Origin of the sequence: Roseomonas sp. OT10 (assembly GCF_020991085.1) — a bacterium.
Taxonomy (GTDB): Bacteria; Pseudomonadota; Alphaproteobacteria; order Acetobacterales; family Acetobacteraceae; genus Roseomonas; species Roseomonas cutis.
In genome coordinates this window covers 388399-444169 of the sequence record NZ_CP087719.1, presented here as the reverse complement: position 1 = coordinate 444169, position 55771 = coordinate 388399, and the positions used below count along the sequence as shown (strand labels likewise).

General features: G+C 74.2%; 48 protein-coding genes and 2 tRNA genes (2 of these 50 running past the window's edge). 22 read left to right on the top strand and 28 right to left on the bottom strand.

Annotated elements, in window-relative coordinates:
- A protein-coding gene (locus tag LPC08_RS02170) for an Lrp/AsnC ligand binding domain-containing protein (RefSeq protein ID WP_230451095.1) crosses the window boundary here: on the bottom strand, positions 1–87 show its beginning. Its footprint begins 366 nt before the window's first position; only the first 87 of its 453 coding nucleotides appear in the window; it begins with the start codon at positions 85–87; the stop codon falls past the left edge of the window.
- Positions 88–189: 102 nt separating this feature from the next.
- Between LPC08_RS02170 and putA the strand changes: the two genes are divergently transcribed.
- Positions 190–3870, top strand: a complete 3681-nt coding sequence (gene putA / locus LPC08_RS02165) for a trifunctional transcriptional regulator/proline dehydrogenase/L-glutamate gamma-semialdehyde dehydrogenase (RefSeq protein WP_230451094.1) — start codon at positions 190–192, stop codon at positions 3868–3870.
- 180 nt (positions 3871–4050) lie between these two features.
- On the opposite strand, the gene LPC08_RS02160 is transcribed toward putA, so the two are convergent.
- Positions 4051–6903 carry a Calx-beta domain-containing protein gene (locus tag LPC08_RS02160; protein WP_230451093.1) on the bottom strand — a complete coding sequence of 951 codons (2853 nt, stop codon included), beginning with the start codon at positions 6901–6903 and terminating at the stop codon, positions 4051–4053.
- 346 nt (positions 6904–7249) lie between these two features.
- Between LPC08_RS02160 and murJ the strand changes: the two genes are divergently transcribed.
- On the top strand, positions 7250–8809 hold the full coding sequence (murJ, locus tag LPC08_RS02155; protein ID WP_230451092.1) for a murein biosynthesis integral membrane protein MurJ: 1560 nt from the start codon (positions 7250–7252) through the stop codon (positions 8807–8809).
- 102 nt (positions 8810–8911) lie between these two features.
- On the top strand, positions 8912–9919 hold the full coding sequence (locus LPC08_RS02150) for a Bug family tripartite tricarboxylate transporter substrate binding protein (protein ID WP_230451091.1): 1008 nt from the start codon (positions 8912–8914) through the stop codon (positions 9917–9919).
- 37 nt (positions 9920–9956) lie between these two features.
- On the opposite strand, the gene LPC08_RS02145 is transcribed toward LPC08_RS02150, so the two are convergent.
- From LPC08_RS02145 to LPC08_RS02135, 3 genes are all read right to left on the bottom strand, one after another.
- Positions 9957–10589, bottom strand: coding sequence for a hypothetical protein (locus LPC08_RS02145; protein ID WP_230451090.1), 633 nt, complete (start codon positions 10587–10589; stop codon positions 9957–9959).
- Between the two features lie 96 nt (positions 10590–10685).
- A complete protein-coding gene (locus LPC08_RS02140) occupies positions 10686–11615 on the bottom strand; it encodes an NAD(P)H-hydrate dehydratase (protein WP_230451089.1) in 930 nt (309 codons plus the stop codon).
- Entirely contained in the window at positions 11612–12376 is a 765-nt protein-coding gene (locus LPC08_RS02135; RefSeq protein ID WP_230451088.1) for a histidine phosphatase family protein, read from the bottom strand. The genes LPC08_RS02140 and LPC08_RS02135 overlap by 4 nt, the downstream gene beginning before the upstream one ends.
- Positions 12377–12607: 231 nt before the next feature.
- Here LPC08_RS02135 and LPC08_RS02130 point away from each other — a divergent pair, with 231 nt between their 5' ends.
- Together LPC08_RS02130 and LPC08_RS02125 are read left to right on the top strand one after the other, a co-directional pair.
- The gene (locus tag LPC08_RS02130) at positions 12608–13315 is read left to right on the top strand and encodes a GntR family transcriptional regulator (protein ID WP_230451087.1); all 708 of its coding nucleotides are present in this window, start codon (positions 12608–12610) and stop codon (positions 13313–13315) included.
- A complete protein-coding gene (locus tag LPC08_RS02125) occupies positions 13312–14235 on the top strand; it encodes a dihydrodipicolinate synthase family protein (protein WP_230451086.1) in 924 nt (307 codons plus the stop codon). Before LPC08_RS02130 ends, LPC08_RS02125 begins: the two co-directional genes overlap by 4 nt.
- A gap of 436 nt (positions 14236–14671) precedes the next feature.
- Here the strand turns inward: LPC08_RS02125 and LPC08_RS02120 are convergent, their stop codons facing one another.
- The 5 genes from LPC08_RS02120 to LPC08_RS02100 all read right to left on the bottom strand — a co-directional run bounded on the left by LPC08_RS02120 (position 14672) and on the right by LPC08_RS02100 (position 19668).
- A complete protein-coding gene (locus LPC08_RS02120) occupies positions 14672–15775 on the bottom strand; it encodes a trypsin-like peptidase domain-containing protein (protein ID WP_230451085.1) in 1104 nt (367 codons plus the stop codon).
- Positions 15776–15932: 157 nt separating this feature from the next.
- Complete coding sequence (locus LPC08_RS02115) at positions 15933–16397, bottom strand: hypothetical protein (RefSeq protein ID WP_230451084.1); 465 nt, start codon at positions 16395–16397, stop codon at positions 15933–15935.
- A gap of 132 nt (positions 16398–16529) precedes the next feature.
- On the bottom strand, positions 16530–17942 hold the full coding sequence (locus LPC08_RS02110; protein ID WP_230451083.1) for a TRAP transporter large permease: 1413 nt from the start codon (positions 17940–17942) through the stop codon (positions 16530–16532).
- A 43-nt stretch (positions 17943–17985) separates the two neighbouring features.
- Positions 17986–18534: a TRAP transporter small permease subunit gene (locus tag LPC08_RS02105; RefSeq protein ID WP_230451082.1), complete on the bottom strand. Its 549-nt coding sequence runs from the start codon at positions 18532–18534 to the stop codon at positions 17986–17988.
- Positions 18535–18543: 9 nt separating this feature from the next.
- The gene (locus LPC08_RS02100; protein WP_230451081.1) at positions 18544–19668 is read right to left on the bottom strand and encodes a TRAP transporter substrate-binding protein; all 1125 of its coding nucleotides are present in this window, start codon (positions 19666–19668) and stop codon (positions 18544–18546) included.
- A gap of 165 nt (positions 19669–19833) precedes the next feature.
- Between LPC08_RS02100 and LPC08_RS02095 the strand changes: the two genes are divergently transcribed.
- From LPC08_RS02095 to LPC08_RS02065, 7 genes are all read left to right on the top strand, one after another.
- Positions 19834–21870 carry a proton-conducting transporter transmembrane domain-containing protein gene (locus LPC08_RS02095; RefSeq protein WP_230451080.1) on the top strand — a complete coding sequence of 679 codons (2037 nt, stop codon included), beginning with the start codon at positions 19834–19836 and terminating at the stop codon, positions 21868–21870.
- Positions 21871–22162: 292 nt separating this feature from the next.
- Positions 22163–23122 (top strand): respiratory chain complex I subunit 1 family protein, encoded by a 960-nt coding sequence (locus LPC08_RS02090; RefSeq protein ID WP_230451079.1) that lies wholly within the window; start codon positions 22163–22165, stop codon positions 23120–23122.
- A 10-nt stretch (positions 23123–23132) separates the two neighbouring features.
- A complete protein-coding gene (locus LPC08_RS02085) occupies positions 23133–23819 on the top strand; it encodes a hydrogenase-4 component E (protein WP_230451078.1) in 687 nt (228 codons plus the stop codon).
- Positions 23816–25249, top strand: coding sequence for a proton-conducting transporter transmembrane domain-containing protein (locus LPC08_RS02080; protein WP_230451077.1), 1434 nt, complete (start codon positions 23816–23818; stop codon positions 25247–25249). Before LPC08_RS02085 ends, LPC08_RS02080 begins: the two co-directional genes overlap by 4 nt.
- Positions 25246–26751, top strand: coding sequence for a hydrogenase large subunit (locus LPC08_RS02075; RefSeq protein ID WP_230451076.1), 1506 nt, complete (start codon positions 25246–25248; stop codon positions 26749–26751). The genes LPC08_RS02080 and LPC08_RS02075 overlap by 4 nt, the downstream gene beginning before the upstream one ends.
- A gap of 75 nt (positions 26752–26826) precedes the next feature.
- Positions 26827–27222, top strand: a complete 396-nt coding sequence (locus LPC08_RS02070; protein WP_230451075.1) for a glyoxalase superfamily protein — start codon at positions 26827–26829, stop codon at positions 27220–27222.
- 127 nt (positions 27223–27349) lie between these two features.
- On the top strand, positions 27350–27826 hold the full coding sequence (locus tag LPC08_RS02065; protein WP_230451074.1) for a MarR family winged helix-turn-helix transcriptional regulator: 477 nt from the start codon (positions 27350–27352) through the stop codon (positions 27824–27826).
- 462 nt (positions 27827–28288) lie between these two features.
- On the opposite strand, the gene cobS is transcribed toward LPC08_RS02065, so the two are convergent.
- The 3 genes from cobS to LPC08_RS02050 are packed head-to-tail and all read right to left on the bottom strand — an operon-like array spanning position 28289 to position 31409.
- Positions 28289–29047 (bottom strand): adenosylcobinamide-GDP ribazoletransferase, encoded by a 759-nt coding sequence (gene cobS, locus LPC08_RS02060; RefSeq protein WP_230451073.1) that lies wholly within the window; start codon positions 29045–29047, stop codon positions 28289–28291.
- Positions 29048–29076: 29 nt separating this feature from the next.
- Complete coding sequence (gene cobT / locus LPC08_RS02055; protein WP_230451072.1) at positions 29077–30093, bottom strand: nicotinate-nucleotide--dimethylbenzimidazole phosphoribosyltransferase; 1017 nt, start codon at positions 30091–30093, stop codon at positions 29077–29079.
- Positions 30093–31409 carry a cobyrinic acid a,c-diamide synthase CobB gene (locus LPC08_RS02050; RefSeq protein WP_230451071.1) on the bottom strand — a complete coding sequence of 439 codons (1317 nt, stop codon included), beginning with the start codon at positions 31407–31409 and terminating at the stop codon, positions 30093–30095. The genes cobT and LPC08_RS02050 overlap by 1 nt, the downstream gene beginning before the upstream one ends.
- A 293-nt stretch (positions 31410–31702) precedes the next feature.
- Here LPC08_RS02050 and LPC08_RS02045 point away from each other — a divergent pair, with 293 nt between their 5' ends.
- The 3 genes from LPC08_RS02045 to cysE all read left to right on the top strand — a co-directional run bounded on the left by LPC08_RS02045 (position 31703) and on the right by cysE (position 35083).
- Entirely contained in the window at positions 31703–32785 is a 1083-nt protein-coding gene (locus LPC08_RS02045) for a cobalt-precorrin-5B (C(1))-methyltransferase (RefSeq protein WP_230451070.1), read from the top strand.
- A gap of 78 nt (positions 32786–32863) precedes the next feature.
- Complete coding sequence (locus LPC08_RS02040) at positions 32864–34138, top strand: alpha-hydroxy-acid oxidizing protein (RefSeq protein ID WP_230451069.1); 1275 nt, start codon at positions 32864–32866, stop codon at positions 34136–34138.
- Positions 34139–34243: 105 nt separating this feature from the next.
- The gene (cysE, locus tag LPC08_RS02035; protein WP_230451068.1) at positions 34244–35083 is read left to right on the top strand and encodes a serine O-acetyltransferase; all 840 of its coding nucleotides are present in this window, start codon (positions 34244–34246) and stop codon (positions 35081–35083) included.
- A 653-nt stretch (positions 35084–35736) separates the two neighbouring features.
- Here cysE and LPC08_RS02030 read toward each other — a convergent pair.
- The 4 genes from LPC08_RS02030 to LPC08_RS02015 all read right to left on the bottom strand — a co-directional run bounded on the left by LPC08_RS02030 (position 35737) and on the right by LPC08_RS02015 (position 39279).
- Positions 35737–36405, bottom strand: coding sequence for a hypothetical protein (locus tag LPC08_RS02030; RefSeq protein ID WP_230451067.1), 669 nt, complete (start codon positions 36403–36405; stop codon positions 35737–35739).
- Between the two features lie 11 nt (positions 36406–36416).
- Positions 36417–37100, bottom strand: coding sequence for an SDR family NAD(P)-dependent oxidoreductase (locus LPC08_RS02025; protein ID WP_230451066.1), 684 nt, complete (start codon positions 37098–37100; stop codon positions 36417–36419).
- Entirely contained in the window at positions 37097–38071 is a 975-nt protein-coding gene (locus LPC08_RS02020) for an ABC transporter substrate-binding protein (RefSeq protein WP_230451065.1), read from the bottom strand. The genes LPC08_RS02025 and LPC08_RS02020 overlap by 4 nt, the downstream gene beginning before the upstream one ends.
- A 350-nt stretch (positions 38072–38421) precedes the next feature.
- Complete coding sequence (locus tag LPC08_RS02015; RefSeq protein ID WP_230451064.1) at positions 38422–39279, bottom strand: ABC transporter permease; 858 nt, start codon at positions 39277–39279, stop codon at positions 38422–38424.
- A 50-nt stretch (positions 39280–39329) separates the two neighbouring features.
- Here LPC08_RS02015 and LPC08_RS02010 point away from each other — a divergent pair, with 50 nt between their 5' ends.
- The 4 genes from LPC08_RS02010 to LPC08_RS01995 all read left to right on the top strand — a co-directional run bounded on the left by LPC08_RS02010 (position 39330) and on the right by LPC08_RS01995 (position 45085).
- Positions 39330–40130: an IclR family transcriptional regulator gene (locus LPC08_RS02010; protein ID WP_230451063.1), complete on the top strand. Its 801-nt coding sequence runs from the start codon at positions 39330–39332 to the stop codon at positions 40128–40130.
- A complete protein-coding gene (locus LPC08_RS02005) occupies positions 40127–40906 on the top strand; it encodes an ABC transporter ATP-binding protein (protein WP_230451062.1) in 780 nt (259 codons plus the stop codon). The genes LPC08_RS02010 and LPC08_RS02005 overlap by 4 nt, the downstream gene beginning before the upstream one ends.
- Entirely contained in the window at positions 40903–41451 is a 549-nt protein-coding gene (locus LPC08_RS02000) for a phosphoheptose isomerase family protein (protein WP_230451061.1), read from the top strand. The genes LPC08_RS02005 and LPC08_RS02000 overlap by 4 nt, the downstream gene beginning before the upstream one ends.
- 148 nt (positions 41452–41599) lie before the next feature.
- Positions 41600–45085 (top strand): transglutaminase family protein, encoded by a 3486-nt coding sequence (locus LPC08_RS01995; RefSeq protein WP_230451060.1) that lies wholly within the window; start codon positions 41600–41602, stop codon positions 45083–45085.
- Between the two features lie 517 nt (positions 45086–45602).
- Here LPC08_RS01995 and LPC08_RS01990 read toward each other — a convergent pair.
- The 3 genes from LPC08_RS01990 to LPC08_RS01980 all read right to left on the bottom strand — a co-directional run bounded on the left by LPC08_RS01990 (position 45603) and on the right by LPC08_RS01980 (position 47384).
- Positions 45603–46364: a competence/damage-inducible protein A gene (locus LPC08_RS01990; RefSeq protein ID WP_230451059.1), complete on the bottom strand. Its 762-nt coding sequence runs from the start codon at positions 46362–46364 to the stop codon at positions 45603–45605.
- Between the two features lie 54 nt (positions 46365–46418).
- The gene (locus tag LPC08_RS01985; protein ID WP_230451058.1) at positions 46419–47204 is read right to left on the bottom strand and encodes a glucose 1-dehydrogenase; all 786 of its coding nucleotides are present in this window, start codon (positions 47202–47204) and stop codon (positions 46419–46421) included.
- 105 nt (positions 47205–47309) lie between these two features.
- Positions 47310–47384: transfer RNA gene (locus LPC08_RS01980), tRNA-Val, on the bottom strand.
- Between the two features lie 166 nt (positions 47385–47550).
- Between LPC08_RS01980 and LPC08_RS01975 the strand changes: the two genes are divergently transcribed.
- A complete protein-coding gene (locus LPC08_RS01975; RefSeq protein ID WP_230451057.1) occupies positions 47551–47781 on the top strand; it encodes a hypothetical protein in 231 nt (76 codons plus the stop codon).
- 1 nt (position 47782) lies between these two features.
- Here the strand turns inward: LPC08_RS01975 and LPC08_RS01970 are convergent, their stop codons facing one another.
- From LPC08_RS01970 to LPC08_RS01935, 8 genes are all read right to left on the bottom strand, one after another.
- A complete protein-coding gene (locus LPC08_RS01970; RefSeq protein WP_230451056.1) occupies positions 47783–48565 on the bottom strand; it encodes a Hint domain-containing protein in 783 nt (260 codons plus the stop codon).
- A 485-nt stretch (positions 48566–49050) separates the two neighbouring features.
- Positions 49051–49125: transfer RNA gene (locus LPC08_RS01965), tRNA-Met, on the bottom strand.
- A gap of 19 nt (positions 49126–49144) precedes the next feature.
- Positions 49145–50260, bottom strand: coding sequence for a tRNA 2-thiouridine(34) synthase MnmA (gene mnmA / locus LPC08_RS01960; protein ID WP_230451055.1), 1116 nt, complete (start codon positions 50258–50260; stop codon positions 49145–49147).
- Positions 50261–50468: 208 nt separating this feature from the next.
- Positions 50469–51158, bottom strand: coding sequence for a thiaminase II (gene tenA / locus LPC08_RS01955; protein WP_230451054.1), 690 nt, complete (start codon positions 51156–51158; stop codon positions 50469–50471).
- Entirely contained in the window at positions 51151–51480 is a 330-nt protein-coding gene (locus tag LPC08_RS01950; RefSeq protein ID WP_230451053.1) for a ferredoxin family 2Fe-2S iron-sulfur cluster binding protein, read from the bottom strand. Before LPC08_RS01950 ends, tenA begins: the two co-directional genes overlap by 8 nt.
- A gap of 8 nt (positions 51481–51488) precedes the next feature.
- Positions 51489–52700: a cysteine desulfurase family protein gene (locus tag LPC08_RS01945; RefSeq protein ID WP_230451052.1), complete on the bottom strand. Its 1212-nt coding sequence runs from the start codon at positions 52698–52700 to the stop codon at positions 51489–51491.
- Positions 52697–53803 carry a cysteine desulfurase family protein gene (locus LPC08_RS01940; protein WP_230451051.1) on the bottom strand — a complete coding sequence of 369 codons (1107 nt, stop codon included), beginning with the start codon at positions 53801–53803 and terminating at the stop codon, positions 52697–52699. The genes LPC08_RS01945 and LPC08_RS01940 overlap by 4 nt, the downstream gene beginning before the upstream one ends.
- Positions 53804–53824: 21 nt before the next feature.
- Positions 53825–54322: an Rrf2 family transcriptional regulator gene (locus LPC08_RS01935; protein WP_230451050.1), complete on the bottom strand. Its 498-nt coding sequence runs from the start codon at positions 54320–54322 to the stop codon at positions 53825–53827.
- 419 nt (positions 54323–54741) lie between these two features.
- Between LPC08_RS01935 and LPC08_RS01930 the strand changes: the two genes are divergently transcribed.
- Together LPC08_RS01930 and tyrS are read left to right on the top strand one after the other, a co-directional pair.
- Positions 54742–55410, top strand: coding sequence for an alpha/beta hydrolase (locus LPC08_RS01930; RefSeq protein ID WP_230451049.1), 669 nt, complete (start codon positions 54742–54744; stop codon positions 55408–55410).
- A gap of 176 nt (positions 55411–55586) precedes the next feature.
- Positions 55587–55771 carry the 5' end (the start) of a tyrosine--tRNA ligase gene (tyrS, locus tag LPC08_RS01925; RefSeq protein ID WP_230451048.1) on the top strand. It continues 1045 nt past the right edge of the window, so 185 of the gene's 1230 nt are visible here — the first part of the coding sequence; it begins with the start codon at positions 55587–55589; the stop codon falls past the right edge of the window.

Below are 55771 nucleotides of genomic sequence, written 5' to 3'. Positions count from 1 at the left end.
CAGGCTGGCCCGCCGCGCCAACTCCACGTTGGGCATGCGCCCATCCTGCTGCAGCAGCCGCAGCAGGCGTCGGTCGATCTGGTCCATGCGCCGAACTTTCGCAGCAGGACAAAGCCATGTCTCCCGCTGGATTCCGCCCGGATGCAGAAAATCCGAACAATATTCGCCGTGCCCGATGCTATCCCTGCGATGTCACCGCCCCCGGTCCATCCCGCCATGCCGCCCGCCCCACCTCCTGCCACCGCCCCCTTCTCCCGCTTCCTGGAGGGAGCGCCGGAGGCCACCCCCCTGCGCGCCGCCGTCACCGCCGCCTATCGCGCGCCGGAGGCCGAATGCGTCGCCCGGCTGCTGCCCGACGCCACCCTGCCGCCCGCGCTGGCCGCCCGCGCCGAGGCCCTCGCGCGTCGCCTGGTCGGGGCGCTGCGCGACAAGGGTGCGCGCGGCATGGTCGAGGGGTTGGTGCAGGAGTTCTCGCTCTCCTCGCAGGAGGGCGTGGCGCTGATGTGCCTGGCCGAGGCGCTGCTGCGCATCCCCGACACCGCCACGCGCGACGCGCTGATCCGCGACAAGATCGGCAACGGCGACTGGCGCGCGCATCTCGGCCATTCGCCGTCGATCTTCGTCAACGCGGCGACCTGGGGGCTGGTCGTCACCGGCCGGCTGGCCTCCAGCGCCAGCGAGTCCGGCCTGTCCGGCGCACTGACGCGGCTGATCGCGCGGGGCGGCGAGCCGGTGATCCGCCGTGGCGTGGATCTCGCCATGCGGATGATGGGCGAGCAGTTCGTGACCGGCCAGACGATCGCCGAGGCCCTGGCGCGCAGCCGCCTGATGGAGGCGAAGGGCTTCCGCTATTCCTACGACATGCTGGGCGAGGCGGCGACGACGGCGGAGGACGCCGCGCGCTACCACCGCGACTACGAGACGGCGATCCATGCCATCGGCCAGGCCGCGGGCGGGCGGGGCGTGTACGAGGGGCCGGGCATCTCCGTGAAGCTGTCCGCGCTGCACCCGCGCTATCTCCGCGCCCAGCGCGGGCGGGTGATGGCGGAGCTGCTGCCGCGCCTCGCCGCACTCGCCGCCCTGGCGAAGCGCTACGACATCGGGCTGAACATCGATGCCGAGGAGGCGGACCGGCTGGAGCTGTCGTTGGATCTGCTGGAGGCGCTCTGCCACGATCCGGCGCTCGCCGGCTGGGATGGCCTCGGCTTCGTGGTGCAGGCCTACCAGAAGCGCGCGCCGTTCGTGTTGGACGTCCTGATCGACCTCGCCCGGCGCTCCGGGCACCGGCTGATGGTCCGCCTGGTCAAGGGCGCCTACTGGGACAGCGAGATCAAGCGGGCCCAGATGGACGGGCTGGAGGACTTCCCCGTCTTCACGCGCAAGGCGCATACGGACGTCTCCTACCTCGCCTGCGCGCGCAAGCTGCTGGCGGCGCGGGAGCACGTCTTCCCGCAATTCGCCACCCACAACGCCCAGACCCTGGCCAGCCTCCATGCCCTGGCCGGGGAGGAGTTCCGCCCGGGCGACTGGGAGTTCCAATGCCTGCATGGCATGGGCGAGCCGCTCTACGAGGAGGTGGTGGGCCCGGAGCGCCTGGACCGCCCCTGCCGCATCTACGCCCCGGTCGGCACGCATGAGACGCTGCTCGCCTACCTCGTCCGCCGCCTGCTGGAGAACGGCGCCAACTCCTCCTTCGTGCATCGCATCCAGGACTCCGCCATCGCCGTGGACGAGCTGGTGACGCCGCCGGCTGAGGTGGTGGCGCGGGAGGCGGAGCCGGGCACGCCGCACCCGCGCATCGCCCGGCCGCGCGACCTGTTCGGGGCGGAGCGCCGCAATTCCGCCGGCTTCGACCCCAGCGACGAGGACCGGCTCGCTGCGCTCGCCGATGCGCTGCGCGACAGCGCCGCGCGGGACTGGCGCGCCGCGCCCCGGCTCGCCACCGCCACGCCGGACGGCGCGGCGCGCGCGGTGCTGAACCCCGCCGACCACGGCGACCGGGTGGGCGAGGTGACCGAGGCCGGGCCGGCCCAGATCGACCGTGCCCTGGCCGATGCCCTGGCCGCCGCCCCCGGCTGGGCCGCGACTCCCGCCGCCGGGCGCGCCGCCTGCCTGCGGCGCGCCGCGGACATGCTGGAGGCGGAGCGCGCCCCCCTGCTCGGCCTGCTGATCCGCGAGGCCGGCAAGTCCCTGGCCAATGCCGTGGCGGAGGTGCGGGAGGCGGTGGACTTCCTCCGCTACTACGCCGCCCGGGCGGAGCGCGAGCTGGAGGGCCAGCCGCACCGTCCGCTCGGCCCCGTGACCTGCATCAGCCCGTGGAACTTCCCGCTGGCGATCTTCGCCGGCCAGGTCACCGCGGCGCTAGCGGCCGGCAACCCCGTGCTGGCCAAGCCGGCGGAGGAGACGCCGCTGATCGCCGCCCAGGCCGTGGCCATCCTGCACGCGGCGGGCATCCCGCCGGCCGTGCTGCAGCTCCTGCCCGGTGACGGCCGGGTCGGCGCCGCGCTGGTCGCCGATCCCCGCACGCGCGGCGTGATGTTCACCGGCTCCACCGCGGTCGCGAAGCGGATCGCGGCGGAGCTGGCGCGGCGGCTGAACCCGGATGGCGCGCCGGTGCCGCTGGTTGCCGAGACGGGCGGGCAGAACGCCATGATCGTCGATTCCTCGGCGCTGGCCGAGCAGGTGGTGGGCGACGTGCTGCTCTCCGCCTTCGACAGCGCCGGGCAGCGCTGCTCCGCGCTGCGCGTGCTGTGCCTGCAGGAGGACGTGGCGGACCGCATCCTGGCCATGCTGCGCGGCGCCCTGGCCGAGCTGTCGGTCGGCAACCCGGACCGCCTCGCCACCGATATCGGCCCCGTCATCAGCGCCGAGGCCCGCGACGGCCTGCTGGCCCATGTCGCCCGGATGCGGGAGGCGGGGCACAGCCTGCACCAGGCGGCGCTGCCGGCGGAATGCGCGCGCGGCACCTTCGTGCCGCCGACGATCATCGAGATCGGCGCGGTCGCGGATCTGACGCAGGAGGTGTTCGGCCCGGTGCTGCACGTGCTGCGCTTCCGCCGCGACCGGCTGGAGGCGGTGATCGAGGCGGTGAACGCCACCGGCTACGGCCTGACCTTCGGCGTGCACTCCCGCCTGGACGAGACCATCGAGCGTGCCACCGCCCGCGCCCGGGCTGGCAACATCTACGTCAACCGCAACATGATCGGCGCCGTGGTCGGGGTGCAGCCCTTCGGCGGGCATGGCCTGTCCGGCACGGGGCCGAAGGCCGGCGGCCCGCTCACCCTGCGCCGCCTGCTGGCCGAGGCGCCCGCTGCCTCTCCCCTGCCCGCCGGACGGGCGCCGGAGGCCGCGCGGCTCTGGGCCGCCTGGCTCGCCCGCCGGGGAGAGGTGGAGGCGGCCGCACGGGCGGAGGCGATGATCGCCGCCACGCCGCTCGGCATCGCCCTGGACCTGCCGGGCCCCGTGGGCGAGCACAACCGCTATGGGAGGGAACCGCGCGGGACGGTGCTGTGCCTGGCCGGGGATGCGGCGGAGCGGTTCGACCTGGTCTCCGCCGCGCTGGCGACCGGCAACCGCGCGGGCCTGGAGGCGGGCGTGCCCGGGGAGCTGCCCGGGGACCTGCCCGACGGCCTCGCCGGCTGGATCGTCCCGGCGGCGAGCGGCGCGGCGCAAGCGGTCCTGGTCAGCGGCGACGACGCGGCCGTGCTGGCGGCCGCCGCGGCGGCCACAAGGCGCACGGAGGCCGTCATCCCCCTCCATCGCTACCGCCGGGGCGGCCCCGCGCCGCTCGAGCTGCTGGTGCAGGAGCGCTCCGTCAGCACCAACACGGCGGCTGCCGGCGGCAATGCCAACCTGATGATGCTGGGCTGATCCGGGCGGGGACGTGCCCCTGCCGGGCGGTGCGGCCAGGCCCCCTCCCCGGGATCGGGCAGGGAGCCAAGCTGGCGGCCGGTTCGCGCCGCCGGCGGGGATGGCCGAGGCGGGGGCGACGGGTCATGCGCCTGCGCGCGGCGGCACGCCACGCGCGCAGGCGACGCGGTGCGCCGCGGCCTACAGCAGGTCGGTGCTGGCCACGCGGGCGGTCGCAGCGATGGCGAGGTCGTCGTTCAGGATGGTGCCGATCCCCGTGGCGTCCGCCAGCGTCGCGCCGCGGGGGTTGGAGAGCAGCAGCGACAGGGTCTCGTTCGCCTCCTGCGCCAGATCGGCGGTGACCGGCACCAGGATCGTCTTGCTCGTCTCCCCCGCGGCGAAGGCCAGGGTCCCGGAGACGCCGGTGAAGTCCGCGCTGCCGGCCGTGCCCGCCACGGTGCGGTAGTCCACCAGCACGCTGCCGCTGGCGGGAGCGGAGAGGGTGACGGTGAAGGCCAGGCTGTTCGCATCGCCCGCCGTGCCGCCGCCCTCGCCGAAGTCGAACTGGATCGGGGCCAGCTCCGCCAGCTTGCCGGCATGCACCGTGCGCCAGTCGTCCTGCAGGATGCCGCCGGTGTCGCCGGAATTCGGGTTCCAGGACCACCAGGTCCAGTTCAGCCCGGTCTTGCCGGCGGCGAGGTCGTTGGTGCCGTTGGCGTCGAAGTCGCCCGAGAGGTAGGCGGTGATCTTGTCCAGCCAGGCCTGGTCCTTGGGGTCGACGAGCTTGCTGCCGAACTCGCCGAGCCAGACCGGCGCGATGTTCTGCTCGTAGATGTAGCCCCACATCTGCTCGAACTTCGCCGGCAGGTTGTTGGGGAATCCCGGCTCGGAGAACCAGCTCTGTCCGTAGACCGAGTTCGGGTAGTCGTGCGCCGAGTAGACCAGCCGGTCGGCCACGTCGAGCACGATCGGCCGGTCCTTCACCCCCATCAGGTTGCCGCCCCACCAGTAGTTCTGCCCCTGGTAGGTGCTGACCCCCTCCACGAAGATCAGCCAGTTCGGGTTGACCGACAGGACGGCGTTGCCGGCGCGTTCCGCCGCCGCCGCCCAGTCGTTGGCGCCGCCGCCGCCCCAGCTGCCGTTGTGGGGCTCGTTGTGCAGGTCGGCGCCGATCACCGTGGGATTGTCGGCATAGCGCGCGGCCAGCATCTTCCAGTCGCCGATCCACTGCGATTCCGGGTGCTGCGCGTCGTACCACAGACCGTTCTCGGAGGTGCCGGCGCCGGCGCTGCTGCGGTGGTGGTCCAGGATGATGCGCAGGCCGATCTGGCCGGCATACTCCACGATCCTGTCCATCATCTGCAGGCCGGTCAGGCCCTGCAGCCCCGGATTGGCCTCGATGCCGTTGATCGCGGTGGCGCGGAGCAGGTCGGAGGAGAAGGGCAGGCGGATGGTGTTGAAGCCCAGCTCCGCCATCTGGTCCATCATCTCCCGGTAGTCGCGGGCCCACAGCCCGTGCGGGGAGAAGGTGCCGGATTCCATCCCGAACCAGTTGATGCCCGCGATCTGCACCGGCTTGCCCGCGGCGTCGACGATCTGGTTGCCCGCGGTATGGAACCAGCCGGCCGCCACGCCGTCGCCGGCGACGGCGGGGTTCCCCTCCGCCACCGAGGCGTCCGCCACGCGCAGCGCCGGCAGCGCCGCGGCGTCGTCGTTGCGGATGGTGGCGGCGCCCGTGCCGTCGGCGATGGTGGCGCCGGTGGCGCCGGACAGGAGCAGGGTGAAGCCCTCGTCGGCCTCCACCGCCGTGTCGCCGGTCACCTTCACCGTCACCGTCTTGCTGGTCTCGCCGGCGGCGAAGGTCAGCGTGCCGGACGCGGCGGCATAGTCGCTGCCCGCCGTCGCCGTGCCGTTGGCCGTGGCGTAGCGCACCGTCACCGGGGCGGACGCGGCCTGGGACAGGCTGACGGTGAAGGTGGCGTTGGTGGTGCCGGCATTCCCCTCGGCCACGGCGACATCGTTCACCGAGAGCGCGGGGAGCGGGGCGGCATCGTCGTCCAGGATCGTGCCGTCGCCGCGGTTGTCGGCGATCGTCGCGCCGGTGGCGTTGCCGAGCATGACCATGAACTTCTCGTTCGCCTCGGCCAGCGTGTCGCCCAGCACCTTGATGGCGACGGTCTTGCTGGTCTCGCCGGCGGCGAAGGTCAGCGTGGCCGAGGCGGCGGTGAAGTCGCTGCCCGCCGTCGCCGTCTGCCCCACCGTGGCGTAGCGCACCGTCACCGGCCCGGTGGCGGCGTGGGAGAGGCTGATGGTGAAGACGGCGTCGCGGGTGCCCGAATGGCCCTCCGTCACCGTCGCGTCGCTGATCCGCAGTTCGGGCGGCGTGGCAGGGGGGATGTCGTCGTTGAGGATGGTGCCGGTCGCCGTGGCGCGGGCCAGGGTGGCGCCGCTGGCGCCGGAGAGGCGCAGCGCGAGGGTCTCGTCCGCCTCGGCCGCCGTGTCGCCCTTGACCGCGACCTGCACGACCTTGCGCGTCTCGCCCGCCGCGAAGGTCAGGCTGCCCGACTGCGCGACGTAGTCGCTGCCGGCCAGGGCCGTGCCGTCGGCGGTGGCGTAGGCGACCGACACGGGCGCCGCCGCCGGCTTGGAGAGGGTGACGGCGAACTCCATCACCTTGGTGCCCGCCGCGCCCTCCGTCACGGAGACGTCGGCGACGCTGACGGCCGGGAGCTCCACGGGCGGGCCGCCGCCCGTCCCGGCGCCGTTGAGGGTGAGGTTCGCTGCCTGGTTGCCGCCGCTGCCGGCGCTCGCCTGGAAGCCCAGCGTCACCGTGCCGTTGGCCGGGACCGAGGCGTTCCAGCCGAGGCTGCGCAGCACGTAGTGCGTGCCGGCCCGGCTGACGATCTCCGCGCCCCAGATGTTGGTGATGGTGAAGCCGGCGTCGAACTCGACGGTCCAGCCGTTCAGCGCCGTCGCGCCGGCGGCCACGGTCAGGTTGGCGGTGAAGCCGCTGCCCCAGTCATTGGAGACGGAATAGGTCAGGCCGGCCGCCATGCGCCCTCGCTCACGATTCGGTGTGGTAAGGAAAACGAGACAATATCGCACCGCGCGCGACGTCAAGTTACCGGGCGCGACAATTCTGCACGAAAACCGTGCAATCCACCGGACCAGCGGGAATCCCGGGCCGGCCCGGTCCGCCGTGCCCGCCGATCGGGCAGGCGGCCGGCGGCCCGCCGCCGTCGCGGCGCGGCCACACCCCGCGGCGCCCCTCCGCCGCCGCGGGCCGGATGGGTTCCGCTTCCCGGGCCGGGGGGCTATCAGCGCCGCGGCCGCAGCGGCCAGGCGCCGGCCCTCGCATTCCCGGCCCCTCTCCCCCGGCCCGCGAGGAACCTGCCGTCCCATGCTCCGAGGCATCCTGACCGTCGGCGTCTGGACCCTGGCCAGCCGCATCCTCGGCTTCGCGCGCGACATGCTGGTCGCCGCGATGATGGGGGCCGGGCCGGTGGCGGATGCCTTCTTCGTCGCGCTGAAGCTGCCCAACCTGTTCCGCCGCCTGTTCGGCGAGGGCGCGTTCAACGCCGCCTTCGTCCCCGCCTTCGCCGCCACTCTGGCCGGCGACGGCCCGGCCGCCGCCCGGCAACTGGCGGAGCGCATGGCCTCGCTGATGGCCATCTGGCTCACCGGCCTGACAGTGCTGGGCCTGGTCTTCATGCCCCAGGTGCTGGCGGTGCTGGCCCCGGGCTTCGGCGACGACCCGTTGCGCTGGACCTATGCGGTCGAGATGACGCGGATCACCTTCCCCTACCTGCTCTTCATCTGCCTGACCGCCCTGGTCTCGGGCGTGCTGAACGGGCTCGGGCGGTTCGGCGCGGCCGCGGCGGCGCCGGTGCTGTTCAACGTCTTCGCCATGGCCGCGCTGCTCGGCCTGACGCCGCATGTCTCCACCCCGGGCCACGCGCAGTCCTGGGGCGTGATGCTGTCCGGCATCGCGCAACTGGCGCTGGTGTGGATCGCCGCCGCCCGCGCCGGGATGCCGCTGTATCCGCGCCTGCCCCGCCTCGATCCCGGGGTAAGGGCGGTGCTGCGGCGCATGGTGCCGGGCGTGCTGGGGGCGGGGGTGACGCAGCTGAACCTGGCGGTGGACGTGATCATCGCCTCGCTGCTGCCGGCCGGCGCCGTCTCCTACCTCTACTATGCCGACCGGGTGGCACAGTTGCCGCTGGGCGTGGTCGGCGCCGCGGTGGGCACCGCCCTGCTGCCGCTGCTGGCGCGGCAGTTCCGCGCCCGCCAGCCGCTCTCCGCCCATCGCACGCTGAACCGGGCGCTGGAGTTCTCGCTCGCCCTCACCCTGCCGGCGGCGGTGGCGCAGTGGATCGCGGCGGATGCCATCGTCACCGCCCTGTTCCAGCGCGGCGCCTTCGGGGCCGAGGCCGCCCGGGCCACCGCCGACGCGCTGGCCGCCTATTCCCTCGGCCTGCCGGCCTTCGTGCTGGTGAAGGCCTTCGCGCCGTGCTTCTTCGCGCGCGGCGACACGGCCACGCCGGTCCGCATCGGCATCGGCGTGGTGGTGCTGAACCTGCTGCTGAACCTGCTGCTGACGCAGTTCCTCGCCCATGTCGGCATCGCGCTGGCCACCGGGATCGCCGCCTGGGTCAACGTGGCCGTCCTGGCCATGCTGCTGCACCGGCGCGGCGCCTGGCGCGCCGACCGCCGCCTGCGCCAGGCGCTGCCGCGGATGCTGCTGGCGAACCTGCTGATGGCGGCGGTGGTCTGGGCGGCGGAGCTGGCGCTGTTCCGCACGGGCTGGCTGCCGGGCGGGCGGCTGGCCAGCCTCGCCCTGCTGATCATGGCGGGGATGGGCACCTATTTCGGCGCGGCCCACTGGCTCGGCGCGCTGGACCTGCGGGAGCTGCGGCGGCTGCGCCGGCGCCGGGCCGGGCCGGCCGCGGCGCAGCCCTGACCGGCCAGGGCGGGCGCGGCCGCGGATCATGGCAGGATGGGCGCGCGGAACCGGACGCACCCTGGTAGTCTCGCCGGCAAAGACTCGGATCGGGAACCGTCCATGACCTCTCTTCCGCCGCGTGTCCCCATCGGGCGACGCGCCCTGGCCGGGCTGCTGGCTGCCCCTGCCCTGGCCGCCCCCGCCCTGGCTCCCGGCCTGGCCCGCGCCCAGGGCGCCTGGCCGGACCGGCCGATCCGGCTGATCGTGCCCTTCGCCCCCGGCGGGGCGACCGACAGCTCCGCCCGCGCCATGTCCGACCGCCTCTCGGCCGTGCTGGGCCAGACCGTGGTGGTGGAGAACCGCTCCGGCGCCGGCGGCTCGATCGGCGCGGGCGTGGCGGCGCAGGCCAGGCCGGACGGCGCGACCTTCCTGCTCGACACCATCGTGCAGGTGGTGAACCCGCTGGTGCTGCGCGGCCTGCCCTTCGACTACCGCACCGCCTTCACCCCGGTGATGCAGGTGACGCGCCTGCCCCTGGCGCTCGCCGTGCGGGCCGACTTCCCGGCGCAGAACCTGGCGGAGTTCGTGGCCGAGGCGAAGCGGCGGCCGGGCCAGATCTCCTGCGGCAATGCCGGCAACGCCACCGCCGCGCACCTCGCCGCGGCGCTGCTGCAGTCGCGCGCGGGCATCGAGCTGAACAACCTGCCCTATCGCGGCGGCGGCGATGCGGGGCGCGACATCGCCGGGGGCACGCTGGATTCCGGGATGCTGACCCTGGTGTCGCTGGTGGCGCTGGTGCAGGGCGGGCGGGCCCGCTTCCTGGCGGTGGCGAGCCCGCAGCGGACCTCCCTCCTGCCCGACGTGCCGACCCTGGCCGAATCCTATCCGGGCACGGCGCTGGACGAATGGACGGGCCTCTTCGCCCCTGCCGGCACGCCGGCACCGATCCTGGAGAAGCTGCAGGCGGCCGTGGTGAAGGTGCTGGCCGAGCCGGAGATCCGCCACCGCCTGGCCCAGATCGGCGCCGAGCCGGTCGGCAGCAGCCCGGAGGAGTTCGCGCGCTTCCTGGCCGAATCCCGGCAGCAGGCGGAGATGCTGGTGCGCGAGGCGAAGATCGAGCCGTCCTGACGGGCGGCTTCCCCCGACGGGAGGCCCCACGGGACGGTCAGGGCAGCGGCGTGAGGTTGTTGGGCCTGGGCAGCGGCGCCGGCGGGACGATCGACCCGTCGGCGGCGATGCCCGTCATCCAGTTGTTCGCGTTGCCGGGCAGGAACTCGATCTTCGTCGGCGTCTCGCTCAAGCTGCGGAAGCCGGGCAGGATCCTGGCCGTCAGCAGGTCCGCCTGGCTGCGGTCGAGAGGATCCAGCACGGCGAAGCGGTAGCCGAAGACGGCGAGCTGCTTGAAGCCGGCGGCATGCATCTCCTTCCAGAACTCGTGGGCCAGCCCGATCCGGCCCAAGGGGGAGACGACGCCCTCCATCCCATGGCCGGAATAGCAGGCCCAGACGTGGATCGATCGATGGGTCTTGGCGAGGCGCCCGTCGAACTGCGCCGCCAGCTCCCTCGCCGTCAGCCTGCGCCCGTCCTTGCTCCCGATGACGTCGACGTTCGCGTTGCACTCGCCGCTGACGTAGAGCTCGTCGTCGTCGCCGACCTTCGCACCGGCCAGGGTGTTCGGCGTGAGGATGTCCACCTCGTCGTAGCCGCCGAGGTGGTCGATCCGCTCCGCGAAGGCGACGGCGCCGTTGATCAGCCCCTGGTCGTCGTCCCAGGGCAGGTAGAGGTAGAAGCGGCTCACGGATCGTTCCTCTCTCGTGCGGCCGCAGGACGGCCGCCACGGGAATGAAACGGCGCTTCCCCTCCCTATGCAACCGTAGGGATTGTCCGCGAAGATTTATGCAACCCCCCGGCCCGCTCCGTCCCCGGGCGTCTTGGCGAGTCCGGCCATGATGGCCGGCACCTCCCCCGGGATCTCCCGCGCCAGGAAGCCGACCGGGCCATGGCGGCGGGAGAGGCGCTGCCCCGCCTCGGCATGCAGCCAGACCCCCCAGAGCGTCGCCACCGCCGGAGCCGCGCCGCGCGCCAGCAGGCCGGCGACGATGCCGGCCAGCGTGTCCCCCGACCCGGAGGTCCCCAGGCCGACGCAGCCGTGCTCGCAGATCCAGGCCTCGCCCTGCGGCGTGACGACGAAGGTGCGGCCGCCCTTCATGGCCACCACCGCCTGCAGCTGGGCGGCCGCGCGGCGGGCGGCGCCGAGCGGGTCCGCCAGCACCGCCTCCCGCCCCGTCCCCAGCAGCGACGCCATCTCCCCGGCATGCGGCGTGACCACGATCCGGCCGGCATGGCGGCGCAGCGCCTCCCGCCCCTCCGGCAACCGTGTCAGGGCACAGGCATCGAGCAGGATGGCCGGCCCCTCCCCCTCGGGCAGGGCGGCCAGCAGGGTGCCGACCAGCGCCGCGGTCGCCGCCTCGCCCGCCATGCCGGGCCCGACCAGCAGCGCGTCCACGCGCCCGGCCCGCTCGCGCAGAGGCCCGGCCGCGGTCGGCGCGATGCCACCCTCGGGGCTCTCCGGCAGCCCCATCGCCAGCGCCTCCGGCAAGGCCAGGCCCAGCGGCGGCGCCAGGCTGCGCGGCACCGCCACCTGCAGCCGGCCCGCCCCGGCCCGCAGCGCCGCCTCCCCCGCCAGGAGCACCGCGCCCGGCACCTCCAGGCTGCCGCCCACCACCAGCACGCTGCCGCGCGCATCCTTGTCGTCGCCGTCGCGGTGGGCGGGCAGCGGCAGGCCGCGCAGCAGCGCCTCGTCCAGCCGGGATGGCGCGCTCATCGCGTGGCCACCGGCGCGTCGGGCTCGTCCGTCACCGGGGCGCCGGCGCGCTCCAGCGGCGCGACGAAGTTGTAGCGGTGCAGCGCCAGCCCGCCGCCCTTCCCCAGGGCCGGATCGAAGCGGTACTCGGTGACGGAGCAGTTTGCCACGTCCGCCTCCCGGTCCACGGCCAGGATCCGCTCCTCGGTCATGTTCTCCAGCAGGTAGCGCAGGCAGAGCACCACCACCTGGTGGCCGACGATCACCACGCGGCGCCCGCCATGGTGCAGGCTGATCGTGTCCAGCGCGCTGCGCAGGCGCAGGATCACGTCGCACCAGCTCTCGCCCCCCGGCGGCCGGTGATAGAACTTGCCCAGGATGCGGCGGAACTCCGCCTGGTCCGGATGCAGCTCCGTGATGCCGTGGCGGGTCAGCCGGTCGAGGATGCCGAACTCCTTCTCCCGCAGCCGCTCGTCCACGACGAAGTCCCCCGGGGCGACGGGCATGCCGCCCGCCGCCTGCATCAGCTCGGCGGTATGCCGGGCCCGCTGGTAGGGCGAGGTCAGCACCACATCCGGCCGCTCCGCCTCCGGCATGGCCGCGAACCAACGGCCGAGCGCGGCGGACTGCTCCACGCCCAGCGCGCTCAGCGGCACGTCCACGTCCCGCTCGGCGATGTCGATCCGGCCGATGCCGGCGGCCTGGGCGGCGTCACGCGCCACGTTCCCGGCGCTCTCGCCATGGCGGATGATCCAGAGCCGATCCGGCCAGGGTTGCTGCATCGGCGTCGGTCCCCCAGAAGGTTTGGGCAGCAGGTTCGGGTGCGGTCCCGGCAGGCGGGTGGCGGAGGTCCCGCCGCGCCACGTGCCGTCACGGGCCGGTCGCCACCCTTCCTGGCGGCGGGCAACCCGCCGCCGGTCAACGCGGCAGCGGCCGGGACGTTCGCGCATGGCAGGAAGAGAGGTGCGATGCCCTCTTCCCAGGACGCCATCAAACTGATATTTCAGGTTGCAGTGCCAGACGCCCTGCCCTTTACCCCGCTGACCCTGGAAGATACGGCCTCCCTGGCCGACCGGGTCTACCTCCGCCTGCGCGACGCCATCGTCGCGGGGGCGCTGGCGCCGCATTCGCGCGTGTCGGAACGGCAGCTCGCCGCCTCGCTCGGCGTCTCCGCCGCCCCGGTGCGCGATGCGCTGCGCCGGCTGGAAACGGAGGGGATGGTCGTCACCCAGCCCCGCCGCGGCACGCTGGTCGCCGATTTCGGCCCCGTCCAGATCGAGCAGATGGGCCGCATCCGTGTGGCGCTGGAGGCGGTGGCCGCCGGCTTCGCCGCGCGCCGCGTCACGCCCGCGGAGATCGCCGCGCTGCGCGCCCAGCTGGTGGCCATGCGCGACGCCACCCGGTCCGGCGACGCGGAGGCGGTGGCCGAGGCGAACGGCCAGTTCCACGCCATGCTGCATGCGGTGGCCGACAACGCCTTCCTCACCCAGACCCTGCGCGGGCTGCGCGGCTACGAGAGCGTCGGCCGCCGCCGCATCCTGACCACGGACAGCGAGATGCGCCGGGCCCTGCGCGAGCACGCCGCCCTGCTGGCGGCGCTGCGCCGGGGCGACTCGGCGCTCGCCGAGGCGCGGATGCGCGCGCATGGCCTGCGCTCGCTGCAACAGGCCTTCGCGGGACCGGCCGAGCCTGCCGCCCCGCCCCACCGGAGGAACGCATGACCCAGGACCGGACCAGGCTCGCCGCCTCGCTGCGCGGCATCTCGGGGATCCTCGTGACCCCCTTCGACCGCGACGGCAAGCCCAACCCGGCCGCGCTGGAGCCGATCGTCGCCCGCGCGGCCAAGGCGGGCGTCCACGGGCTGACGGTGAACGGCAACACCAGCGAGTTCTACAGCCTCTCCTTCGCGGAAGCCGAGCGGATGCAGGCGGAGGTCCCTGCCCTCGTCGCCGGCCGCGCCACCATCATCGCCGGCGTCGGCCGCTCGGTCGGCGAGGCGGAGCAGCTCGCGCGGGTCGCGCGGAAGGCCGGCGCCGACGCGCTGATGGTCCACCAGCCCCCCGACCCGTTCAACGCGCCGCGCGGCGTGAAGGCCTACCTCCAGCGCGTCGCCGAGGCGGGCGAGCTGCCCGTCATCCTCTACCTGCGCAACGACGCCATGGGCATCGACCGCATCGTGGAGCTGGCCAGCCTGCCCGGCATCGCCGGCGTGAAATGGGCCACCCCCAACGTGCTGCTGCTGGCCGAGGCGGTCCGCCGCACCCGCGGCATGCCCATCAACTGGGTCTGCGGCCTGGCCGAGCCCTGGGCCCCGCCGATGCAGGCCGTGGGCGCCCGCGGCTTCACCTCCGGCCTGATCAACGTGCTGCCGGAACGCTCCGTCGCCATCCTGAACGCCCTGAACGCGCGCGACTTCGACAGCGCCGCCGAGCAGATCCACGCCATCGGCCCCTTCGAGGTGCTGCGCGCCCAGGAGAACGGCGGCGCCAACGTCTCGGTGGTCAAGGCGGCGCTGAACCTGATGGGCGAGGATGTCGGCCCCGCCCGCCCGCCCGCCGCCTGGCCGCTGCTGCCCGAGGCCCAGACGACGCTGGAGAAGCTTCTCGCCGGCTGGGGCATCGCCACCCGCCGCGCAGCCTGACCCGGCCCGGGACCCGCCGCCGCAAGAACGGCGGGATGACCTGACCCGTGGCGCTGTCGTGTTCCGGCGTCGGACCGGGAGGGGACGCCGTCCCCTCCACGGACCCTCCCCTGCCGGGGCCACAAGCGGGCCCCGGACCCCGCTGGGAGTCTGGTGCTTCCGGTAGGCGTCAGCCTGCGGGCTGATCCCGGGGAAAGCGCGGACAGGCGGGACGCTGAAAGAAACATCAAAGGCGTCAGCGAATGCTGCGGCCGTACCCGCCGAGGAGCCATGCTCCTCGGCGCCGTGACCCCCTCGCAGGCTGTCCCGCGGCAGCGCCTCTCGGGTCCAGGGCCCGCAGGGTCCTGGCGGAGTGGGGGTACGGGGGCGAGGCAGAGCCTTGCCCCCGGGCCACGGGCGCTGCCTCCTTGGGATCAGCGCCCTGTGCTGCGCTTCCTCAGCTCTGCGCGTGCAGGGGCGGCTGGTCCTTGAGCGTCGCGCGGAGGGTGGTGGAGGCGGGACCCCGGGCGATGGTCAGGGCGACCTCCGCACCCGGATGTTGATCGGCCACGAGGCGGGCCAGGGCGCGGGGGTCCTTCACCGCCTGTCCGTCCACGGCGGTGATGACGTCGCCCGGGCGCAGGCCGGCCTTGGCGGCGGGGCCGTTGTCCTGCACGGCCGCGACCATGGCGCCCTCGCGCTTGCCCTCGGCGAAGGGGGCGGTCTCCACGCCCAGCCAGCCGCGGGCGACGCGGCCATCGGCCTTCAGCGCGGTGACGACGCGGGAGGCCAGATCGGCGGGCACGGCGAAGCCGATGCCGGCATTGGCGCCGGAGGGGGAGAGGATGGCGGTGTTCACGCCCACCACGCGCCCCTGGGTGTCGAACAGCGGCCCGCCGGAATTGCCCGGGTTGATGGGGGCATCCGTCTGCAGGAAGCTGTCATAGGGGCCGGCGTTCAGATCGCGGCCGCGGGCGGAGATGATGCCCGCCGTCACGCTGGGGCCGAGGCCGAAGGGGTTGCCCACCGCCAGCACCCAGTCGCCCACGCGCGGCTCCGCCCCATCGGCGAAAGACACGGCGGGCAGCGGCTTGTCCGTCGCGACCTGCAGCAGGGCGAGGTCGGTGCGCTCGTCGCTACCGATCACGCGGGCGGGCAGGGTGGTGCCGTCAGCCAGGGTGACGCGGATGGAATCGGCATGGCCGGCGACATGGAAGTTCGTCACCACGAGGCCCGAGGGGTCGATGATGAAGCCCGAGCCCTCGCCCATCACGCGACGCGGCTCGGCGCCACGCAGCTTGGCGCCCGGCGGCAGAAAGCCCGGCGGGATGGCCTGGGCCTGCTCGCTTGGCGCCGTTCCGGCCACGGCGATCTTCACCACGGCGGGGGCGACCCGGTCCACCAGATCCGCGAAGCCCTGGGGCTGGGCCGCGACCGCGGCGAGCGGAGCGGCATAGGCCGGGCTGGGGGCGGCCAGCGTGCTTCCCAGGACTCCGCCGCCGAGGGCGGTCGCGGCGAGCAGGGCGGCGGCTAGGGTGTTGCGCAAGCGAGGGGTGGTCATCGGGATCCTCCGGCCAGGCCGCGGGGGCGGCGTCTGTTGCGGAAGGATGGGCGGCCGCGGATGACGGTTCGATCCGCCCGGGCCTTAATCTGTTTCCATCACGAATTACGGTCGCGTCACATGCGGCCCGCCAACCGGGGCAGGCCCGCGGAGGGCCTCAGAACGGGCGGGTCGCGGAGGCCGGGCGGCGCACCGGATTCTCCAGCCACAGCCCGGCGCGCCGGAAGGCGATCATGACCGCCAGTGCATGTCCCAGGGCGGCATAGGCGCTCGGCGGCGGAACGAGGCGCAGGAAGGCGGCCAGCGCCTCCCGGCGCGGGCCGCGCTGGGCCAGGGCGAAGGCCAGGAGCAGGGCCGGCTCCGCGCCGACCAGCCGGGGGCAGAGCGGGCAGCCGAGTTCCCCGGGGCTGGTGCAGAGGCGCAGCGCCTGATCAAGCGCCGGCGCGGCCTCGGCCAGATCGGCGGTGGCGAGCGGCAGGGCGATGGCATGCGCGGCGGGGTGGCCCAGCCGCCGAGCCCGGGCCCAGCCGCGCAGGGCGTCGAGCAGCAGGGCTTCCGGCGGCGGCAGCTCCTCCGGGGCGGCACCGGTCCAGGGCCAGGCGGGCAGTCCGTGGGCGGCCATGCAAGGCTCCTCCAGAGGCGTGGGGACCCAGCTTGTCGCAAGTAAGAACCGTTCGCAAGTAATTCGGGGCCAGGAGCCCTGCGCCGAAGAGCGAAGCGGCCGGGCAGGTCCCCCCTCCCGGCCGCGTCCCGGCTACTTGAACTCGATCGGCGGAGCTTCGTCGAACCCCATATCCGGCATGGGCACGTCGATACGCACGCTGGCCGGGTCCATCGTGGGCCCGTGGTCGATCCAGTAGGTCACGCTCTCCGGCCAGAAGATCACGATGGCCACGATGATGAGCTGCAGGCAGACCCAGGGGATGGCCCCGTAGTAGATCTGGCTGGTGCGGACCTCGGGCGGCGCCACGGAGCGCAGGTAGAACAGGGCAAAGCCGAAGGGCGGGTGCATGAAGCTGGTCTGCAGGTTCACGCAGAGCAGCACGCCGAACCAGACCAGGTTGATGTCCAGCTTCGCCGCCACCGGCGCCAGCAGCGGCACGACGATGAAGGCGATCTCGAAGAAGTCGAGGAAGAAGGCCAGGAAGAAGACGAAGACGTTGACGAAGATCAGGAAGCCCGTCTGGCCGCCGGGCAGGTGGGACAGCAGGTGCTCGATCCACAATCCCCCGTCCACGCCCTGGAAGACCAGCGAGAAGACGGTGGCGCCCAGCAGCAGGAAGACCACCATCGCGGTGATGCGCGCGGTGTTGGCCAGCGCCTCGCGCAGCAGCGGGTAGCTGAAGCGGCGGTTGAGGATGGCCAGGAAGATGGCACCCACCGCGCCCATCGCGCCCGCCTCGGTGGGGGTCGCGAGGCCGAGGAAGATGGTGCCGAGCACGAGGAACATCAGCGCGGCGGACGGCACGATGCCGCGCAGCACCTTCCAGTACAGGCGCCAGCCTCGGTCCATCCGCGCCTCCTCCGGCAGCGGCGGCACGCGGTGCGGGGCGAAGAGCGCGACGCCCAGGATGAACAGGATGAAGACGCTGACCTGGAGGATGGAGGGGCCGATGGCGCCGGCATACATGTCGCCGACCGAGCGGCCGAGCTGGTCACCCAGGATGATCAGCACGAGGCTGGGCGGGATCAGCTGCGCGATGGTGCCCGAGGCGGCGATGACGCCGGTGGCGATGCGCTGGTCGTAGCCGTAGCGCAGCATGATCGGCAGGGAGATCATGCCCATCGCGATCACCGAGGCGGCGACGGTGCCGGTGATGGCGCCCAGCACCGCGCCCACCAGCACGACGGCGATGGCGAGGCCGCCGGGCATCTTGCCGAAGAGCTGGCCCATGCCCTCCAGCAGGTCCTCCGCCAGCCCGCAGCGTTCCAGGATGGCGCCCATCAGGGTGAAGAAGGGAATGGCCAGCAGCAGCTCGTTCGACAGCACGCCGAAGACGCGCAGCGGCAGGTTGGCCAGGAAGGCGGTGGTGAAGAAGCCCAGCTCGATCGACAGGAAGCCGAAGAACAGACCCACCGCCGCCAGGCTGAAGGCGACGGGAAAGCCCACGAGCAGGAAGATCACCAGCCCGCTGAACATCAGCGGGGGCATGTAGTCGGGATTCATCGCGCCTCGGCGTCCGTAAGGGGGCGTGCGGTGTGGCCGGCGCTCACTGCACCGGCTTCTCGTAGGACAGGATCACGTCGCCCTCGGGGCGGATGCCGCGCAGCAGCGCGATCCGCTTGATGAGCTCGGAGGCGCCCTGGAGCGTGATCAGCAGGTAGCCCAGCGGCAGCAGCAGCTTGACCGGCCAGCGGATCAGGCCACCGGCATTCTGGCTGCCTTCCGAGCGGGTCCAGGAGTCGAGGAAGAAGGGCCAGGTCATCCACACCAGCAGCAGCATGGCGGGGAACAGGAAGAAGATGATCCCCAGCACGTCCACCCACAGCCGCCCGCGCTCCGACAGGTTGCCGTAGATCAGGTCGACGCGGACGTGGCCGTTGCGGTTCAGGGTATAGGCGGCACCCAGCATGACCACGCCCGCGAAGAGGTACCACTGCACCTCCAGCCAGCCGTTGGACGACATGGACAGGGCATAGCGGATGACGGCGTTGCCGGCGCTGATGACGCAGGCGGCCAGCACCATCCACTCGGCGATCTTGCCGAAGACGGTGTTCACGTCGTCCACGACGCGGCTGAAGGCGAGCAGTGGTCTCATGGGTGGCCCTTAACGGCGCGGCTGGGCAGCCTGCTGCTGCTCGAGCGCCTGCATGGAGTAGACGAAGTTGTCGTAGGTGTTCTCCGCCACGCGGAACCACTGCAGCTCCGTGTCGCGGAAGGCCTTGAAGTGGTCGTAGACCTTCTTGAAGCGCGGGTTGGACGCCGCCGTCTCGTCGTACAGCTCGAAGGCCGCCTTGTAGGCCGCCTGCATCACCTCGCGCGGGAAGGGACGGAGCTGGGTGCCGGAGGCGACGAGGCGGCGCAGTGCCTGCGGGTTCTGCACGTCGTACTTGGCGATGGTCTCGATGGTGGCATCGCGGCAGGCGCTCTCCAGCGCCTCCTTGTAGAGCGGCGGCAGCTCGTCGTACTTCGCCTTGGCGACGTAGACGGACAGGTTCAGCCCGCCCTCCCAGAAGCCCGGGTAGTAGTAGAAGGGCGCGACGCGGTTGAAGCCCAGCTTCTCGTCGTCATAGGGGCCGATCCACTCGGCGGCGTCGATCGTGCCGCGCTCCAGCGCCGGGTAGATGTCGCCGCCCGCGATCTGCTGCGCCACCACGCCCAGCTTCTGCAGCACGTTGCCGGCGAAGCCGCCGATGCGGAACTTCAGCCCGTTCAGGTCGGCGACGCTCTTGATCTCCTTGCGGAACCAGCCGCCCATCTGGGCACCGGTGTTGCCCGCGGGGATCGAGACGATGTTGAAGCTGTCGTAGAACTCGCGCAGCACCTCGCGCCCGCCGGCCCCGTTCAGCCAGGCGTTGATCTGGCGGAAGTTCATCCCGAAGGGGATGGTACCGTCGAGCGCGAAGGTCGGGTCCTTGCCGACGAAGTAGTAGGAGGCGGTGTGGGCGCAGTCCACGGTGCCGTTCTGCACGGCGTCGGCGACCGCCAGGCCCGGCACCACCTCGCCCGCGGCGAACATGGTGATGCGGAACTTGCCGTCGGTCAGGGCCGCGACGCGCTTGGCCACGTGCTCGCCGGCGCCGTAGATGGTGTCCAGCGACTTGGGGAAGGAGCTGGCACAGCGCCAGCGGATCTCCGGCGCGGACTGCGCCAGGGCGGGGGCGGCAAGGCTCGTGGCCAGGGCTGCCGGGGCGGCGGCGCTGGCACCCGCGAGGAAGCTGCGGCGGTCCATGGAAGCTGAACGTCTCCTGCGTGGGGGGCTTGGCTGCCCCTTCCCGGCACCCTTTGCATAGAATGGACGGATCGGGTTGAGAAGTTCTCGAATCGCGCGTTTCGTCCCCGGCGGCGATCCCGGTTGTACCCTGGCCGTCCCGCCCCCGGCTGCTATCGTCCAGGCGTGCCGACCCTGCTCGCCCTCGTGATCGCCGCGCTGGTTCTCCTCGCCCCGCTGGGCGCCTGGCGGGGTGGCCTCCCGGCGGCGCGGCTCGTCCTCGCCGGCTGTGCCCTGGGCGGCGCGGCGCTGGCCGGCCTGGGCGTGGCGGCCCTGCTGCTGCCCGCCGCGGCGCCGCTGCCCATCGCGCCGGCCTTCCCGCTGGCGGGGATGGACGGCGCGGCCGGACCGCTGCTGGCGCCCGACGCGCTCTCGGGCTGGTTCCTGCTCCTCCTCGGCCTCGCCGCCCTCGCCGCCTGCCTCTGGGCGCTGTCGCACGCCCCGGCGGAGTCGCCGCGCCGCCTGGTGCCGCTGCCGCTCTTCCTCGCGGGCATGGCGCTGGCGCTCGGCGCCGGGGATGGGCTGACGCTGCTGCTGGGCTTCGAGGCGATGTCGCTCGCCTCCTGGGTCCTGGTCGCGGCGGACCACCAGCGCGCGGAGAACCGGGCGGCCGCCCGGCTCTACCTCGCCTTCGCCCTCTTCTCGGGCGCCTGCCTGCTGGCGGCCCTGGCGCTGCTGGCCATCCCCGCGGGCGCCCTCTCCTTCGCCGCGCTGCGCGAGGCCCCGCCCGACGGCTGGCGCGCCGTGGCGATCCTGCTGCTGGTCACCGCCGGGGCGGGCGCCAAGGCGGGGCTGGTGCCGCTGCACGCCTGGCTGCCGCTGGCCCATCCGGCGGCGCCCAGCCACGTCTCGGCGCTGATGTCGGGGGCGATGACCAAGGTCGCGCTCTACGTGCTGGCGCGGCTGCTGCTCGACCTCTGCGGGCCGGCCCAGCCCGCCTGGTGGGGCGTCCCGCTGGTGGCGCTCGGGGTGGGCTCGGCGCTGCTGGGGGCGCTGCGGGCGAATCTGGAAGGCGACGTGAAGACCCTGCTGGCCTGCTCGACCATCGAGAATGTCGGGCTGATCGCGACCGGCCTCGGCCTCGCCGCCATGTTCCGCGGCGCCGACCTCGCGCCCCTGGCGGCGCTCGCCGCCGGCGCCGCGCTGCTGCACGCCCTGTTCCACGCCCTGTTCAAGACCCTGCTCTTCCTCGTCGCGGGCGAGGTCGCCCATGCCGCCGGCAGCCGTGCGCTGGACCGGCTGGGCGGGCTGATCCACCCCATGCCGCTCGCGGGCTGCTGCGCCCTGCTCGGCGCCGCCGCGGCCGCGGCCCTGCCGCCGCTCTCCGGCTTCGCCTCGGAATGGCTGCTGCTGCAGGCGCTGATCGGCGGCTGGCGGCTGGGGCAGGTGGGGATGCAGGTGGTGCTGGCCGGCGCCCTGGCGGTGGTGGCGCTGTCCGCGGCGCTGGCGGCCGCGGCGATGGTGCGCTTCGTCGGCCTCGCCTTCCTCGGCCGCCCGCGCCATCCGCGGACCGCGGGCGCCGCCGACGCCCATGGCCCCGCCGCCGCCGCCCTGGCCGGGCTGGCGGCGCTGGCCGCCGGGCTCGGCCTGCTGCCGGGGCCGCTGCTCGGCCTCGCCACCCCTGCCCTGCACCGGCTGACCGGCAGCGGCATGGAGGAGCGCGTCGGCCCCTGGTCCGTGGCGGCGGGCGACGGGACGGGCGTCTACTGGCCGCTCGCCGCCGCGCTGCTGCTGGCCATGGCCGCCGCCCTGCTGGCCTGGGCGGTGCGGCTGCGCGGCGCGCCGGAGCCGGTGGTGGCGCCGGCCTGGGATTGCGGCTTCCAGGCCCCGCCGCCGCACCTGCCCTTCGGCGATCCCGCCACGCAGCCGAGCGCCGAGGGCCTCAGTCAGCCGCTGCGCCGGATGCTGAGCACCAGCCTGCTCTCCGCGCGCGAGCGCGTCGAACCCGCCGCCCCCGGCAGCCCGCAGCCGGCCCGGCTGCTGGCCGGCTTCGCCGATCCCTCCCTTCGCCACCTGCTCGAACCGCTGGCCCGGCTGCGCGACACCCTGGCCGCCCGCGCCGAGCGCCTGCGCGACCTCTCGGCGCGGCAATGCCTGGGGATGGCCTTCGCGGGCCTGCTGGTCCTGCTCGCGCTGGTGACGTGGCTGGGGGGGCGGGCGTGAGGCGCGGCGCCGGCCCCCGGGGGGAAGGCTCCGCCTTGCCCCCCGCCCCCCCCATCCGCCGGGAGCGAGGTCCCTGGACCCCCATTCACAGAGGCGTCGCACGCCGGGGAGCCTGGCTCCCCGGCGACGGCGGCCACGGCCCGCGCGGCCCGGATATCCCGCCATCCGGGCTCTCCGCGACGCGGCCCCCGGATGGCGGAACCCCGCCGGGATCCTGGTGCCGGCCCGCCCCCGGCGGATGGGGTAGCGGGGGAGGCGACGCCTCCCCCGGGGACCGGGCGCCCTGCTTCCCATGACGCTCCTCTCCGGACTGGCGACGCAGCTCCTGCACCTCGCCCTCATGATCGCCGTGGCCCCGCTGGCGACGGGGCTGACGCGCTGGGTGAAGGCGCGGCTGACGGGCCGGCGCGGCGCGGTGCCGTGGCAGCCCTGGCGGGACCTGGCGAAGCTGCTGCGCAAGCGGCCGGTGCTGGCCGAAGGGTCCTCCGCCGTCACGCGGGTGGCGCCCTACCTCGCCGCGGCGGCCACGCTGGCGGCGGCGATGCTGGTGCCGACGCTGGCGCACGGGATGCTGCTGGCGCCGGCCGCGGACCTGATCCTGATCGCCGGGCTGCTGGCGCTCGCGCGCTGCGCGCTGGCGCTGGCGGGGCTGGATGCGGGGACGGCCTTCGGCGGGCTGGGCGCGGGGCGGGAGATGGCCTTCGCCGCCCTGGCCGAGCCGGCGCTGCTGCTCTGCGCCCTGACCTTCGCGATCCTGTCGGGGGGGACGAACCTCGACATGCTGGGCACTGTCTTCCAGGAGGGGGCGCAGGGGGTGCGGGTGTCGCTGGCGCTCTGCCTCGTCGCCCTGGTGACGCTGGCCCTGGCCGAGAACGCGCGCATCCCGGTGGACAACCCGGCGACGCATCTGGAGCTGACCATGGTGCACGAGGCGATGCTGCTGGAGGCCTCGGGGCGCCACCTCGCGCTGTGGGAGTTCCAGGCGGCGCTGCAGCTGCTGCTCTGGATGTCCCTGCTCAGCGCGGTCTTCCTGCCCTTCGGCACCGCGCCGGCCGGGGCGGGGCCGCTCGCCTGGGGCATCGGCGCCCTGGCCTGGGCCGCGAAGGTCGCCGTGCTCTGCACCGGGCTGGCGGTGTTCGAGAGCGCCATCGCCAAGATGCGCGTCTTCCGCGTGCCGGAGTTCCTCGGCGCGGCGCTGCTGCTGGCGCTGCTGGGCGCGGTGCTGCTCTTCGTCAGCACGGGGATCGCGTGATGGGGTCGGCATGATGGAGCCAGGGCTGCGCTTCGGCCACCTCCCCTACGACGTCGCGCACCTGCTGGCGGGGGGCGTGCTGCTCTGCTCCTTCCTGCTGCTCTACCAGCGGCGCACGGCCGCGGTGATCAACGCCTTCGCGACCCAGGGCGCGGTGCTGGCCGCGGCCGCGGCCTGGCAGGGCTGGGTGCAGGGCGAGGTCGGGCTCTACCTCACCGCCGCCATCGCGCTGGTCGCCAAGGCGGCGCTGATCCCGGCGGGGCTGCACGCGCTGGTGCGGCGCCTCGATCTGCACCGGCAGGTGGAGCCGGCGCTGGGCATCGTGCCGTCGATGGTGGCGGGGGTGGCGCTGGTGGCGCTGGCCGTGCTGGCCGTCCTCCCGGCGACCGGCCGCGCCGCCGGGGCGCTGGCGCGCGAGGATCTGGCGATCGCGCTGTCCGTCCTGCTGCTGGGCGTGCTGATGATGCTGACGCGGCGCAACGCGGTCAGCCAGGCGGTCGGCCTGCTGAGCCTGGAGAACGGGCTGATCCTGGCCGCGATCGGCGTGCCGGGCATGCCGCTGACGGTGGAGCTGTCGCTCGCCGCCCTGGTGCTGGCGCTGGCCATGGTCGCGGCCTTCTTCGCCCACCGCATGCGCCACAGCCTGGGCGGGCTGGACACGGCGGCGCTCGACCTGCATCGCGGCGAGCGCGGATGACCTCCTCCCTGCTGCCCTGGCTGCCCGTCGCGATCCCCTTCCTGGCGGCCGTCCTCCTGGCCATGGCGCCGCGCGCGCGGCCGGCGGCGCTGGGGAACGTGGCGGCGGCGGCGCTGGCCCTGCTCGCCGCCCTCGCCCTGCTCGGCGCGCCGCGCGGCGTCGTGGGCGTGCTGCGGCTGGACGCGCTGAACCTGTGGCTGCTGCTGACCGGCGCCTTCGTCGGGCTGACGACCGCCGTCTACTCCGCCGCCACGCTGCCGGAGGAAGGCTTCGACCGGCGCGAGACGCGGCTCTACCACGCCGCCTTCCAGATCTTCCTGGGCGGGCACCACCTGGCCCTGCTGGCGGACCACCTGGCCGTGACCTGGGTGGCGATCGAGACCGCCACCCTCGCCACCGCCCCCATCATCGCCATCCACCGCACCCCCGCCGCCATCGAGGCCGCGTGGAAGTTCCTCGTCCTCTGCGGCGTCGGCATCGCGCTGGCGCTGTTCGGCACCGTGGTGCTGGCGCTCGCGGCCGAGGGCGCGGTGCCGGCGGCGGCCGACCGCCTGTCCTGGGGCGCGCTGATGGCGGCGGCGCCGGAGACCGACCCCGGGCTGCTCAGCCTCGCCTTCGTCTTCCTGCTGGTCGGCTACGGCACCAAGGCCGGGCTGGTGCCCATGCACGCCTGGCTGCCCGATGCCCATGCCGAGGGGCCGGTGGCGCTGACCGCCGTGCTCTCCGGCCTGCTGCCCAACGCCGCGCTGCATGCGCTGCTGCGGGTCTGCGCGGTGATCGACGCCAGCCCCGGCGCCGTGCCCACCGGCCCCTTCCTGGCCGGGCTGGGGCTGCTCTCGCTGGGCCTCGCCTCGCTCGCCCTGTGGCGCCGCCGCGACGCACGCCGCCTCTTCGGCTGGAGCAGCATCGAGCAGATGGGCCTCGCCACCTTCGCCTTCGGCATCGGCGCGCCGCTGGCCGGGGTGCTGCACATGGCCGGCCACACCCTGCTGAAGGGCGCGGTCTTCTTCGCCCTGGGCCGCGCCATCGCGCTCAAGGGCAGCCAGAAGCTGGCCGACCTGACCGGCCTCGCCGCCTCCGCCCCCGCGCTCGGCTGGGGGCTGGCCCTCGCCGTCGCGGGCCTCGCCGGGCTGCCGCCCTTCGCCCTCTTCGCCTCGGAGACCGGCATGGCCCTCGCCACGGGACGCACCGCGCCCTGGCTGCTGCTGCCCCTCGGCCTCGGCCTGCTCGTCGCCGCCACCGCGCTGGCCGCCGCCATGCAGGCCCTCTGCCTCGGCCCGGCGACCCCCGACCGCGCGCCGATGGGCACCCCGGCGCTGGGCGGCTGGGCGGTCCTCGTGCCGATCTGGGGGCACCTGGCGCTGGCCGCCCTGCTCGGCCTCGCCGCGCCGCCGCTGCTGGCCGAGGCGGCGTCGGTGCTGGCGCGATGACCGGCCCCGCCACCCGCCTCCTCGCCGCCGGTCGCCGGAGCGGCGTGCGGCACGTCCTGACCGTGGAGGACTGGGCGCTCCTCCCCGCCGCGCTGGAGGCGCAGCCGGAGATGGCGCTGCTGGGCCTCTGGGCCGAGCCGGGGATGGTGCACGCGGCCTTCTGGGACGAGGCGGAGGCGGCGCTCCGCCTCGCCTCCTCCCCGGCGCGCGAGGGGCGCTATGCCGCGCTCTCCCCGGCCCGGCCGGGGGCGGCGCTGTTCGAACGGGCGGTGCGCGACCTGTGGGGGCTGGAGGCGACGGGCGCGGTGGATTCCCGCCCCTGGCTGGACCACGGCCGGTGGCTGTTCGACGCGCCCCTGTCGGAGCACCCGGTGCGACGTTCCGCCCCGCCGCCGCAGATGACGTTCCTGCCGGCCGAGGGTGAGGGCATCCACCAGATCGCCGTCGGCCCGGTGCATGCCGGGGTGATCGAGCCGGGGCATTTCCGCTTCCACGTGCAGGGCGAGATCGTGGTCCGGCTGGAGGCACGGCTCGGCTATGCCCACAAGGGCACGCTGGGGCTGATGCTGGGCAAGTCGCCGCGCGCCGCGGCGCGCTTCGCGGCGCGGCTGTCCGGCGATTCCACCGTGGCGCATGGCTGGGCCTTCGCGATGGCGGCGGAGGCGGCGGCGGAGGCCGAGGTGCCGCCGCGCGCCCTGCTGCTGCGCGCGCTGATGGCGGAGCTGGAGCGGACGGCGAACCACCTGAACGACTGGGGCTTCATCTGCAACGACGCCGCCTTCGCCTATCCGCACGCGCGCTGCGGCTGGCTGCGCGAGGGCATCCTGCGTGCCTGCGAGGCCGCCTTCGGCCACCGGCTGATGATGGATCGCGTGGTCCCCGGCGGCGTCGCCGCGGAGCTGACGGCGGAGGGGGCGGCGGCGATCCTCGCGGCGGCGGAGGCCGCCGCGCGCGACGTGCCGAAGCTGCTCGCGATCTACGAGGAGCATGCCAGCCTGCAGGACCGCATGGTCGGGACGGGCGTGGTGCGCCCGGAACGGGCGGCGCTCTACGCGGCGGGGGGGCCGGTCGGCCGCGCCTCCGGCCGCGCCTTCGACGCGCGGACGGCGCGGCCCCATGCGCCCTATCACCGCCTCGGGCTGGCGGCACGCCCGGTCCTCGGCGCCGGCGACGTGGATGCGCGGGTGCGCGTGCGCGTCGCGGAGCTGCGCGAGAGCCTGGCGCTCGTGCCGCAAATCGTCGCCCTGCTGGAGCCGGGCGAGATCGCGGTGCCGCTGCCGGCGCGGGCGGGCGAGGGCGTGGGGATGGTCGAGGCCTTCCGCGGCGAGGCGCTGCACTGGCTCGCGCTGGACGAGGCGGGGCTGATCCGCGCCGTCTTCCCGCGCGACGCGAGCTGGCTGCACTGGCCGCTGCTGGAGGCCGCCATCGAGGGCAACATCGTCGCCGACTTCCCCCTGTGCAACAAATCCTTCAACGCCTCCTACAGCGGCGTGGATCTGTAGGGGCCGGGCTGCCGCCGGACGCCGCCGGCGCGCGTTCAGCCTCAGGGGCGGTTCGGATCGGCGAGGATGCGAAGCATGGCGGCGGATGACACGGTCGGCCTGGGGCCGGTGACCTCGATCCTGCGGATCTTCGACGTGGCGAAGGCGCGGGAGTTCTATCTGGGCTTCCTCGGCTTCCAGTGGGACTGGGAGCATCGCTTCGGGCCGGGCATGCCGCTCTATGCCCAGGTCTCGCGCGACGGCGTGACCCTGCACCTGAGCGAGCATCACGGCGACGGCTGCCCCGGCGCCGCCCTGCGCGTCCGCACCCGGGGGCTGGACGCGTTGCAGGCCGAGCTGGCGGCGAAGGACTACCCCTATGCGCGGCCCGGCATCGAGGACGCGCCCTGGGGCGAGCGCGTGATGTCCATCACCGACCCCTTCGGCAACCGGCTGCACTTCGTCGGCCCGCCGCGGGCGGAGGCGGGCTGACCGCCGCGGCTTTCGACCTCCGGCATCCCGTGGCACGCTCCACGCTCACCGACGGGCAGGGCTGATGCGGGGTGCGGAGGATCGGAAGGAACGGGCGCCGCCCAGGACGAGGACCGCGCGGCGGGCGGTGACCCCGCCGGCCGCGACGCGCGCCACGCCCGCGGAGCCCATCCGGCTCGGCATGCTGGAGGACGCGATCGGCTTCCACCTCCGCCTGGCGCAGGAGATCGCCTTCGCCGCCTTCGCCCGGCGGGTGGAGGGGCTGGAAACCCGCCCCGGCCACTTCATCATCCTGGTCCTGATCGGTGCCAACCCCGGCCTGTCCCAGACCACGCTCGGCGCCGCCAGCGGGCGCGACAAGTCGACCCTGACGGCCATCCTGGACGCGCTGGAGCGCCAGGGACTGATCCTCCGCCAGCGCCCGGCGAACAACCGGCGCAGCTACGAGCTGTCCCTGACGGCGGCCGGGGAGGCCGCGCTGCGCGAGCTGGCGGTCCATGCCACGGAGCACGAACGGGCCCTCGACGCCATCCTGGACGCGGCGGGCAAGGCGGACCTCCTCCGCGCCCTGCGCCAGATCGCAGCCGTCATGGCCCGGACGTAGGGCCAGCGCCGACCCCGGCCGGAGGCCTGCGCTTCAGCCGGCCGTTCATCCGCGCGGCGTGATGCGCTGACGTCTGCCGGACGGGCGCCCGTGGCCCGGGGGCAAGGCGCTGCCTCGCCCCCGTACCCCCACTCCGCCAGGACCCTGCGGGCCCTGGACCCGAGAGGCGCTGCCGCGGGACAGCCTGCAACGGGGTCACAGCGCCGAGGAGCCATGCTCCTCGGCGGGTACGGCCTCTACCCTCGCTGACGCCTTCTGAAGCTATTCTAGAGTCCCGCCTGTCCGCGCTCCGTCAGGGTTCAGCCCGCAGGCTGACGGCAGCCGCGTAGAGCCAACTCTCAGCGGGGACCGGGGCCCGCTTGTGGCCCCGGCAGGGGAGGGTCTGGGAGGGGACGCCGTCCCCTCCCGGTCCGACGCCCGAACACCACAGCACCACGGGTCAGTTCCATCCCGCCGCCCGGATCAGGCGGCCAGCGCCGCCAGCAGACTCAGCACGGTGCATTCCGCGACGACCGAGCCCGCGCCCAGCACATCCCCCGTATGCCCGCCGATCTGCCGCCGCGCCAGCGCGGCCAGTGCCAGCGTGGCTGCCGGCGCCGCCAGCACCGCCCCCGCCACGGCGGACCAGGGCAGCAGCAACGCGGCCGGCAGCGCTGCCAGCCCCAGCCCCGCCGCCAGAACCGCCCCGCCCGGCCGCCCCAGCGCAGCGGCCATCCCGTCGGCGCGGGCCGGGGGCAGCAGCCGCAGCAGCCCCAGGATGGCCCCTCGCCCCAGCGCGCCGGACGCCACCAGCGCCGCGCATCCCGCCGGGCCGGAGAGCGTGGCCAGGGCCGTGCCGCGCAGCGCCAGGCAGAGCGCCAGCGCCAGGGCGCCGTAGCTGCCGATGCGGCTGTCGCGCATGATCTCCAGCTTGCGCTCGCGGGTGCGGCCGCCGCCGAAGCCGTCCGCCGTGTCCGCCAGCCCGTCCTCGTGGAAGGCGCCGGTGGCCAGCAGCAGCGCCGCCAGCGCCCAGCAGGCGGCGGGCAGCGGCGGCAGGCCCAGCGACCGGCCCGCCCACCAGACCCCGCCGCCGATCGCGCCGGCCAGCGCCCCCACCAGCGGATAGGCCCAGACGCCGCGCGCGAAGCCGGCCGCCTCCGCGGGCATCGGCAGCAGGCGATGGGCGGGCAGCCGGGTCAGCAGCGCCAGCGCCCCGCCGAGGTCCCGCGCGAGGCCGCCCAAGAGACCACCGGAGGGACCGGGGCGCGGCGTCACCCCGCCTCCGACACGCCCGCCTCGCCGAAGGTGGCCATCCCGGCGTGGCAGGCCAGGGCGGCGCGCAGCAGCGGCACGGCCAGGGCGGCGCCCGAGGCCTCGCCCAGCCGCATCCCCAGGTCGAGCAGCGGCGCCATCCCGAGGGCCGCGGCCAGCCGGCCATGCCCGGCTTCCGCCGAGCGGTGCGCCAGCACGGCATGCGCCAGCCCGTCCGGCGCCAGGCGCGCCAGCGGCGCCGCGGCCGCGGTGCAGACGAAGCCGTCCAGAAGCACCGGGATGCCCGACTGCCGCGCCGCCAGGGTGGCGCCCAGGATCGCCGCCAGCTCCCGCCCACCCAGCGCCATGGCGGCCTGCAGCGGGTCGCGCCGGGCCTGCGGATGGCGGGCCAGGGCAGCATCCACGGCGGCCTGCTTCCGGGCCAGCCCGGCCTCGTCCACCCCCGTGCCGCGCCCGGCCCAGTCGGCGCCGCCGCCGCCGAACAGGGCGGCGGCCAGGGCGGCGCCGGCGGTGGTGTTGCCGATGCCCATCTCGCCGAGGCAGAGCAGGTCCGTCGCGGCCGGGATCGCCGCCTCGCCCTGCGCCACGGCGTCGAGGAACTGGGGCTCCGTCAGGGCCGGCGCCCCGGTCATGTCGGCGGTGGGGGCCTCCAGCTCCAGCGGCACCACCCGCAGGGTGGCGCCGACACAGCCGGCGAGCTGGTTGATCGCGGCGCCCCCGGCCGCGAAGTTCGCCACCATCTGGGCGGTGACGGCGGGGGGGTAGGGTGACACCCCCTGGGCCGTCACCCCGTGGTTGCCGGCGAAGACGAGCACCACCACCCGGTCCAGCGCCGGCAGGGGCCGGCCCTGCCACCGCGCCATCCAGGCGACCAGGCTCTCCAGCCTGCCCAGGCTGCCGGCCGGCTTGGTCAGCCGGTCCTGGCGCGCGCGCACCGCGGCCTCGGCCGCCGCGTCCCCGGCGGGCAGGCCGGCACAGGCGGCGCGGAGGGCGGACAGGTCGGGATAGCGGGGCATCAGGCCTCGGTCTGCTGCGCGATGGCGTGGAAGAAGCTGCCGCTGACCCGCCCGCGCCACCCGCCGCCGGGGCCGAGATCGCGGCCGGCGGCATCGGACAGGGTGGCGAGGGGCGAATCGCTGCCAGGATCCGTCACCCGCGCATAATGGAATTCGTGCCCGCGCAGAACCGTTCCGGCCCCGCCGAGCGGCCCGGCGGCCAGCAGGCGCGCGACACGGTACCCCAGGTTCATGCGCCGCCTGGCGAAGCTGGTCGCGTGGCCGAGCAGGCCCAGCATGGCATGGCGGCCGCCGGCGGCATCCTCCAGCCCCTCGCCCAGCACCATGAAGCCGCCGCACTCGCCATGCACCGGGCGGCTCGCGGCGAAGCGGCGCATCCCGTCGCGGAAGCGCGCGGCGGCGGCGAGGCGGCCGGCATGCAGCTCGGGATAGCCGCCCGGGAGCCAGCAGGCGTCGCAGGCTTCCGGCGGCGCCTCGTCGGCCAGCGGCGAGAAGGGGTGGATCTCCGCCCCGGCCGACCGCCAGCCCGCCAGGACGTGCGGATAGGCGAAGCCGAAGGCGGCATCCCGTGCCAGGGCGATGCGCTGGCCCGGCGGCGGGAGCGGCACTCCCCCGGTGCCGGCCGGCGGCGGCAGGGGCGCGGCCAGGGCACGGACGGCCTCCAGCCCGAGATGCGCCTCCCCCAGATCGGCCAGCCGGTCCAGCAGCGCGGCCAGCTCCGGCAGCTCCGCCGCCTGCACGAGGCCGAGATGCCGTTCCGGCACGGCGATCCCCGCCTCGCGCGGCAGGGCGCCGAGCACCGGCAGCCCCACGGCCTCCAGCGCCCGGGCGGCCTGGGCATGGTGGCGCTCGCTGGCCACGCGGTTCAGCACCACGCCTGCCACCCGCACCCCCGGCTCATGCGTCGCGAAGCCGCGCGCCACCGCCGCCGCCGACTGCGACTGCCCCGAGACATCGAGCACCAGCAGCACCGGCAGCCCCCAGCGCGCGGCGAGGTCCGCGGCGCAGCCCCGGTGCGGCGCCTCGCCCACCCCGTCGAACAGCCCCATCGAGGCCTCGACGACCAGCAGTTCCGCCCCCTCGGCGGCCTCGGCCAGTCTCTGGTCCAGCATCCCCGGCGGCATGGCCCAGCTGTCGAGGTTTCCCCCCTCCCGCCCCGTCGCCGCCGCGTGGAAGGCGGGGTCGATGTAGTCCGGCCCCGACTTCGCCGCCCGCACCGCCATCCCGCGCCGGCGCAGCGCCGCCAGCAGCGCCAGCGTCACCGTCGTCTTGCCCGAGCCAGACCGCGGGGCGGCGACGATCAGCCCGGACGTCATGGTGCGCCTGTGGCCCGGGGGGAAAGGCCCTGCCTTCCCCCCGTATCCCCCATCCGCCAGGAGCAAAGCCCCTGGACCCCTATTCGTAGAAGAGCGGTGCTGTCCCGAAGGGGAGCTCCCCGACGGCGGAGCCGCGTCGGGGAGCTCCCCTTCGGGACAGCGCATTTGTGAAAGGGGGTCCAGGGGCTTTGCTCCTGGCGGGGGGGTGCAGGGGGGGCGGAGCCCGCCCCTGCGGGCCACGCGCGCCACGCCCGCCCGGGACAGGCGCGCCCTCCGCTGGTACAGGCGAGGGCATGGCCGACGAGGGTGCGACGCTGCGGCAGGGCTGGACGACGGGCGCCTGCGCCGCCGCGGCGGCGAAGGCGGCCTGGGCCGGGCTGCCGGCGGGGGAGTTCCCCGATCCCGTCGCGCTGATGCTGCCGCGCGGGGAGCGGCCGGCCTTCGCCCTGGCCGAGACGGCGCGCGGCGAGGGTTGGGCCTCGGCCGGCGTGGTGAAGGATGCGGGCGACGACCCGGACGTGACGCATGGCGTCTTGGTGCGCGCGACGCTGCGTCGCGGCAAGCCGGGAAGCGGCGTGACCTTCCGCGCCGGCGAGGGGGTGGGGACGGTGACGCTGCCGGGCCTGCCGCTGCCGCCGGGCGAGCCCGCCATCAACCCGGTGCCGCGGCGGATGATCCGCGAGGCGGTGGAGGCGGTCTCGGCCGCGCGGGGCGAGCCGGCGGATGCGGAGGTGGAGGTCGCCATCCCCGGTGGCGAGGCCCTCGCGCTGAAGACCATGAACCCCCGCCTGGGCATCCTGGGCGGGCTCTCGGTGCTGGGGACCACCGGGGTGGTGGTGCCCTATTCCTGCGCCGCCTGGATCCACAGCATCCAGCGCGGCATCGACGTGGCGCGGGCGCTGGGGCTGGGGCACGTCGCCGGGGCGACCGGCAGCACCTCCGAGGAGGCGGTGCGGCGGCTGCACGGGCTGCCGGAGCAGGCGCTGATCGACATGGGCGACTTCGTCGGCGGCATGCTGAAGTACCTGCGCGCCCATCCGGTGCCGCGCGTCACCGTGGCGGGCGGGCTGGCCAAGATGACCAAGCTGGCGCAGGGCCGACTGGACCTGCATTCCCGGCGCGGCGGGGTGGACCTGCCGGCCCTGGCGGGCCTGGCGCGCGGGCTGGGGGCCGGGGAGGCGCTGGCGGCGGGCATCGCCGGGGCCAACACGGCGTTGGAGGCCTTCCGCCTGGCCGGGGCGGCCGGACTGCCGCTGGGCGACGCGGTGGCCGCGGCCGCGCACCGTACCGTCGCCGCCGTGCTGGACGGCGCGCCGGTCGCGGCGGAGGTGGTGGTCTTCGACCGCGAGGGCGGGCTGCTCGGCCGCGCCGGGTGAGCGGGGCACGCTCGCCGCCCGGATGCCCGGGCCGGCGTTTCGGGCAGGGTGTCCCGGCACGGCAGGGGGGGTGAGGGCATGGGGGATTCCACGGGCGGCGGGCGCCGCCATCAGGCCGCGATCTACACCGCCGGCTTCGCCGGGCGGCGCCCCGCCGTGCCCGTGGCGCCGGAGGCGCTGGAGCGGGCGGCACTGGAACGGCTGGGGGCGCGGGCCGGGGCCTACGTCGCCGGCGGGGCGGGGATGGAGCGCACGATGGCGGCGAACCGGGCCGCCTTCGACCGCCACCGGCTGGTGCCGCGCGTGCTGCGCGACGTGTCCGCCCGCGACCTGTCGGTGGAGCTGTTCGGCCGCCGCCTGCCACTGCCCCTGCTGCTCGCGCCGATCGGCGTGCTGGAGATGGCGCACCGCCGGGCCGACCTGGCCGCCGCCCGGGCCGCGGCGGCGGAGGGGGTGCCCTTCGTCACCTCCAGCCAGGCCTCGCATCCGCTGGAGGCCATCGCCGCGGCCTGCGGCGACGGGCCGCGCTGGTTCCAGCTCTACTGGTCCGCGCGCGACGAGCTGGCGGCAAGCTTCCTGCGCCGGGCCGAGGCGGCGGGCTACGAGGCGGTGGTGGTCACGCTCGACACCACGCAGCTGGGCTGGCGGCCGCGCGACCTGGACCTCGGCTACCTGCCCTTCCTGCGCGGGCGGGGGCTGGCGAACTACCTCTCCGACCCCGTCTTCCGCGGCCTGCCCGACGACCGGGCCGCGGCCGGCGAGAAGCCGCCGCTCGGCCTCCTCTCGCTGCCGGCGATCGCCGAGCTGCTGCGCGCCTGGCCCGGCGGGCCGCTGGCGGCGCTGGGCCAGGCGCGGCAGGCGGTGGCGGCGGTGCGGCGCTTCATCGCCCTCTACTCCCGCCCCGACCTCACCTGGGACGACCTGCCGCGCCTGCGGCGCATGACCGGCCTGCCGATCCTGCTGAAGGGCATCCTGCATCCCGACGACGCCAGGCGGGCGCTGGAGGCGGGGATGGACGGGATCATCGTCTCCAACCATGGCGGGCGGCAGGTGGACGGGGCGGTGGCGGCGCTGGACGCCCTGCCGGCGGTCACGGCGGCGGTCGCCGGCCGGGTGCCGGTGCTGTTCGACAGCGGCATCCGCACCGGGGCGGACGCGGCCAAGGCGCTGGCCCTGGGCGCCCGGGCGGTGCTGCTCGGGCGGCCCTATGCCTACGGGCTGGCGCTGGCAGGGGAGGCGGGCGTGCGCGCGGTGATCCGTCACCTGGCCGCCGAGCTGGACCTGACCCTGGCCCTGTGCGGGTGTCGCACGCCGGCGGAGCTGGACGCCTCGGCCCTCGCCCTGCCCCCGTGAGGCCGCGCGGCGGCCCGGCGCCGCGCGCGCTGGTTGCATCGGCCACACCCTGTTACGCGGGGCGGGAGCGCCTATCTACCGCATCCCACCGGAACGTCCCGCATCATGCCGTCACCCTGCCTTGCCCTGCTTCCCGGCGAACTGGACGAATCCTCCCCCGCGGCCGGACTCTGGGCCCGGCTGCGCCGGGAGGCGAAGGAGGCGATCGGCCGCGACGCGCTGCTGGCGCAGCCGCTGCACCGCGCGGTGCTGGGGCATGGCGGCTTCGCCCCGGCGCTGGGCTACCGCATCGCCCGCAAGCTGGGGGATGGCGACGTGGAGGCCGGGGTCCTGGCCGGGGTGATCTGCGAGGCCTTCGTGCAGGAGCCGGAGATCGTCGCCGCCGCCGCCGCCGACCTGCGCGCGGTGGAGGACCGCGACCCCGCCTGCCCGGACCTGCTGACCCCCTTCCTCTACTTCAAGGGCTACCAGGCGCTGCAGGCCTACCGCGTGTCCCACTGGTTGTGGCACCAGGGCCGGATGCATCTGGCGCGCCACCTGCACTCGCGGGTCTCGGAATGTTTCGGCGTGGACATCCACCCGGCGGCCCGGCTCGGGCGCGGGATCATGCTGGACCATAGCACGGGCATCGTGATCGGCGAGACGGCGGTGGTGGAGGACGACGTCTCCATCCTCCAGGGCGTCACGCTGGGCGGCACGGGCAAGGAATGCGGCGACCGCCACCCCAAGATCCGCCGCGGCGTGCTGATCGGCGCCGGCGCCAAGATCCTGGGCAACATCGAGGTGGCAACGGGTGCCAAGGTCGGCGCCGGCTCCATCGTGCTGGAGGACGTGCCGCCCTATACCACCGTGGTCGGCGTGCCGGCGAAGCGGGTCGGCCGCCACAACTCCCTGCCCGCCCTCACCATGGACCAGAGCCTGCCGCGGCCCGAATTCTCGATCTGATCCGGGCGGCGGGCTGTCGCGCCCGGTGGCCCGACGGCGGACCGGGAGGGGACGCCGTCCCCTCCACGGACCCTCCCCTGCCGGGGCCACAAGCGGGCCCCGGTCCCCGCTGGGAGTCTGGTGCTTCCGGTGGGCGTCAGCCCGCGGGCTGAACCCTGACGGAGCGCGGACAGGCGGGACTCCGAAAAAGCTTCAAAGGCGTCAGCGAGTGCGGTGGCCGTACCCGCCGAGGAGCCACGCTCCTCGGCGCTGTGACCCCGTTGCAGGCTGTCCCGCGGCAGCGCCGATCGGGTCCAGGGCCCGCAGGGTCCTGGCGGAGTGGGGGTACGGGGGCGAGGCAGAGCCTTGCCCCCGGGCCGCGGGTGCAACGCCGGCAGACGTCAACGCATCACGCCGCGCGCATGATCCGGGACGGTGGGCTCCATCTGACCTTCGAGCGGTTCCCGGGGACTGGTGGCGCCCAACCGGCACCTTCGACGGCTCACGGAGGGGACAAGCGTCCCGCGCGGGTCGGCATGACCCTGCCGGGCGCACGGCTCGACGCCAGTCCTGCGCGCGAACCGACCTACCGTTCCAGCATCCGTGCGGCCGTATTCCGGTCCCTGTTCGCGGGCACCGGGAGTCTCGCGGACGCTTGGCGGGATGCGGGCCGGTCAGGGTGACCAGGCGGTCGTGGTCCGCAGGTATTCCAGCCGGTACACGCCCCGCGAGAAGGGGCCGCGCGCCCCGGCCGCGGCCAGCGCCTGGTCCGGCAGCAGCGCCTCCAGCGCGGCGGCGTCCAGCGCCTCGACCAGCACGAACCAGCGCGGCGGGGCGCCGATGTCGCTGCGCCCCTCCTGCTCGCGGGTGACGGTGCCCGACGCCTCGGCATCGGCGGCGGCCAGATGCGCGCCCGTCACGCGCGGCGCCCGCGCGGCCTCGCGCAGCAATGCCGTCAGTCCCTCGCGCGCGGAATCCTCCGCATCGAAGCGGAGGGTCAGGGCGATGCCGCCCATCCCCGGCCCCTCGCTGTGCAGCACGCGCGCGACGGCGCGGGAGGTGTCGCGGAAATGCGCCGTGGCGCGCCGGGTCCAGGGGGTCGGCGCGTCCAGCCGCTCGCGGTAGTCGCGGCCCTGGAGGACCTGGAGGGTGTCGGCCTCGTAGAGGGTGAAGTTCGCGGGGCGCGTGGCCGCGTCCCAGGCGGCGTAGCGCCGGCCGCGCCGGAAGCCCGGGATGCCGACGCGCTCCGGCACGTGCTCCAGCACATGCCAGGCATCGACCTCCGCCCGCCCCTCCGGCGCGACCCCGTTCCAGATCGCGACCACGCCCTCGCCGCACAGCATCCCCTGTCCCCTCAGTACGTCGCCCGCCCGCCGGACAGGTCGAACACCGCCCCGGTGGAGAAGGAACAGGCCGGCGAGGCCAGCCAGGCCACCATCTCCGCCACCTCCGACACCTGGCCGAAGCGCCCCATTGGGATGCGCGACCGCAGGTCGGCGGCGCGCTCCGGGGTGATCTCGGCCAGCATGTCCGTCTCGATCACTGTGGGGGTGACGGCGTTGGCGAGGATGCCCTCCCGCGCCAGCTCCTTCCCCACGGACTTCACCAGCGCGATCAGCCCGGCCTTGGAGGCGGCATAGGCCCCGGCCAGCGCCGTGCCCTCCTTGGCCTGGACCGAGGCGATGGCCACGATCCGTCCCGCGCGCCGCTCCGCCGGCACCGCCAGCATGCGCGGCACCACGGCGCGCAGGGTCGCCTGCGCCCCCAGCAGGTTCACCGCGACGACCCGGGCGAAATCCTCCGGCGCCACCTCCCAGGCGGGGGCGACCGGCCCCAGCACCCCGGCGCAGAGCACCAGCACGTCGACCGGCGGCAGCGCCGCGGCGGCGCGCGCCATCGCCGCCGCATCGGTCACGTCCACCGGCGGGTCGCCGCGGATGTCCCAGCCGGCGACCGTGCAGCCCTCCGCCCGCAGCCGGTCGGCGACGGCGGCGCCGATGCCGCGCGCCGCGCCGGTGACGATGGCGGTGCGGCTCACGCGGGGGCGAACTCGTTGGTGTAGAAGGCCTCCGCCGGCAGGTCGGTGCGCAGCTCCTGGAACTCCTTCATCAGCGCGAGCGTCTCCGACCAGTCCTCCGGCGCCATCGCGCCGATCGGCTTGTCCATGGCGCGGGCGCTGCGCATCAGCGTCATCCCCGCCTTGAGCTGCGCCAGCGACAGCGCCCGGTCGAAATCGGGCTTCACCTTCAGCAGCGCGTCGATCGCCGCCTCCGGCTCGCGCTCCGCCTGCTCGAAGGCGCGGCGCGTGGCGGCGACGAAGCGGCGCACCAGGTCGGGGTTGCGGGCCTGGGTCTCGCGCGTCGTGTGGATCGCCAGTCCCACGGTGTTCACGCCGTTGTCGGCGTAGAGCAGCGAGCGCACCGGGGTCCCGCGCTGCGGCAGCACCAGCGCCTGGTTCTCAAAGCCGCCGAGCAGCCCGACCGTGCGCCCCTCCAGCGTCGCCACCATCTTGCCGGCGCCGTCCACGCGCAGGAAGCGCACGTCGTCGGCCCCCATCTTGTTGGCGCGCAGCAGCGCCGGGAAGATCGTCAGCCCCGCCTCGCCCGTCGTCGCGGCGATGGTCTTGCCGCGCAGGTCGGCCATCACCCGGATGCCGGAATCCTCGCGCACGATCACGGCGAAGGGCGAGCGGTTCATGATCCCCATCACCGCCCGCAGCGGCGCGCCCCGCGCGGCGCCGGCGATGATCGAGGTGCCGTCCGACAGCCCGAAGGTGTCCGACCCGGCGGCGACGATCTGCACCGCCCGCGCCGAGCCCTGCCCCTCGCCGACCGTCAGATCCACCCCCGCCTCGCGGTACAGCCCGCGCTCCACGCCATAGAGGAAGGGCGCGTGGAAGCCGTAGAGCAGCCAGTTCAGCCGCAGGCTCGCCGCCTGCGGCGCCTGCGCCACCGCCGGGGCGGCCAGCGCCGCACCGCTTGCCGCCAGGAATTGCCGCCGCGTCGTCATGTCGTGTTCCCTCCCTTGCGTCGGTTCTCGTTCCCCGGGGGAAAGGCCCTGCCTTTCCCCCGATACCCCCTATCCGCCAGGAAACTGAGTTTCCTGGACCTTCCGTTCATCCGCGCGCTGCGTCGGGGTCGCGCCGAGGAGCCATGCTCCTCGGCGGGCCACGTCGCCACGCTCGCTGCTCTCGAAGACGCTGATTGGCGCCCCGCCTGTCCGCGCTCCCGCCGGGATCAGCCCGGAGGCAGGCCGCGTCCGCCCGAGCCAACGCCCAGCGGGGTCCGGGGCCAGCTTGTGGCCCCGGCGGAGGGGGTATCGGGGGAGGCGGCGCCTCCCCCGGGGGCCGGGCGCGACGCTCACAGCCCAGGCACCTCGCCCTCCGCCCGGCGGCGGGAGACGTGCCAGGGGATGGCGGCGCGCTCGGCCAGCTCGACGGCGCCGTAGAGGGCGAGGCCGAGGGCGGTGAGCACGGCGATGGCGGCGAAGGCCATCGGGGTGTCGAGATTGCCGTTGTATTCCAGCAGCAGGTAGCCGAGGCCGCGGTCGGAGGCGACGAACTCCGCCACCACCGCGGCGGTGGCGGCGAGCGCGGCCGCGACCTTCAGCCCGGCGAAGAGGGTGGGCAGGGCGGCCGGAAGCTGCACCATCCGGAAGGCGCGCCAGCGGGAGGCGCCCGAGGAGCGGAGCAGCTCCGCCACCTCCGGCTCCAGCGAGCGGAAGGCCTGGAGGGCGCTGACCACCACCGGGAAGAAGGAGAGCAGGAAGACCAGCAGCACCTTCGGCATCAGCCCGAAGCCGAACCAGATGATGAAGAGCGGCGCCACCGCGATCTTCGGCACGATCTGCAGGAAGACCAGCAGCGGATAGGCGACCTGCCGCGCGGCGTCGGAGAAGGCGATGGACAGCGCGATCGCCACCCCCGCCACCACGGCGACGGCATAGCCCAGCAGCATCGGCTGCACGGTGAAGGCCGCCGCCTCCAGCAGGGAGCGCCAGCGGCCCGAGGCGTCGATCAGCACGCGGCTGGGGGCGGGCAGGATGTATTCCGGGATGGCGAGGAGGCGGACCGCCGCCTCCCACACGAGCAGCAGCGCCAGGAAGGCCAGCGCCACGCGCGCGCTGCCGGCAAGGCGCCGGGAGCCCTGGGTTGCGCCGGGCCTCCGGGTCGCCCCGGTGCCGGCCGGCGTGCCGGCGAGCTGCTGCGCAGCGCCCATGATGCTGCCCCTTGACCGTTCCCTCGTTAACGGAACAGTGTTCCGTCAGGATGCGTCTCGTCAAGGGCCTGCTGGAACGCTGCGTCGAGGTGGTGGAGCTGCTCTCCGCCCATCCCGGCGGGCTGCGCCTCTCCGACCTCGCCCGGACGCTCGACATGCCCAAGGTCGCGGCGCACCGGCTGCTGACGGAACTCGCCCGGCTGGGCTGGGTGGAGCAGGCGGAGGGCGGCGCCTATCGCCTCGCGCACCGCCTGCCGCTGGTGACCCAGCGCGTGCTGCACGCCTCCGGCCTGCCGGACCTCTCGCGCGCGGTGCTGGACCGCATCGCCGCCGGCAGCCGGGAGCTGGCCCGCGCCGCGCTGGCCCTGCCGGACCGGCTGGTCTGGCTGGCTCAGGCCCAGGGCGCGCCGCCGGGGCTGATCTACCAGCCGGCGATGACGGACGACGTCTCGCCGCACGCCACCGCCAACGGCAAGGCCTGGCTCTCGACGCTGGAGCCCGGGGCGGCGCTCGCCATCGCCGGTCGCGCCGGGCTGGGGCTGGGCGGGCCGGGCCCGCGCGCCGTGGCGGATGCCGCCACCCTGGCGCGGGAGCTGGAGACGGTGCGGGCGCGCGGCTGGGCCCTGGCGGTCGAGGAGGCGGAGGCGGGCGTCGCCGCCCTGGCCGTGCCGGTGCGCGCGGGGCCGGGGCCGGCGGTGGCCACCCTCTCCATCGCCGGGCCGCTGGTGCGCCTGCCGCCCGCGCGCCATCCCGAGCTGGCGGCGCTGCTGCTCGCCGCCGCCACCGATCTCGGCCGCGCTTGGCCGGCGCCGCGACAGGACACGACGAGAACCGTGGAGGAAACCGCGTGAGTATCCGCCTGGAGGGCGTCTCGCGACGCTTCCACACGAGGTCCGGCGAGACGCTGGCCCTCGACTCCCTCGACCTCGATGTGCCGCAGGGGGAGTTCCTGGCCGTGGTCGGCCCCTCGGGCTGCGGCAAGTCCACCCTGCTGCGGCTGGTGGCGGGGCTGCTGCCCGCCTCCACCGGCCGGGTGGAGGTGCAGGGCCGGCCGGTGACGAAGCCGGTGACGGAGGTCGGCATCGTCTTCCAGCAGCCCGTGCTGCTGGAATGGCGCACCGTGCTCGGCAACGTGCTGTTCCAGGCAGGCATCCGCGGCCTGGACGAGGCGGCCCATCGCGACCGCGCCATGGCCCTGCTGCGCCAGGTGGGGCTGGCGGACTTCGCCGACCGCCACCCGCACGAGCTCTCGGGCGGCATGCGCCAGCGCGCCTCGATCGCCCGCGCCCTGCTGCACGACCCGCCGCTGATCCTGATGGACGAGCCCTTCGGCGCGCTGGACGCGCTGACGCGCGAGCAGATGCGGCTGGACCTGGAGGCGCTGTGGATGGCGGGGCGCAAGACCGTGCTGTTCATCACCCACAGCGTGGACGAGGCGGTGCTGCTGGCCGACCGGGTCGCGGTGATGTCGCCGCGCCCGGGCCGCATCGACCGGCTGCTGACCATCGACCTGCCCCGCCCGCGCGGCCTCGCCGCCCGCCGCGACCCGCGCTTCCTCGCCGCCGTGGAGGAGGTGACGGAGCTGTTCCTGGCGCGCGGGGTGCTGCACGGGGCGGCGGCCGCGTGAGCGATGTCGGCCCCTGGCTGGATGAGCTGCACGGCGTCTTCGCCCGCCTGCCGGCCGGGACGCTGGACGCCGCGGTGGAGGCCGTCGAGGCGGCGCCGCGCCTCCTCCTCTGGGGCGCCGGGCGGGCCGGGCTGGCGTTGCAGGCGCTGGCGATGCGGCTGCACCAGTCGGGCCGCGACGCGCACTGGCTGGGGGATGTGACCGTCCCGCCGCTGCGGCCGGGCGATCTGCTGCTGGTCAACGCCTCGCGCGGCGACCTGCCGCGGGCGGTGGCGCTGCTGCGCCAGGCCGGGCCGCTGGGCGTGCAGCGGGCCGTGCTGACCGCCGCGGCCGCCGGGCCGGCCCTGGATGCGGCCGACCTCGTTCTGCGCCTGCCGGCCCAGGCCTGGGAAGGCGACGGGGCGCCGGTGCCCTCCACGCTGCCGATGGGCGGGCAGTACGAGCTGGCGCTCTGGTTGTTCGGCGACCTGCTGATCCGGCGGCTAGCGGCGCGGGCCGGTCAGGAAATGTCCGGCCTGGCGGCGCGGCACGCGAATCTGGGCTGAACGGCGGCCACGCCGCCGCGGGGCAGCCTGCGGCGCCCCCGCCCGCGCCAGACGGGATGCAGCCGCGCCCACACGATGCGTGGACAAGCCGTGGTCGTTTCGATCAACTTGCGCCTTCCCCCCGAATTGCGCCCAAGAGCCCCGTCCCATGACGCTGCACGTCGCGCTGCACCACCGCACGACCTACAAGTACGACCGCCCGATCACCCTGGGGGCGCAGACGATCCGGCTGCGGCCGGCCCAGCACGCGCGGACGCCGATCGTCTCCTATGCGCTGAAGATCGAGCCCAGGCCGCACTTCATCAACTGGATGCAGGACCCCTCGGGGAACTTCCAGGCGCGGGTGGTCTTCCCGGAGCGGGTGACGCATTTCGACGTGACGGTGGACCTCGTGGCCGACATGGCCACGATCAACCCCTTCGACTTCTTCCTGGAGCCGGAGGCGGAGACCTTCCCCTTCGCCTATGACCCCGTCCTCGCCGAGGAGCTGGCGCCCTACCGCCGCTGCGAGACGCCGGGCCCGCTGCTCCAGGGGCTGATCGACGGGCTGCCCAAGGGGGAGCACCACACGGTCAACTTCCTGGTGGACCTCAACCGCCGGGTGCAGGAGCGGATCGCCTACATCGTCCGCATGGAGCCGGGCGTCTGGACCCCCGAGGAGACGCTGGGCCACGCCAAGGGCTCCTGCCGCGACAGCGCCTGGGTGCTGGTGCAGCTTCTCCGCAACCTGGGCTTCGCCGCGCGCTTCGTCTCGGGCTACCTGATCCAGCTCACCGCCGACGTGAAGCCGGTGACCGGGCCGGAGGGGCCGTCCGCCGACTTCACCGACCTGCACGCCTGGGCGGAGGTCTACCTCCCCGGCGCCGGCTGGGTCGGGCTCGACGCCACCTCCGGCCTGCTGACCGGCGAGGGCCACATCCCGCTGGCCGCGACCCCGGAGCCCTCCTCCGCCGCGCCGATCAGCGGGCTGCTGGAGAAGGCGGAGACCGAGTTCGGCTTCGAGATGTCGGTGACGCGCGTGGCGGAGACCCCGCGCACCACCCGGCCCTACGAGGAGCAGGACTGGCAGGACATCCTGGCCGCCGGCCGGGCGGTGGACGTCCGGCTGAACGCCGGCGACATGCGCCTGACCATGGGCGGCGAGCCGACCTTCATCGCCGCCGACGACATGGACGCGCCGGAATGGAACACGGACGCGCTGGGCCCGACCAAGCGCGCCTATGCCGGCCGCCTGATCCGCCGCCTGGCGAAGCTCTGGTCGCCGGGGATGGTCCTCCAGCACACGGTGGGCAAGCACTATCCGGGCGAGCAGCTGCCCCGCTGGGCGCTGCACTGCCACTGGCGCAAGGATGGCGAGCCGGTCTGGACCGACCATTCCCTCCTGGCCTCCGACGACGACCGCGACGACGCCACGGCCGAGGACGCCAAGCGCTTCGGCCGGGCGCTGGCGGAGCGGCTGCAGGTGGACCCCTCCCTGGTGCAGGGCGCCTACGAGGACATCCACTACTACCTCTGGCGGGAGCACCGCCTGCCGGCCAACGTCATCGTCGAGGACGCCAAGCTCAAGGACCCGCTGGAGCGCGACCGCCTCGCCCGCGTCTACGGCCAAGGGCTGAACGCCGAGGTCGGCAGCGTCCTGCCGATCCGGCGCATCTGGATGGACGGCGTCAAGCGCTGGCAGTCCGGCCGCTGGTTCATGCGCGGCGACCACATCTTCCTGGTGCCCGGCGACAGCGCCATCGGCTTCCGCCTGCCGCTGCAATCCCTCCCCTGGGTCAGCGACGGCAAGCGCCCGCTGGAGGTGGAGCGCGACCCCTTCGCCCCGCTCGGCGCCCTGCCGCCGCATCCGCGCCACGGCGCGCAGCCGGTGCGCCATGTGGGCACGGGCAATGCCGGCCCGGGCGCCGCGCCCTTCGGCCCGCTCGGCCAGCGGCTGCGGGAGGACGGGCCGGTGGACGGCCCCATGGCCGGCGAGCTGGGCCCGCTGCCCCTGACGCGCGGCGGCCTGCCCGGCAATGCCGGCGGGCACGGCCCGGCGATGGGCCTGGGCGTGGCGCAGGCCGGGCCCCGCTACACCCCGCCCGCCGCCGACTGGCGCCCCGAGGTGGACCGCGAGGAGCCGGACGTTGTCCGCACCGCGCTGACCGTCGAGGCCCGCAACGGCGTGCTGCACGTCTTCTTCCCGCCGCTCTACGAGGCGGAGGACTGGCTCGACCTCTGCGCCGCCATCGAGGACACGGCCGCCGAGTTCGGCCGCAAGGTCTTCCTGGAGGGCTACCCGCCGCCGCGTGACCCGCGCCTGCTCTCCTTCTCCGTCACCCCCGACCCGGGCGTGATCGAGGTGAACGTGCATCCGTCGTCGAGCTGGGGCGAGCATGTGGAGCGCTCCGAGCAGCTCTACGAGGAGGCGCGGCAGACCGGGCTGATCGCCGAGAAGTTCATGCTGGACGGCCGCCATGTCGGCACCGGCGGCGGCAACCACGTGGTGATGGGGGCGGCGCGCCCCTCCGACAGCCCCTTCCTGCGGCGGCCGGACCTGCTGAAGTCGATGGTCGGCTTCTGGCACAACCATCCGAGCCTCTCCTACCTGTTCAGCGGCCTGTTCATCGGCCCCTCCTCGCAGCACCCGCGCGTGGACGAGGCCCGTGGCGACAGCGTGAACGAGCTGGAGATCGCCTTCGCCGAGGTGTCGAAGGACCGCCCTACCCCGCCCTGGCTGACCGACCGGCTGTTCCGCAACATCCTCGCGGACATGACGGGCAACACCCACCGCACCGAGTTCTGCATCGACAAGATGTACGCGCCCGAGAGCAGCTCGGGCCGGCTCGGCCTGGTGGAGTACCGCGCGCTGGAGATGCCACCGCACCACCAGATGGCGACCGCGCAGACCCTGCTGACGCGCGCCTGCCTCGCCGCCTTCTGGGAGCGCCCCTACGAGCGCCGCCTGGTGCGCTGGGGCACCCGGCTGCACGACGACTTCATGCTGCCGCACTTCGTGGAGCAGGATTTCCGCGACGCGATCGAGGAGCTGAAGGGGCTGGGCGCGCCGCTCGACGCCGACTGGTTCCGCCCGCACCTGGAGTTCCGCTTCCCCAAGTTCGGCGACGTGACCGTGATGGGCGCGAATGTCGAGCTGCGCCACGCGCTGGAGCCCTGGCACACCCTGGCCGAGGAGCCGGGGATCGGCGGCACGGTCCGCTACGTCGACAGCTCGGCCGAGCGGGTGCAGACCAAGGTCAGCGGCTGGGTGGACGAGCGCTACGTCCTCGCCTGCAACGGCCGCGCCATCCCGCTGACGGCGACGCAGCGCCAGGGCGAGTACGTGGGCGGCGTGCGCTTCAAGGCGTGGAACCCGCCATCGTCGCTGCATCCCACCGTGGGCGTGCAGACGCCGCTGGTCTTCGACGTCTACGACCGCTGGACGGGGCGCTCGCTGGGCGGGATGACCTATCACGTCTCCCACCCCGGCGGCCGCAACTACGAGACCCGGCCGGTCAACGCCAACGAGGCGGAGGCGCGCCGCCGCATCCGCTTCCTGCCCTTCGGCCATACCACCGGGCCGATGACGGAACCGCCGCTCTCCGTGTCGCTGGACCAGCCGCGCACGCTGGACCTGCGCCGGCCAGTGCGGTGAGCCCCCGGGGAGAAGGCTTCGCCGCCTCCCCGTCACCTCTCATGACCACGACAGGATGATCTGACCTGTCGTGCTGTCGTGTTCCGGCGGTGGACCGGGAGGGGACGCTGTCCCCTCCCAGACCCTCCCCTGCCGGGGCCACAAGCGGGCCCCGGTCCCCGCTGGGAATTGGCTCTACGCGGCTGCCGTCAGCCTGCGGTCTGAACCCTGACAGAGCGCGGACAGGCGGGACTCCCAAAAAGCTTCAAAGGCGTCCGCGAGGGCGGCGGCCGTACCCGCCGAGGAGCATAGCTCCTCGGCGCCTCGACCCCGTCTTAAGCTGTCCCGCGGCAGCGCTGATCGGGTCCAGGGCCCGCAGGGTCCTGGCGGAGTGGGGGTACGGGGGCGAGGCAGAGCCTTGCCCCCGGGCCACGGGCACCCCGCCGTCCGCATCATCCGCGCGGGGCGATCGTGACCGCGATGCGGGCCTCGGAAGGGAGGGCGCGGCCGCCCCACGTCCGGGATGCCGCCCCTGGGTTCAGCCTGGCTCGCCCGGCACCGGCTCCAGCCCCATGGAGCGGATGAGCGTGCTCATCTCCGCTGCCGCGGCCTCGGCACGGGCGGGATCGGTGCCCTTCGCCACCAGGGCCACGCCGTTCCCCTCCGGGCGGTAGTAGGGGTAGGAGCCGATATCGAGATCCGGGAAGCGCGCCTGGATCGCGCCCAGCCCGGCGGCGATCGTTCCTTCCAGCAGCCCTGTCGCATGCACCGCGCGCGACTGCACCGGCGTGCCGCCGACCAGCGAGGGCGCCAGCGCGTCGAACATCGCCTGCATGATGCGCGGCACGCCGGCCATGACGTGGACGTTGCCGATGACGAAGCCCGGCGCGATCGAGACGGGGTTGGGAATCAGCGTCGCACCGCGCGGCATGGTGGCCATGCGCTGGCGCGCGGCGTTGAACTCGCTGCCCTGCTTCTCGTAGTGCGCCGCCATCAGCGCCCAGGCCTCGGGGTGGGGTTCCCAGGGCAGGCCGAAGGCGGCGGCGACGGATTCGGCGGTGATGTCGTCATGCGTCGGGCCGATGCCGCCGGTGGTGAAGACATAGGTGAAGCGCGGCCGCACCGCGTTCACCGTCTCCACGATCGTCTCCTGCACGTCCGGGATCACCCGCACCTCGCGCAGCGGGATGCCGAGTTCGCCCAGGCGGGTGGCGAGGAACTGCAGGTTGGCGTCGCGGGTGCGGCCCGAGAGGACCTCGTTGCCGATGATCAGCAGGCAGGCTGTGGGGTTTTCGGCCATGGCGGCGCGATACTGCGCGCACCCCGGCCCCGCGGGAAGGGCGCGGCCGGCGCGTCAGGATGCCCAGTTCTCCGCGAATTCCGGGTAAAGGGTCAGCCCGCCATCGGCGAAGAGCGTCTGGCCGGTGACATAGGCCGCATCATCCGAGGCGAGGAAGGCGAAGCAGCCCGCGATCTCCTCCGGCGTGGCGGGCCGGCGCATGGGGATGTGTCCCTCTACCCGGGCGCGGGCCGCGGGATCGCCGGTCCAGGCGGCGTTCATCGGCGTGACGGTCGCGCCCGGCGCGACGGCGTTGACCCGGATGCCGCGGCCGGCGAATTCCAGCGCCAGGGTGCGGGTGACGGCGCCCACGGCGGCCTTGCTGGCGGCGTAGCCCAGGTAGCCGGGCTTCGGGATCACCTCGTGGACGGAGGAGGTGTTCAGCACCACGCCGCCATCATGGCCGAGGAAATGCCGGATGGCGGCCTTGGCGCAGATCACGAGGCTCCGCAGGTTCACCGCCAGCACGGCGTCGAAGCCGGCCATGTCGCCCGCCTCGGATGGCTGCGGCACCTGGAAGCCGGCATTGTTGACCAGCACCTCGAGCCCGCCGAGCCGGGCGATCGCCTCGGCCACCAGCCTCTCGGCCGCCGCGCCATCGGCCAGGTCGGCGCCCAGGGCAAGATGCGGCCCCATCGGCACGGGCGGCAGCGAGGCCAGCGCCGCATCCAGCGCCTGACCGCCCTGGCGGTCGCTGACGGCCACCCGCGCGCCCTCGGCCGCGAAGCGCCGCGCGACGGCGAGTCCAATCCCCTGCGACGCCCCGGTGATCAGCACGCGCTTGCCCGCCAGACCGCGCATGGCATGTCCTCCCCTGCCGCGGGCGGAGGGTAGGCTGCATGGGTGCCGACCGGCAGGCGGCATCGTCGCCAAGTGAAGGGTACTGTCGGAGACAAGGGGGCGGGATGGTGGGCGCGACAGGGATTGAACCTGTGACCTTCCCCGTGTCAGGGGGACGCTCTCCCGCTGAGCTACGCGCCCAGGATAGCGGAACGGGCCGGTTTCTATGGGCTTTCCGGGGGCAAGGCAACCCCCGGGACGGCCGCACCGAACGATCCGCCCATAAGAAGCCTGCCTTGCAAGGTGCGGTGGAGGCCGCAGGCGCAAAGTACTTTGTTCTCTATTCGTTCATGTATACGCTGTGGCCATGCCCGATTCCGACCCTGTCGTCCCCGTCGAACTCGCCGACCTCGAGGAAGCCTTGCGCTTCGCGCTGGGCTGGGATGAGCGGGGCATGCCGCTGCCGGACAGCCTGCGAACGAACGGGGACTTCCTGGCCAAGCGCATCGCCACGCATCTGCGCCAGCGCCGCTTCGTGGTGATGCGGAGGCTTCCTTCGCCGGAAGGAAGCCTCCAGTACGGGATGGACCTCGACTAGCTCAGGCCGCCTGGGCGGGCGGCGCCAGTGCCGCGGCACGTTCCGCCAGGCGCGCGCGGAGCGTGGAGGAAAGCTGTCGGTACGACTTGGCACGCGGGAACGGCAGCTCTGTCAGCGTGGAGTCGCCCGGGTGCTCCGCCCAGTTGTCGAAGGACCGGCGGGAGGCGTTGTCGATGAAGGTCTCCGCCGCGACGCCTTCGGCCAGCAGCAGCGCGTGGTCGGCGAGTTCCACGTGATAGTAGGTGAAGCGCTCGGGCAGCGCCGTCTGCCGGGCGATGGTGGACCCGTTCACCAGGCTGCCGGCCTGGACCAGCACGCCGTCGAGCAGCAGCGCATGGTCGGTGGAGACGTACAGGTCGCGCTGCGGCAGGCCCTCGCCCAGCGCGCCGGCAGCGATGCGGATGGGCGCGACGCTCAGCGGATCGGCGAAGGTGGTGGAGACGGTCTGACGGCCGAGCCAGACGACGGGGGCGCTGTGGCCATCGTGGGTCAGGACGAGGTCGCCGGCCTGTAGTGTCTCGATCGGCCTGGGGCCTGTCGGCGTGGCCACCAGGGTGCCTGCCAGGAAGCAGACGGTCACGGGTTCGGTCGTGATGATCACAGTATCGCCGACGTTCAGGGTGACGTCGGTGAAGACCACTGTGCTGCCGAGAACATCCACGGCGATGCCACCTCCGGACGTCCCCAGGACGGTAGCGGGCACGCCCACGTCGGCCCCCAGGTTCACCGTGAGTGCATCACCGGGGTTGAGGGTCGTCAGGGTGCTGTCCAGAAGTTGTGTCACAGCTCCCGGCACAAGGGAGAAGTTCAGAACCACGCCATTGGAAGAGTCCAGCAGGTAGGCATTCGCGTAAGCGGCTGTCGGCACGTCCATTCTCCCTCATAAGTTACGGCACGAGACGCAGCGCATCTTCTTTTGGGCGGAGAATGAAATGCAAGGAGTGCGCATCCAGTCCCGAAATTTGAAAACCCTTGAGAATCAGATAGAAATCGCATGCGACAGCCGGTTGAGTACGGTCAGACATTCTCAACTTTATGTTATGTCTACCGACTTGTGACAGTGACTCAAATCCAAGTGACATACTTCCATGGATCCCCATCGACACTCTTCGATGTGGGTGAGAACCCGTTTGCTGTTCACGACCAGCAGGCAGCGCAACTCGGGCCCCGCCATGGGCAGGCCCGTAACGTCGGCTCGGCTTTGAGGGAGGGGATCGGTGTCCAACGCTCTGCGGAAGGAGCGCCAACGAATCCATGCCTTGAAATCGCTGGTAGCGGCGGGCGGATTTGAACCACCGACCAAGGGATTATGATTCCCCTGCTCTACCGCTGAGCTACGCCGCCATCCAGCGATGGCCGCGAGTTAGGCCGCCACGCCCTGGCTGTCAACGCCCCCGCGGGCGACGTTCGCCCGGCGCAGGAAGCCGCCACCCAGCACCCGCTCTCCGTCATAGAGCACCAGCGCCTGGCCCGGCGCCGTGACCACCGGCGTGTCCGGCACCACGCGCAGCAGCCCGGCCGCCGCATCCCATTGGGCCGTCAGCGGCTGCGGCACCTCGCGGGCGCGGAACTTGCCTTGGGCGGCGAAGCGGCCGCACGGCGGGTCGATCAGCCAGTTCACCTCGCCCGCCACCGCCTCGACCTGCGGCAGGGCGCTGCGCGGCCCCACCACCACGCGGCGGCGCGGGGCGTCGAGGGCCGCGACGAACATCGGCTCCTCGCCATCGCGGGAGGCCTCGCCCAGGCCCCGCCCCTGGCCCACCGTGTAGCGCCCCAGCCCGGCATGGCGCCCCAGCACGCGGCCGTCGAGGTGGACGATCTCGCCCGGCTCGGCCGTCTCCGGCCGCAGCTTCGCCACCGTCTCGTGGTAGCGGCCGGACGGGACGAAGCAGATGTCCTGGCTGTCCGGCTTCTCCGCGACCGCGAGGCCCAGCCGCGCCGCCTCCGCCCGCACGGCGGCCTTGTCGCGCATGGCGCCCAGCGGGAAGCGGGTGAAGGCGAGCTGCTCGCGCGTCGTGGCGAAGAGGAAGTAGGACTGGTCCCGCGCCGGATCGGCCGCGCGGCGCAGCTCCGGCCCCTCCGGCCCATCGACCCGCTGCGCGTAATGCCCGGTGGCCAGGGAATCGCAGCCCAGGTCGCGGGCCAGCTCGACCAGGTCCTGGAACTTCACCGTCTGGTTGCAGCGGACACAGGGGATGGGCGTCTCGCCCTTCGCATAGCTGCCGGCGAAGTCGTCGATCACCGCGGCACGGAAGCGCGCCTCGCGGTCCAGCACGTAGTGCGGGATGCCCAGCCGGTCGGCGACGTCGCGCGCGTCGTGGATATCCTGCCCGGCGCAGCAGGCGCCCTTGCGGCTGGTCGCGGCGCCGTGGTCGTAGAGCTGCAACGTGGCGCCGACCACCTCGTGCCCCGCCTCGTGCAGCAGCCCGGCGGCGACGCTGCTGTCCACGCCGCCGGACATGGCGACGAGAATCCTCATGGCGTCGAATCCGGGGGCGCGGAAGCCTCGGGGGAGTGAACTCCCCCGAATCCCCCTCCTTTCTTCAGGAGTCCGCGCCTGGCCGGACCTGCGCCCCACCCGCAGGCGCAGCCTGCGTGGCACGGGTGCTGCCCCTGACCCCAGGCGGACTCCCGAAAAAGGGAGGGGGGGCGGGGGAGGTCACTCCCCCGCATGCCACGCCCGGGCCTCATGCCGCCCGCAGCCCCATCTGCCAGAACTCCGCCTCCAGCCGGGACGCCTCGGCGAAGGCGCGGGCGAGGGATGGCAGCCGGGCCTCGCCGCCATGGGTCCTTCCCAGCGCGTCGAGCCGCGCGGCGGAGGCGGCGGCGACCTTCTGGTAGTCCTCGCCGGCATAGGAGGCGATCCAGGGCTCGTAGGGATTGCCGGATCGGTTGCGGGCGGGATGCGCCTCGATGCGCCGGGCGATCTCGCCATAGCCGACGGTGCAGGGGGCGAGCGCCACCTCCAGGTCGAGGATGTCGCCGGCCAGGCCGCGATCCAGCACCCAGCGGGTGTAGGAGACGGTCTCGGGCGCCTCGGGCTCGGCCAGGATGTCCGCCTCGGTCAGGCCCCAGGCGGCGCAGAACTGGATGTGCAGCTTGGTCTCGCCGATGATCGCCTGGACGGTGGCGCTCTTGGCGCGCATCGCCTCCAGGCTCTCGGCCTTCACCACCGCCAGCGCCTGGGCGCGGGCGAACTGGATCAGGAACAGGTAGTCCTGCACCAGGTAGCGGCGGAAGGCGGTAAGCGGCAGGGTGCCGTCCGCCAGGCCCTGGACGAAGGGGTGCCAGCAATAGGCCTCCCACTCCGCCGCGGCCGCGTGGCGCAGGGCGCGGAACAGCCCGCCCGGCGCGCCGTCGGGGGTGATCTCAGCCACCCGCGTTCTTGCTGCCGGCCGGCAGCTTGACCACGAGCCCGTCCAGCTTCTCCGTCATCACGATCTGGCAGCCGAGGCGGGAGGTCTCCTGCAGGTCGAAGGCGAGGTCGAGCATGTCCTCCTCATCCTCGGTCGGGTCGAGCAGGCGCGGGAACCAGTCCTCGTCCACGATCACGTGGCAGGTGGAGCAGGCGAGGCTGCCCTCGCAGGCGCCCTCGATATCCACGCCGTGGCGGTGCGCGATCTCCAGCACGGAGAGGCCCAGCGGGGCATCCACTTCCTTGCGCGTGCCGTCGCGCTCCACGAAGGTCATCTTCGGCATGCGCCGTTCTACTCCGCCGCCCTTACGGGTGTGATGGTGGTGGGTGTCCTGGTCCGGGTGGCCTCCCAGGCCCGCGCGAGCAGCGCCGCGGCCCGGTCCACATCCGCCGGACCCGTAAAGCGCCCGATCCCCACGCGCAAGGTCGCTCTCGCGGCCGCCTCCTCCAGCCCGATCGCGCGCAGCACATAGCTGGGCTCGACGCTGGCCGAGGAGCAGGCGGAGCCGGTGGAGACGCAGACCGCCGGCGCAGCGGCCATCAGCGCCTGGGCGTCCACCCCGCCGGGGAAGGTCAGGTTCAGGTTGCCGGCGACCCGGCGCTCCGCATGGCCGTTGAGGGCGATCCCCGGCACGGCGGCGGCCAGCGCGGACAGGAAGCGGTCGCGCTGCCCGGCGATGCGGCCGGTGTCCAGCGCGCCTTCCAGCCGGGCGATCCGGGCGGCCTCGCCGAAGCCCGCCACCAGCGGGGCGGCGAGCGTGCCGGAGCGCAGCCCGCGCTCCTGCCCGCCGCCGGAGAACAGGGGCGCCAGCCGGACGCGCGGCCGGCGGCGGACATAGAGGGCGCCGATCCCCTTGGGCCCGTACATCTTGTGCGCGGAGAGGGAGAGCAGGTCCGCCCCGATCGCCGCCACGTCGAGCGGGACGCGGCCCGCGGCCTGGGCGGCGTCGGTGTGGAACAGGGCGCCGGCGCCGTGCGCCAGGGCGGCCAGGGCCGGCAGGTCCTGGAGCACGCCGATCTCGTTGTTCGCCGCCATGACGCTGACCAGCAGGGTCGGCCGTTCCGCCAGGGCGGCGCGCAGCGTCTCCGGGTCCAGCAGCCCGTCGCGGCCGACCGGCAGGATCACCGGCTCGAACCCCTCGGCGGCGAGGTCGCGCACGCTCTCCAGCACGCATTTATGCTCGGTCGCCAGGGCGATCACCCGCCGCCGGTCGCTCCCCTGGGAGGCGGCGAAGCGCGCGGCGCCCTTGATCGCCAGGTTGTTGGACTCCGTGGCGCCGGAGGTCAGCACCACCTCCCGCGCCTCCGCCCCGATCAGCGCGGCGATCTCCTCCCGCGCGGCCTCGACGGCGGCCTCGGCGGCGCGGCCCATCGCGTGCTCGATGCTGGCGGGGTTGGCGATGTTGCCCTCCCACCAGGGGCGCATCGCCGCCAGCACCCGCGGGTCGGGCGGGGTGGTGGCATGGTTGTCCAGATAGATCGGGCGGCCGTCCGTCTCGCTCATGCCGCGAAGATGGGCCGGGCGGCGGCGCGGTTCGAGAGCCGTTCGCGCATGGCGGCATGGGCGGAGAGGAAACGCTCCGCCGCCTCCGCCGGGGCGTTCCAGGGCAGCGAGACGCGGATGGCGCAGCCGGCCGCCGCGCCCAGCCCCATCGCCTCCAGCACATGCGAGCGCGCCACCTTGCCGGAGGAGCAGGCCGATCCGGCTGAAACCCGCACGCCCGCGAGATCCAGCGCGATCACCTGGGTCTCCGACGGGATGCCGGGGAGGATGAGCGATGCCGTGTTGGGCAGGCGCGGTGCCCCGGCGCCGGCCACGGGCAGGCCGGCGCCCGCCTCGATGGCGTCGCGCAAGACGGCGAGGCGCGCGGCCCCGGGCGGGTCGGCGGCCTCGGCGGCGGCGCCCAGCCCGGCGATGGCGGGCAGCGGCTCCGTCCCGCCGCGCCGGCCGCGCTCCTGCCCGCCGCCGGGGATCAGCGCGGGGATCTCCAGCCCCGGCCGCAGCAGAAGGGCGCCCGCGCCCTTGGGGCCGCCGAGCTTGTGCCCAGAGACGGCCAGGCTGTCCGCGCCCAGCGCCGCCAGGGAGACGGGGATGCGCCCGCCGGACTGCGCCGCATCGACATGCAGCAGGGCACCATACTGTCGGCACAGCGCCGCCGCCTCGGCGACGGGGTGGACCACCCCCGTCTCGTTGTTGGCGTGCATCAGGCAGAGCAGCGCCGGCGGCCCGTCCGCCAGCGCCGCCGCCAGGGCGTCGAGGTCCAGCGCCCCGTCCGGCCGCACCGGCACGCGCGCGGCCCCCGGCGTGGCGGCCAGCACGGCAGGGTGTTCCGTGGCCCCGACCAGGACCCGCCGCCCCGCCCCCAGCCCCCGGATCGCCAGCGCATCCGCCTCCGTCCCGCCGGAGGTGAAGACGACGTCCTGCGGCCGCGCCCCGAAGCGCGCCGCCACCTGCGCCCGGGCGCGTTCCAGCAGTCGCCGCGCCGCCCGGCCCTCGGCATGGACGGAGGAGGGGTTGCCGGGGAGCTCCAGCGCCTCCAGCACCGCTGCCCGCGACTCGGGGCGCAACGGCTCGGTGGCATTAGCGTCGAGATAGAGGGTCAGCATCCTGCGCCGGGACCGTCGCCCCTAGCTCCGCGCCATGCGGGCCAGCCTGGCCGGGGCGCCGGCCGGGGAGGCAGCGCGGCCCAGGACGCGCCCCTCCACCACCTCGGCCAGGGTGACGCCGGCCAGGAACAGCCGGATCTGCTCGCCCAGCTCTGCCCAGAGGTCATGGGTGGCGCATTTCTGGCCACCCAGGCAGCCGGCGCCCCCCGCGTCGCAGCGGGTGGCCGCGATGGGCTCCTCCACCGCCTCGACGATCTCGCTGATGCGGATGGCGGCCGCCGGGCGGGCCAGGCGATAGCCGCCGCCCGGGCCGCGGGCCGAGGCGACCAGCCCGGCGCGGCGCAACCGGCCGAACAGCTGTTCCAGATAGGCGACGGACAGCATCTGGGCGGTGGCGATCTCGGCCAGGGTGATCGGCGCCTGACCGGCATCGGCGCAGCAGATGCCGGCCTCGCGGCGGCGGGAGGCCATTTCCGCCATCGCCATCACGGCGTAACGGGCGCGGGTGGAGAGGCGCATGGCGTCAGCTGTCCCTCAGGCCGGAACGGGGCGGCACGAAAGCGGGTCGTGCCGTTCCGCGAACGGAGCGGCCGGATGCGACAGAGCGGGGCGAGCGCCGTCCGGATGGTCGGACATGGGCGACATGCCATGATTCCATTATGAAAACCCGTTGCCGCGCCCTATATTGGCTTTGCCCCGGGCTTCGTAAGCCCTTCCCCGGGGCATCACGGCATGGTCGGACCCGATCCGTGGCATGGATACCTCCAGCGGCTGGCTGCGCGCCACGTCCAGGTCCATGGCCCGGCATCAGGGTCCGTGAAGACGACAAGTAGCGGCGTGACCTGCCCGTCCGGTGGGTGGCGCCGTGGCAGGGCTTTGGCTCGAGGTGTGCGGCGAACTTGTTCGCGCGCCTCCAAGGAAGCGGATGTAAGGGGACGATGCCCGAAGTGATGTTCGCCGGTCCCGACGGCCGGCTGGAGGGACGCTACCACCACGCCAAGACTGCCAATGCCCCCGTCGCCCTGATCCTCCACCCCCACCCGCTGCATGGCGGGACCATGAACAACCGGGTGGTCCATTCGCTCTACGGCCGCTTCCAGGCCATGGGCTTCTCGACCCTGCGCTTCAACTTCCGCGGCGTGGGCAAGAGCCAGGGGCGCTATGACGGCGGCATCGGCGAGATCTCGGACGCGACGGCGGCGCTCGATTTCCTCCAGGCGGTGAATCCCGGCGCCTCCATGCTCTGGGTCGCGGGCTACTCCTTCGGCGCCTATGTCGGCATGCAGGTGCTGATGCGGCGGCCGGAGATGGGCGGCTTCGTCTCCATCTCGGCGCCGGCCAGCCACTACGATTTCGGCTTCCTGGCGCCCTGCCCCTGCTCCGGCCTGATCCTGCACGGCGCCGATGACGAGCTGGTGCCGGAGCCCTCCGTCCGGAAGCTGGTGGACAAGCTGAACACCCAGAAGGGCGTGAAGATCGACTACCGCGTCATGGAAGGCGCGGGCCACGTCTATACCCCGGAGCAGGTGGAGAAGGTGGCCGACGCCACCCAGGACCATGTGATGACGGTGCTGAACCGCGCCCGCATGTCCATGGCCGCCGACTGATCCACGGGCCTGTCCCGACCCTCGGAGGGCGGCGCGCCGGAAGGCCGCCGCCCTTTTTTCTTCGCCCGGCTTTCCCTGGCCCCGGCGACGCCGGCCACCCGTCCCTGCCGGCCCGCCATCCCGCATCGCCGTGACCCCTGGGCGAAGCCGCGCCGGTCTGGCAAGACGCCGGCGCCATGCACGACTTCCTGCACATCGCCCGCGAGCGGGGCTTCATCCACCAGGTAACGGACGAGGACGCCCTCGCCGCCCGCCTGCGCCAGGGGAAGCTGCCGGCCTATGTCGGCTTCGACTGCACGGCGGACAGCCTGCATGTCGGCCACCTGCTCTCGATCATGCTGCTTCGCCTGCTGCAACGCTG

What these genes read in the sequence shown, in the direction of transcription:
- LPC08_RS02120 (WP_230451085.1), bottom strand. Translation starts at nt 15,775, where the DNA reads ATGACCACCCCTCGCTTGCGCAACACCCTAGCCGCCGCCCTGCTCGCC.
- LPC08_RS02015 (WP_230451064.1), bottom strand. Translation starts at nt 39,279, where the DNA reads ATGGGCGCTGCGCAGCAGCTCGCCGGCACGCCGGCCGGCACCGGGGCG.
- LPC08_RS02030 (WP_230451067.1), bottom strand. Translation starts at nt 36,405, where the DNA reads ATGCTGTGCGGCGAGGGCGTGGTCGCGATCTGGAACGGGGTCGCGCCG.
- LPC08_RS01995 (WP_230451060.1), top strand. Translation starts at nt 41,600, where the DNA reads ATGACGCTGCACGTCGCGCTGCACCACCGCACGACCTACAAGTACGAC.
- LPC08_RS02020 (WP_230451065.1), bottom strand. Translation starts at nt 38,071, where the DNA reads ATGACGACGCGGCGGCAATTCCTGGCGGCAAGCGGTGCGGCGCTGGCC.
- LPC08_RS02070 (WP_230451075.1), top strand. Translation starts at nt 26,827, where the DNA reads ATGGCGGCGGATGACACGGTCGGCCTGGGGCCGGTGACCTCGATCCTG.
- LPC08_RS02075 (WP_230451076.1), top strand. Translation starts at nt 25,246, where the DNA reads ATGACCGGCCCCGCCACCCGCCTCCTCGCCGCCGGTCGCCGGAGCGGC.
- LPC08_RS02100 (WP_230451081.1), bottom strand. Translation starts at nt 19,668, where the DNA reads ATGGACCGCCGCAGCTTCCTCGCGGGTGCCAGCGCCGCCGCCCCGGCA.
- LPC08_RS02140 (WP_230451089.1), bottom strand. Translation starts at nt 11,615, where the DNA reads ATGAGCGCGCCATCCCGGCTGGACGAGGCGCTGCTGCGCGGCCTGCCG.
- cobT (WP_230451072.1), bottom strand. Translation starts at nt 30,093, where the DNA reads ATGCCCCGCTATCCCGACCTGTCCGCCCTCCGCGCCGCCTGTGCCGGC.
- LPC08_RS01930 (WP_230451049.1), top strand. Translation starts at nt 54,742, where the DNA reads ATGCCCGAAGTGATGTTCGCCGGTCCCGACGGCCGGCTGGAGGGACGC.
- LPC08_RS02105 (WP_230451082.1), bottom strand. Translation starts at nt 18,534, where the DNA reads ATGAGACCACTGCTCGCCTTCAGCCGCGTCGTGGACGACGTGAACACC.
- LPC08_RS01945 (WP_230451052.1), bottom strand. Translation starts at nt 52,700, where the DNA reads ATGAGCGAGACGGACGGCCGCCCGATCTATCTGGACAACCATGCCACC.
- LPC08_RS02115 (WP_230451084.1), bottom strand. Translation starts at nt 16,397, where the DNA reads ATGGCCGCCCACGGACTGCCCGCCTGGCCCTGGACCGGTGCCGCCCCG.
- LPC08_RS02050 (WP_230451071.1), bottom strand. Translation starts at nt 31,409, where the DNA reads ATGACGTCCGGGCTGATCGTCGCCGCCCCGCGGTCTGGCTCGGGCAAG.
- LPC08_RS02040 (WP_230451069.1), top strand. Translation starts at nt 32,864, where the DNA reads ATGGGGGATTCCACGGGCGGCGGGCGCCGCCATCAGGCCGCGATCTAC.
- LPC08_RS02045 (WP_230451070.1), top strand. Translation starts at nt 31,703, where the DNA reads ATGGCCGACGAGGGTGCGACGCTGCGGCAGGGCTGGACGACGGGCGCC.
- LPC08_RS02010 (WP_230451063.1), top strand. Translation starts at nt 39,330, where the DNA reads ATGCGTCTCGTCAAGGGCCTGCTGGAACGCTGCGTCGAGGTGGTGGAG.
- cysE (WP_230451068.1), top strand. Translation starts at nt 34,244, where the DNA reads ATGCCGTCACCCTGCCTTGCCCTGCTTCCCGGCGAACTGGACGAATCC.
- LPC08_RS01990 (WP_230451059.1), bottom strand. Translation starts at nt 46,364, where the DNA reads ATGGCCGAAAACCCCACAGCCTGCCTGCTGATCATCGGCAACGAGGTC.
- LPC08_RS02090 (WP_230451079.1), top strand. Translation starts at nt 22,163, where the DNA reads ATGACGCTCCTCTCCGGACTGGCGACGCAGCTCCTGCACCTCGCCCTC.
- LPC08_RS01975 (WP_230451057.1), top strand. Translation starts at nt 47,551, where the DNA reads ATGCCCGATTCCGACCCTGTCGTCCCCGTCGAACTCGCCGACCTCGAG.
- LPC08_RS02110 (WP_230451083.1), bottom strand. Translation starts at nt 17,942, where the DNA reads ATGAATCCCGACTACATGCCCCCGCTGATGTTCAGCGGGCTGGTGATC.
- murJ (WP_230451092.1), top strand. Translation starts at nt 7,250, where the DNA reads ATGCTCCGAGGCATCCTGACCGTCGGCGTCTGGACCCTGGCCAGCCGC.
- LPC08_RS02135 (WP_230451088.1), bottom strand. Translation starts at nt 12,376, where the DNA reads ATGCAGCAACCCTGGCCGGATCGGCTCTGGATCATCCGCCATGGCGAG.
- LPC08_RS01950 (WP_230451053.1), bottom strand. Translation starts at nt 51,480, where the DNA reads ATGCCGAAGATGACCTTCGTGGAGCGCGACGGCACGCGCAAGGAAGTG.
- LPC08_RS01985 (WP_230451058.1), bottom strand. Translation starts at nt 47,204, where the DNA reads ATGCGCGGTCTGGCGGGCAAGCGCGTGCTGATCACCGGGGCGTCGCAG.
- mnmA (WP_230451055.1), bottom strand. Translation starts at nt 50,260, where the DNA reads ATGAGGATTCTCGTCGCCATGTCCGGCGGCGTGGACAGCAGCGTCGCC.
- LPC08_RS02080 (WP_230451077.1), top strand. Translation starts at nt 23,816, where the DNA reads ATGACCTCCTCCCTGCTGCCCTGGCTGCCCGTCGCGATCCCCTTCCTG.
- LPC08_RS02160 (WP_230451093.1), bottom strand. Translation starts at nt 6,903, where the DNA reads ATGGCGGCCGGCCTGACCTATTCCGTCTCCAATGACTGGGGCAGCGGC.
- LPC08_RS01935 (WP_230451050.1), bottom strand. Translation starts at nt 54,322, where the DNA reads ATGCGCCTCTCCACCCGCGCCCGTTACGCCGTGATGGCGATGGCGGAA.
- LPC08_RS02125 (WP_230451086.1), top strand. Translation starts at nt 13,312, where the DNA reads ATGACCCAGGACCGGACCAGGCTCGCCGCCTCGCTGCGCGGCATCTCG.
- LPC08_RS02085 (WP_230451078.1), top strand. Translation starts at nt 23,133, where the DNA reads ATGATGGAGCCAGGGCTGCGCTTCGGCCACCTCCCCTACGACGTCGCG.
- putA (WP_230451094.1), top strand. Translation starts at nt 190, where the DNA reads ATGTCACCGCCCCCGGTCCATCCCGCCATGCCGCCCGCCCCACCTCCT.
- LPC08_RS02150 (WP_230451091.1), top strand. Translation starts at nt 8,912, where the DNA reads ATGACCTCTCTTCCGCCGCGTGTCCCCATCGGGCGACGCGCCCTGGCC.
- LPC08_RS01940 (WP_230451051.1), bottom strand. Translation starts at nt 53,803, where the DNA reads ATGCTGACCCTCTATCTCGACGCTAATGCCACCGAGCCGTTGCGCCCC.